At 37.0% G+C, this 57,671-nt stretch carries 56 protein-coding genes and 1 pseudogene (1 of these 57 running past the window's edge); 49 read left to right on the plus strand and 8 right to left on the minus strand.

The features are described 5' to 3' along the window. Positions 1-187 (minus strand): annotated as a pseudogene (locus BMY14_RS01900) (IS21 family transposase); the annotation flags it as partial. A gap of 247 nt (positions 188-434) precedes the next feature. On the opposite strand from BMY14_RS01900, the gene BMY14_RS01905 reads away from it, so the two are divergent. From BMY14_RS01905 to BMY14_RS21145, 6 genes are all read left to right on the plus strand, one after another. Then, the gene (locus BMY14_RS01905; RefSeq protein ID WP_218144854.1) at positions 435-875 is read left to right on the plus strand and encodes a hypothetical protein; all 441 of its coding nucleotides are present in this window, start codon (positions 435-437) and stop codon (positions 873-875) included. Between the two features lie 839 nt (positions 876-1,714). Next, on the plus strand, positions 1,715-2,131 hold the full coding sequence (locus BMY14_RS01910) for a toll/interleukin-1 receptor domain-containing protein (protein WP_218144855.1): 417 nt from the start codon (positions 1,715-1,717) through the stop codon (positions 2,129-2,131). Between the two features lie 245 nt (positions 2,132-2,376). Beyond that, positions 2,377-3,711, plus strand: a complete 1,335-nt coding sequence (locus tag BMY14_RS01915) for a hypothetical protein (protein WP_091828708.1) — start codon at positions 2,377-2,379, stop codon at positions 3,709-3,711. An 89-nt stretch (positions 3,712-3,800) separates the two neighbouring features. Then, entirely contained in the window at positions 3,801-5,123 is a 1,323-nt protein-coding gene (locus BMY14_RS01920) for a macro domain-containing protein (RefSeq protein ID WP_091828716.1), read from the plus strand. Between the two features lie 14 nt (positions 5,124-5,137). Further along, positions 5,138-6,313, plus strand: coding sequence for a HEPN-associated N-terminal domain-containing protein (locus BMY14_RS01925; RefSeq protein WP_091828717.1), 1,176 nt, complete (start codon positions 5,138-5,140; stop codon positions 6,311-6,313). Between the two features lie 541 nt (positions 6,314-6,854). Then, positions 6,855-7,043, plus strand: a complete 189-nt coding sequence (locus BMY14_RS21145; protein ID WP_425438906.1) for a transposase — start codon at positions 6,855-6,857, stop codon at positions 7,041-7,043. Between the two features lie 241 nt (positions 7,044-7,284). Here BMY14_RS21145 and BMY14_RS01935 read toward each other — a convergent pair whose 3' ends face one another. The 3 genes from BMY14_RS01935 to BMY14_RS01945 are packed head-to-tail and all read right to left on the minus strand — an operon-like array spanning position 7,285 to position 9,269. After that, positions 7,285-7,656: a Fur family transcriptional regulator gene (locus BMY14_RS01935; RefSeq protein ID WP_218144856.1), complete on the minus strand. Its 372-nt coding sequence runs from the start codon at positions 7,654-7,656 to the stop codon at positions 7,285-7,287. After that, the gene (locus BMY14_RS01940; protein WP_091828720.1) at positions 7,583-8,602 is read right to left on the minus strand and encodes a metal ABC transporter permease; all 1,020 of its coding nucleotides are present in this window, start codon (positions 8,600-8,602) and stop codon (positions 7,583-7,585) included. The genes BMY14_RS01935 and BMY14_RS01940 overlap by 74 nt, the downstream gene beginning before the upstream one ends. Further along, positions 8,589-9,269: a metal ABC transporter ATP-binding protein gene (locus tag BMY14_RS01945; RefSeq protein WP_091828722.1), complete on the minus strand. Its 681-nt coding sequence runs from the start codon at positions 9,267-9,269 to the stop codon at positions 8,589-8,591. The genes BMY14_RS01940 and BMY14_RS01945 overlap by 14 nt, the downstream gene beginning before the upstream one ends. Positions 9,270-9,378: 109 nt before the next feature. On the opposite strand from BMY14_RS01945, the gene BMY14_RS01950 reads away from it, so the two are divergent. The 9 genes from BMY14_RS01950 (at position 9,379) to BMY14_RS01985 (ending at position 18,415) form a co-directional block, all read left to right on the plus strand. After that, entirely contained in the window at positions 9,379-10,299 is a 921-nt protein-coding gene (locus BMY14_RS01950; protein ID WP_091828724.1) for a metal ABC transporter solute-binding protein, Zn/Mn family, read from the plus strand. Between the two features lie 233 nt (positions 10,300-10,532). Then, complete coding sequence (locus BMY14_RS01955; protein ID WP_091828726.1) at positions 10,533-11,681, plus strand: YibE/F family protein; 1,149 nt, start codon at positions 10,533-10,535, stop codon at positions 11,679-11,681. A 209-nt stretch (positions 11,682-11,890) separates the two neighbouring features. Further along, positions 11,891-12,061, plus strand: a complete 171-nt coding sequence (locus BMY14_RS20290; RefSeq protein ID WP_245741217.1) for a hypothetical protein — start codon at positions 11,891-11,893, stop codon at positions 12,059-12,061. 236 nt (positions 12,062-12,297) lie between these two features. Further along, a complete protein-coding gene (locus BMY14_RS01960; protein WP_245741219.1) occupies positions 12,298-12,732 on the plus strand; it encodes an N-acetylmuramoyl-L-alanine amidase in 435 nt (144 codons plus the stop codon). 105 nt (positions 12,733-12,837) lie between these two features. After that, positions 12,838-13,734 (plus strand): permease, encoded by an 897-nt coding sequence (locus BMY14_RS01965; RefSeq protein ID WP_245741221.1) that lies wholly within the window; start codon positions 12,838-12,840, stop codon positions 13,732-13,734. Positions 13,735-13,752: 18 nt separating this feature from the next. Beyond that, positions 13,753-14,541 carry a TIGR03943 family putative permease subunit gene (locus BMY14_RS01970; RefSeq protein WP_091828740.1) on the plus strand — a complete coding sequence of 263 codons (789 nt, stop codon included), beginning with the start codon at positions 13,753-13,755 and terminating at the stop codon, positions 14,539-14,541. A 319-nt stretch (positions 14,542-14,860) separates the two neighbouring features. Continuing rightward, complete coding sequence (locus BMY14_RS01975) at positions 14,861-15,517, plus strand: response regulator (RefSeq protein WP_091828747.1); 657 nt, start codon at positions 14,861-14,863, stop codon at positions 15,515-15,517. A 200-nt stretch (positions 15,518-15,717) separates the two neighbouring features. Beyond that, the gene (locus BMY14_RS01980) at positions 15,718-17,100 is read left to right on the plus strand and encodes an FAD-binding oxidoreductase (RefSeq protein ID WP_091828748.1); all 1,383 of its coding nucleotides are present in this window, start codon (positions 15,718-15,720) and stop codon (positions 17,098-17,100) included. A gap of 1 nt (position 17,101) precedes the next feature. Continuing rightward, positions 17,102-18,415 carry a (Fe-S)-binding protein gene (locus BMY14_RS01985; RefSeq protein WP_091828749.1) on the plus strand — a complete coding sequence of 438 codons (1,314 nt, stop codon included), beginning with the start codon at positions 17,102-17,104 and terminating at the stop codon, positions 18,413-18,415. Between the two features lie 77 nt (positions 18,416-18,492). On the opposite strand, the gene BMY14_RS01990 is transcribed toward BMY14_RS01985, so the two are convergent. Next, positions 18,493-19,566 (minus strand): sugar diacid recognition domain-containing protein, encoded by a 1,074-nt coding sequence (locus BMY14_RS01990; RefSeq protein WP_091828750.1) that lies wholly within the window; start codon positions 19,564-19,566, stop codon positions 18,493-18,495. Between the two features lie 62 nt (positions 19,567-19,628). Then, the gene (locus BMY14_RS01995) at positions 19,629-20,225 is read right to left on the minus strand and encodes a hypothetical protein (protein WP_091828754.1); all 597 of its coding nucleotides are present in this window, start codon (positions 20,223-20,225) and stop codon (positions 19,629-19,631) included. Between the two features lie 290 nt (positions 20,226-20,515). Here BMY14_RS01995 and BMY14_RS21150 point away from each other — a divergent pair, with 290 nt between their 5' ends. From BMY14_RS21150 to BMY14_RS02015, 5 genes are all read left to right on the plus strand, one after another. Further along, on the plus strand, positions 20,516-20,659 hold the full coding sequence (locus BMY14_RS21150) for a formate dehydrogenase accessory sulfurtransferase FdhD (protein ID WP_143063129.1): 144 nt from the start codon (positions 20,516-20,518) through the stop codon (positions 20,657-20,659). Positions 20,660-20,739: 80 nt separating this feature from the next. Then, positions 20,740-21,240 carry a hypothetical protein gene (locus BMY14_RS02000; protein WP_091828757.1) on the plus strand — a complete coding sequence of 167 codons (501 nt, stop codon included), beginning with the start codon at positions 20,740-20,742 and terminating at the stop codon, positions 21,238-21,240. A gap of 287 nt (positions 21,241-21,527) precedes the next feature. Further along, a complete protein-coding gene (locus BMY14_RS02005; protein ID WP_091828759.1) occupies positions 21,528-22,190 on the plus strand; it encodes a hypothetical protein in 663 nt (220 codons plus the stop codon). 174 nt (positions 22,191-22,364) lie between these two features. Then, positions 22,365-23,840, plus strand: coding sequence for an aldehyde dehydrogenase family protein (locus tag BMY14_RS02010; RefSeq protein ID WP_091828761.1), 1,476 nt, complete (start codon positions 22,365-22,367; stop codon positions 23,838-23,840). Between the two features lie 391 nt (positions 23,841-24,231). Then, on the plus strand, positions 24,232-25,488 hold the full coding sequence (locus tag BMY14_RS02015) for a dicarboxylate/amino acid:cation symporter (protein ID WP_091828763.1): 1,257 nt from the start codon (positions 24,232-24,234) through the stop codon (positions 25,486-25,488). A 141-nt stretch (positions 25,489-25,629) separates the two neighbouring features. Here BMY14_RS02015 and BMY14_RS02020 read toward each other — a convergent pair whose 3' ends face one another. Next, a complete protein-coding gene (locus BMY14_RS02020) occupies positions 25,630-26,583 on the minus strand; it encodes an aromatic acid exporter family protein (protein ID WP_091828764.1) in 954 nt (317 codons plus the stop codon). A 279-nt stretch (positions 26,584-26,862) separates the two neighbouring features. Between BMY14_RS02020 and BMY14_RS02025 the strand changes: the two genes are divergently transcribed. The 19 genes from BMY14_RS02025 (at position 26,863) to BMY14_RS02120 (ending at position 48,265) form a co-directional block, all read left to right on the plus strand. After that, positions 26,863-27,225 carry a response regulator gene (locus BMY14_RS02025; protein ID WP_019553384.1) on the plus strand — a complete coding sequence of 121 codons (363 nt, stop codon included), beginning with the start codon at positions 26,863-26,865 and terminating at the stop codon, positions 27,223-27,225. 36 nt (positions 27,226-27,261) lie between these two features. Next, positions 27,262-29,280, plus strand: a complete 2,019-nt coding sequence (locus tag BMY14_RS02030; protein ID WP_091829238.1) for a chemotaxis protein CheA — start codon at positions 27,262-27,264, stop codon at positions 29,278-29,280. Between the two features lie 28 nt (positions 29,281-29,308). Further along, on the plus strand, positions 29,309-29,797 hold the full coding sequence (locus tag BMY14_RS02035; protein ID WP_091829240.1) for a chemotaxis protein CheW: 489 nt from the start codon (positions 29,309-29,311) through the stop codon (positions 29,795-29,797). A gap of 17 nt (positions 29,798-29,814) precedes the next feature. Next, positions 29,815-31,500, plus strand: coding sequence for a methyl-accepting chemotaxis protein (locus BMY14_RS02040; RefSeq protein WP_091828765.1), 1,686 nt, complete (start codon positions 29,815-29,817; stop codon positions 31,498-31,500). A gap of 36 nt (positions 31,501-31,536) precedes the next feature. Further along, the gene (locus tag BMY14_RS02045; protein ID WP_245741222.1) at positions 31,537-32,343 is read left to right on the plus strand and encodes a CheR family methyltransferase; all 807 of its coding nucleotides are present in this window, start codon (positions 31,537-31,539) and stop codon (positions 32,341-32,343) included. Further along, complete coding sequence (locus BMY14_RS02050) at positions 32,340-33,359, plus strand: protein-glutamate methylesterase/protein-glutamine glutaminase (RefSeq protein ID WP_177177440.1); 1,020 nt, start codon at positions 32,340-32,342, stop codon at positions 33,357-33,359. Before BMY14_RS02045 ends, BMY14_RS02050 begins: the two co-directional genes overlap by 4 nt. Positions 33,360-34,048: 689 nt before the next feature. After that, positions 34,049-34,534, plus strand: coding sequence for a 5-(carboxyamino)imidazole ribonucleotide mutase (purE, locus tag BMY14_RS02060; protein WP_019553377.1), 486 nt, complete (start codon positions 34,049-34,051; stop codon positions 34,532-34,534). Positions 34,535-34,596: 62 nt separating this feature from the next. Continuing rightward, positions 34,597-35,307, plus strand: a complete 711-nt coding sequence (purC, locus tag BMY14_RS02065) for a phosphoribosylaminoimidazolesuccinocarboxamide synthase (RefSeq protein ID WP_091828768.1) — start codon at positions 34,597-34,599, stop codon at positions 35,305-35,307. Beyond that, positions 35,308-36,744 carry an amidophosphoribosyltransferase gene (gene purF, locus BMY14_RS02070; RefSeq protein WP_091828769.1) on the plus strand — a complete coding sequence of 479 codons (1,437 nt, stop codon included), beginning with the start codon at positions 35,308-35,310 and terminating at the stop codon, positions 36,742-36,744. It begins immediately after the preceding gene. A gap of 89 nt (positions 36,745-36,833) precedes the next feature. Then, positions 36,834-37,898, plus strand: a complete 1,065-nt coding sequence (gene purM / locus BMY14_RS02075; protein ID WP_091828770.1) for a phosphoribosylformylglycinamidine cyclo-ligase — start codon at positions 36,834-36,836, stop codon at positions 37,896-37,898. Further along, entirely contained in the window at positions 37,891-38,502 is a 612-nt protein-coding gene (gene purN, locus BMY14_RS02080) for a phosphoribosylglycinamide formyltransferase (RefSeq protein WP_091828771.1), read from the plus strand. Before purM ends, purN begins: the two co-directional genes overlap by 8 nt. Before the next feature lie 36 nt (positions 38,503-38,538). Beyond that, a complete protein-coding gene (locus BMY14_RS02085) occupies positions 38,539-39,132 on the plus strand; it encodes an IMP cyclohydrolase (protein WP_091828777.1) in 594 nt (197 codons plus the stop codon). Between the two features lie 68 nt (positions 39,133-39,200). Continuing rightward, positions 39,201-40,478, plus strand: a complete 1,278-nt coding sequence (purD, locus tag BMY14_RS02090; RefSeq protein ID WP_091828779.1) for a phosphoribosylamine--glycine ligase — start codon at positions 39,201-39,203, stop codon at positions 40,476-40,478. Positions 40,479-40,822: 344 nt separating this feature from the next. After that, on the plus strand, positions 40,823-43,747 hold the full coding sequence (locus BMY14_RS02095; protein WP_091828783.1) for an insulinase family protein: 2,925 nt from the start codon (positions 40,823-40,825) through the stop codon (positions 43,745-43,747). A 173-nt stretch (positions 43,748-43,920) separates the two neighbouring features. After that, complete coding sequence (gene dapA, locus BMY14_RS02100; protein WP_091828784.1) at positions 43,921-44,808, plus strand: 4-hydroxy-tetrahydrodipicolinate synthase; 888 nt, start codon at positions 43,921-43,923, stop codon at positions 44,806-44,808. Between the two features lie 190 nt (positions 44,809-44,998). Continuing rightward, positions 44,999-46,051: an HlyD family secretion protein gene (locus BMY14_RS02105; protein ID WP_091828785.1), complete on the plus strand. Its 1,053-nt coding sequence runs from the start codon at positions 44,999-45,001 to the stop codon at positions 46,049-46,051. 184 nt (positions 46,052-46,235) lie between these two features. After that, on the plus strand, positions 46,236-46,535 hold the full coding sequence (locus BMY14_RS02110) for a YerC/YecD family TrpR-related protein (protein ID WP_091828786.1): 300 nt from the start codon (positions 46,236-46,238) through the stop codon (positions 46,533-46,535). A gap of 10 nt (positions 46,536-46,545) precedes the next feature. Then, the gene (gene hisZ / locus BMY14_RS02115) at positions 46,546-47,730 is read left to right on the plus strand and encodes an ATP phosphoribosyltransferase regulatory subunit (RefSeq protein ID WP_091828787.1); all 1,185 of its coding nucleotides are present in this window, start codon (positions 46,546-46,548) and stop codon (positions 47,728-47,730) included. A 1-nt stretch (position 47,731) separates the two neighbouring features. Beyond that, positions 47,732-48,265 carry an HD domain-containing protein gene (locus BMY14_RS02120; RefSeq protein ID WP_091828788.1) on the plus strand — a complete coding sequence of 178 codons (534 nt, stop codon included), beginning with the start codon at positions 47,732-47,734 and terminating at the stop codon, positions 48,263-48,265. Here BMY14_RS02120 and BMY14_RS02125 read toward each other — a convergent pair. After that, a complete protein-coding gene (locus tag BMY14_RS02125) occupies positions 48,262-49,212 on the minus strand; it encodes a D-2-hydroxyacid dehydrogenase (RefSeq protein ID WP_091828789.1) in 951 nt (316 codons plus the stop codon). The two genes, BMY14_RS02120 and BMY14_RS02125, sit on opposite strands and share 4 nt — an antisense overlap. Before the next feature lie 203 nt (positions 49,213-49,415). On the opposite strand from BMY14_RS02125, the gene hisG reads away from it, so the two are divergent. The 10 genes from hisG to BMY14_RS02175 all read left to right on the plus strand — a co-directional run. Continuing rightward, positions 49,416-50,081 (plus strand): ATP phosphoribosyltransferase, encoded by a 666-nt coding sequence (gene hisG, locus BMY14_RS02130; RefSeq protein ID WP_091828791.1) that lies wholly within the window; start codon positions 49,416-49,418, stop codon positions 50,079-50,081. Further along, positions 50,078-51,421: a histidinol dehydrogenase gene (hisD, locus tag BMY14_RS02135; protein WP_091828793.1), complete on the plus strand. Its 1,344-nt coding sequence runs from the start codon at positions 50,078-50,080 to the stop codon at positions 51,419-51,421. The genes hisG and hisD overlap by 4 nt, the downstream gene beginning before the upstream one ends. Then, a complete protein-coding gene (gene hisC / locus BMY14_RS02140; protein WP_091828795.1) occupies positions 51,422-52,480 on the plus strand; it encodes a histidinol-phosphate transaminase in 1,059 nt (352 codons plus the stop codon). It begins immediately after the preceding gene. Between the two features lie 6 nt (positions 52,481-52,486). Further along, positions 52,487-53,071 carry an imidazoleglycerol-phosphate dehydratase HisB gene (hisB, locus tag BMY14_RS02145; protein ID WP_091828797.1) on the plus strand — a complete coding sequence of 195 codons (585 nt, stop codon included), beginning with the start codon at positions 52,487-52,489 and terminating at the stop codon, positions 53,069-53,071. 23 nt (positions 53,072-53,094) lie between these two features. Further along, positions 53,095-53,700, plus strand: a complete 606-nt coding sequence (gene hisH, locus BMY14_RS02150) for an imidazole glycerol phosphate synthase subunit HisH (protein WP_091828799.1) — start codon at positions 53,095-53,097, stop codon at positions 53,698-53,700. Positions 53,701-53,903: 203 nt separating this feature from the next. Further along, positions 53,904-54,632, plus strand: coding sequence for a 1-(5-phosphoribosyl)-5-[(5-phosphoribosylamino)methylideneamino]imidazole-4-carboxamide isomerase (gene hisA / locus BMY14_RS02155; RefSeq protein ID WP_091828802.1), 729 nt, complete (start codon positions 53,904-53,906; stop codon positions 54,630-54,632). A 1-nt stretch (position 54,633) separates the two neighbouring features. Next, complete coding sequence (gene hisF, locus BMY14_RS02160; protein WP_091828804.1) at positions 54,634-55,392, plus strand: imidazole glycerol phosphate synthase subunit HisF; 759 nt, start codon at positions 54,634-54,636, stop codon at positions 55,390-55,392. After that, positions 55,392-56,078 carry a bifunctional phosphoribosyl-AMP cyclohydrolase/phosphoribosyl-ATP diphosphatase HisIE gene (hisIE, locus tag BMY14_RS02165; protein ID WP_091828806.1) on the plus strand — a complete coding sequence of 229 codons (687 nt, stop codon included), beginning with the start codon at positions 55,392-55,394 and terminating at the stop codon, positions 56,076-56,078. The genes hisF and hisIE overlap by 1 nt, the downstream gene beginning before the upstream one ends. 10 nt (positions 56,079-56,088) lie before the next feature. Then, positions 56,089-56,823: a SagB/ThcOx family dehydrogenase gene (locus BMY14_RS02170; RefSeq protein ID WP_091828808.1), complete on the plus strand. Its 735-nt coding sequence runs from the start codon at positions 56,089-56,091 to the stop codon at positions 56,821-56,823. A gap of 193 nt (positions 56,824-57,016) precedes the next feature. Next, positions 57,017-57,671, plus strand: partial view of a phosphoethanolamine transferase family protein gene (locus BMY14_RS02175; RefSeq protein ID WP_091828810.1) — the beginning only. Its footprint extends 1,058 nt past the window's final position; only the first 655 of its 1,713 coding nucleotides appear in the window; its start codon is at positions 57,017-57,019; its stop codon lies off the right edge, out of view.

Genomic DNA, 57,671 nt, shown 5'->3' on the forward strand with positions numbered 1-57,671 from the left:
AAGAATCCAATTTTGGTTGTTCGGTTACGCGTTTTGCTTTAGGGAATGGTTGATTGAAATCTTCGATTGCCAAATACTTGCGCACCGTTTTGCGATCACAAGAAAAGGTTTTTGCAATTTGTGAAATATTGAGACCTTCCTCAAAGAACGCTTTTCTGATATAATCAATTTGGGTCATTGTGAGCATCCTCCAGTCCTCCCCCGTTAGTGTTTTGTCACCTAATAAGGGTAGGTTATTTGGTTCTTGTTCGCAATGGCTTTTTGCATTTTTGAGGAATTCTGTTTTGCATAAGTGGGGATTTTTATTTGCAACTTTGTCCTATTTCATTATGCCATAAACAGATGCTCAGTTACGTTTCTTCAAGCTAAGAGAATCCTTTTCGATATACAAAGAATTATTAGGTTATGAACCGATAAAAAGTTATATTGAATGGATGAAAAAAGGAGGAAGACCTCCACTTGAAGGTGTTATTGCAGACGGTTTATTTAGTTTTATACGAAATTTATTATTACATTTCCCTGTTTTTAATACTTGGGATGAAGTATATATAAATAAAAATCTGGCTACATGGAGTAAAATAGGGCAAATTGATAAATTTTTACATAAGTGTACTCAAATAAAGATTGATGGTAAAGGAAATCTCAAATATAGGATATGGGATGTCAAGAAGGAAAAAATGATATATTTTTCTATAAATTTTCCCGAAAAATATGATAAGGATAATATCTATTTAAAAGACATAATTTCTGAAGAAGTGGGAATGAAGTTTTGTATTGCACTAATGAGAGAAATTTTAGATACACAAGTTGAAAATGCCAATGAACCTGACATTAAAATTATGTCTCAAGTATATTTACCTATTAAAAGGGAATAACTTTTTAAACAGCTTCCCGTTATTCCGAGATGATTTAGCTATGCCTTATTGGTATACGACAGTTCTACATTATTGTTTTGGTCCAATGGGCATTCCTGTTGCGAATAAAAATATATTGGTAAGCGACGGAGAAGTTTTACACTGGAACGTTTATGCGGACGTTAGAAGCCGGCTTTCGAGGTTTTAGGAGAAGGATATAAAGGTATCGGCGGTTTCGCGTCCAGCAAGAATTATTCTCAGGGGCTTTAAATATCTAAGGTTCTGTAGGCAGCTCATTTTTGGTCTGTGTCCGTAACGTATCATCAACAGCTTTTTGGGGCACATGCTGTATAAATTGTTTTTCAGAAAAACATATTGGAAAGTAGTTAAATCTAATCGCGAGTCTGATGAGTCAAAATCAGAATAACAGTCGGAGTGGGCATTATGCTTACTCTGGTTGTTTTCGATATTTGATCAAACAGCAAATCACAGGGGTTCGCTTACTAAGGCGATCCCTTGATTTTTTTATCATGGAAAAGCAGTCGACGTGCAGACGGATACAAAACACGACTAGCATATAGAAACCATGAAACTTATTATTGATTCGAGGTGAATATTAAGAGTATTTAGAAAAAGTGATATTGATTTTTAAAATAGTATTGTATAATTGTTTTGTGTAGAAAAATAGTCCTTATTCTGCAGAATATAATTTGATTATGGAATAGGGGAGTATTTATAAAATCTGCAGTTAGTAAACATTAGTAAAAAAATAAATATTTACCTTAATAGACTTAGATGAATGTTTCAATAAAACACCGATGGATAAATTTTCTTCAATAAATATTAGGAGGAGTAATACTATGGCAAGATGTACGGCACCAGTTCATGGTCATCGCACGGCAAGTGGAAGGGCAAACTGCCCAGCATGTGGTGGTAGTAGTTATGGAGGTTACAATTCTTATTCCTATTCCTCATATCCTTCATATTCTTCATCATCAAGCAGTTCTACCAGTAGTGGGAGTAATAGTGGTAGTGGACAAACCAAGGTGAAAGCACGGTGGTCTCCAGCTAGTTCTACTATTTTATATACTCCTGCGGAAATAAGAACACTTACTCCTGTGCGTCAAAATGTTGAGACGCGTTTAAAATTACCAGATTTGCGAGATGTTTTTCTTTGTCACGCATGGGATGATCGTAAAAGTGAAGCTAAAGAACTACACGATTTACTTGAATCAAAAGGTGTAACTGTTTGGTTTAGCGAAAAGGATGTTTTGTAGACAAGGAATAGAAGTTTACTGTTAATAAGCAAATTTCTGTGTTAGTGTTTATGGAGATTTATTTTCATACGTCGTGGGGTACTGCCATTTATTCGGTGATATAATAAATGTTGGGGTAAGCAAATAAAATGCTTACTTCAACATTTATTATTTTTTGCTACAACTTTTCTAGATTTGAAAAATATTTCACTTTTTAATTTTCCCCAGGATTATGTTTGCATTCCCATCATACGAGGAGGTTTAAAATGTCTTGTGTTTGCTGCTTTTTTGATAATGAAAATCAAAAAAAAATTAAAGAAAGCTGCTTTGGAGAGAAATTTTTTGAAGAAAAACTTCAACTTTATAAATCAATTTATATATCAGAATTTAAAAAGATGGATGTACTATCAAAGTGTGCATGTGATTTTGCAATGCAAAATTTAAAAAATAATATATATGTTAAATTTTGTGATGATATGTTGAACGATTATAAAGGAAAGATAGAATTAATTGAGGAATTTTTTGATGTACTAATTGAAATATATAATTTATGCGAAAATAATCATAGAGAAGAGGCTTTTATTAAGCTGCAAAAGTTTTTTCAAAAGTACTGCACAAATTATTCATCAATTAATGCTATTCAAATGTGTGATATATTATTTCGTGGACGTGAAGTTGGTACTTATGATTTAGCTAATATTCATGAGTATTATCATATCCCATTTAATATAAAAGAGAAAATAGGCAATCAGCGTTTTAGCGTTAAGGGAAAGCCAATGTTGTATTTAGCAAAATCAATACCTATTGCAAGTCAAGAATTAAAACTGGATTTTGAGAAAATAAATTTTGCACTATATTTTCCAAAATATAGTTGGGTTTATGAACGTGCCATGTATGATTTTTCCAACACAATAGATGTGACTATAAATCGATCATTTCCTTCGTTAATGAACGATGGATCAAAGATTGAATATGATAATTCGACTTTTACGTTTTCGAAAAAAAATTCAAATAAAATCTTGGGGGATAATTTATTATTTCAAATATTAACTTTCCCTGTGGAAAATAAAGAGGATGTTTGCAAAGAGTATTTACTTCCTCAATTGTGTACTGAATATTTCGACAGAAAGGGTTACTTAGGAATTGTGTATCATTCAACTAAATCTACAGACATATTTCAAGAAACTGTAAAATATTCACAACGTGATTGCAATTATTGTTTGTTTGTACCTGAAGAAACAATAAATAATTATAATGAAGACTTGTTGAGTTGCTTTCATACTGTATGTATTGGAGAGTGTGAAAGAGGAAAAAAATTTCCAGATGTTGTTCAGGTGCTAAAAGATTTGAAGGCTAACTTGAAAGAACAGAATAAAGTTTATAATATGAGCGATTATATTCATCTTATGCATCAGATTGAATCTCACATTGAATATATGGAGCAGACAAAGGTTGGACAAAAAGACTACTATGATTCCGAACAAGGGTATGTTGAAATTGATTTGATTTACAAATTGCTTAGTAATGTAAGGAAAATTGTTAACAATCCAGCCGATCATGGTATTGTACGGAACAATACACTTTCAAAGATTACAAATTGATCAACATACCCTGGTGAAATCAATGATAATTGAATGGGAATTACTATAATCGCGTGATATGAGCATCTGGGCAGGAGGAAAATATTAATATGAATACAATAGACAAAATTGAAATCGTTCATGGAAATATAGTAGATATTGTAAGAAAACATGATGTAGAAATGATAGTTAACGCAGCTAAACGTACTTTGATGGGAGGGAGTGGTGTAGATGGTGCTATCCACCAAGCTATTGACGATTTGAACAATAAAACAGGTTTCTTCAAAGAAATGATTAAAGACGAATTAGATGGTAATAACCCTAAGAAGGATGAATTTAATAGATGTGATTATGGAAAAGCAATTGTAACTAAGGGGTATAAATTGGTGGATTATGTTATTCATGCAGTTGGTCCGAAATGGGATGGTAATTATAATAAAAACGGTGGTAGCTGCAGCAAAAGTTGCATTGATAAATTGAAAGGATGTTATGAATCAGTATTGGATTGCATGATGGAATATGGATGCAATACTATTGCAATACCAGTTATAAGCTCGGGCTCATACCGATTCCCTTTTGAAAAAGCTGCCAAAATACAATTTGTATCCATATGTAATTTTTTGACTCGATTGAAGAAAAAAGATCCTGAGCGGTTTGGAATGATTAATAAAATATATATAGTGGTGTTTAGTCAAGATGATATAAAGTGTTTTGAAAATATAAAAAATGAGTATGCTGGTTGTGTGAATAAAGGAAAACAATTGTTATATCTATCTACTGAAGAATCATATAAAGCGTATTTAAAGGATATCAATGACTATGATTCTGAAAGACGCAACTATTTTGGAACAATAAAATTTTTGCGTAAAGTACTGATGATGTCCGAAAAGTTTTTCTACTGCACTTATTTTTTGAAAAGGTGCTTTGCAGATAAAACATGGGAGGGAAGACGGATTTTTATTGAAAGCCAAACTATAATTAAAGCTTTAATTCCGCTCTTTTTCCTTGTTTTTACAAGTTTAGACATAAGCCCATATGTAAATTCGGATACATCGATATGGATTCGCAATATTTTCACGGGAGTCTCTATATATTTAATGTCTGAAACATTGATTTATGTTGCTAAATTATTGTTTTTGTCAGATATACTAAACCCATCGGCTAATAGCATTAGATCGATTTTTTTTCTCTTTATAAATTATCTTGATATAAACTTCACTTTTGCATTTTTATATAGTCTATATGGTGACTTTAAGGAAAAAGGAGGGGTTGCATCTTTATATGAAGCCTTTGAACATTCTTCTCAAGTACCAGGATCACAATTAGGAATGACTTTGGTCATTTTGCAAAACTGTATTACTCTTTATTTAATAGGAATAGTCTTTACTTATTTTGTAAATAGCTTTCGAACAAGAAAGTTTAATTCTATATAGAAAGGAGAAATAATATGGGATTGGTAAAAGCACAAATGATGAGGGAAATGGAAAGAGGATATGGTTCCTCTGATCAAGTCGTTTGTCATAATTGTGTAGGAGATTATTATTTAAAAGAGTATATAAATAATAATGGAGAGCAAAGTAGATGTAATTACTGCAATTCTAATAGTGTGTGCATTCCTTTAGAAAATCTCATGGAAGCAATTATGAACGGTATTTTGCAAGAATATGAGTATGCGAATGATAGCATGGGTTATTGTGGTAAGGAAGGTGGTTTTATAGGAGCGGAGACTTTTGATTCTTATGACTTAATTCGAAATGAGATTGGAATGGAATTAGACTTTCAGTGTAGTGAACTGTATGATGATGTAAGTGACTTAATGAATGATGATGTATGGTGTCAAAAAGATCCATATGGAAGTTTGCGATATGATGAGGATTTTTACACGTGGGAGATGTATGCAGAACGTTTGAAGAAAGCAGATGAACTTACAGAAATGGAAATGGAGCCAGATGATGAAATAAGACTTTATACATCTCCTGACGAAATTTTGATGCGTATTAGTGAAGGTGTAAAGAAATTAGAATTAATTGAAGAAATACCTTCAAATACAGCTTTGTGGAGGGCGAGAGCCCATAATGAATCTGACGTTATTAATTCAGCGGCGACATTGGGAGCTCCAAGGGAAGAACAAGCTGGATGTAATAGAATGAATCCAGCTAAAGTATCAACATTTTATGGAGCATTTGATAAATATACAGCACTAGCTGAAATTGCAGGAAAAGAAGAACCGATAAGAACGGTGGGTGTATTTTATAATCAAGTACCTCTTAAAGTTATTAATCTTGGTAAAATAAGGGGACTTTCTATGCCGAGTTTGTTTGATGTTGATAATAGCGATCGAAGAATTCTTTTAATGTTTCTCAAGCGATTCAATAGAGAAATTTCTAAGCCGATAGAAGAGGGAAAGGAGAAGGAATATTTACCAACTCAAAAGCTTATTGAATATCTAAGTGATGAATTATCAGATGCCAATGCTTCAAAAATTAACGGTGCTATATATACGAGTTCTCGCCTTGTAGAGGGATTGTGTTGTTCGCTATTTATTGGATGGGAACAATGCTCTGATAACAAGGACAAGATACTATGGCTTGATGATAAAAGTCTAGAGCGCATAGTGCTATAACCAATAACATACTCTGGATAAATTTTTTGAGCCGTTTATCAATAGCTTTTACTTGCGATCATCTACTACAAACTTCAACTTGCTGTTTGAGGAAGTGGTGGATATAATAATTGTAACAAGGTCGAGGATACTATGTCGTGGGGCACTGCCATTTATTCTGAAAAGGGCAAAAATGGCTAACTCGCCGACATAGACAAAAACGACCTTGCATTAAAGCTTTTCGAAGCTTATGCAGGGTCGTTTTTTTATCCTCAACCCGCGTAAATACAGGGATTTCTGCTTGCGAAAAAGAGCGTTCACCATGGAGTGGCGGGCATAACTGGCAAAGCCAGAGAGAATAAAGAAAAATGCCCTTTACAGAATAAACGGCAGTGCCCCGCGACAAAAAAAATAAGAGAAAACCACAACTCCTTTATTTAAAAAGGGTTGTGGTTTTTTGTTTTAGACTTTTTAGATGAAGATAAGGAACACTTGGAAAATATGCTGGCTGTATCTGAAAAATTAAGCTAGGCATATCATTTAAAAGAATTAGTGATATGATATAAAACAATTAAACAAATTAATGAAGACAGTGATCAAATGGAAAAATAAAATTATTACAGCAATTTCAACGGGTTATAGTAATGGATATGTAGAATGTAACAAACGAACAAATGTACAAAAACACACTGGTTATGGCATACAAAAATTTCAACGAATGAGAAATTGGATACTTTATATGGCTGCATAAAAATAAAAAATAGCGAGGAGAAATAAAATACCCTCGCTAAAAATTCACTTTATATTTTTACCCTAACACTTGAGAAAGAACCTAAAAAAAGCGCACAGAACAATAATCTGTGCGATCTAATAGGGAATAGATTTTGAAACTTAGGAGTTGTAATACTTGAGATTAATCTGTGGAGGAGTAATCCCTAAAAATAGGATACCTCATTTTTATGACAATCTTGTGACAAATTAAACGTATTGTTCTATGAAATTTCATGGTGTAAATTTTTTTTGCAGTCTCCACAATATCCATAAAGTTCTAATTTATGATCTGAAATTAAAAAATTTGTTTTTGTTTCTAACGATTTTTCAAATTTTTCTAAAGGGCAATGATCAATATAAATAATTTTTTTGCAATTTAAACAAATTAAATGGTGCTGATGAGATAATCGTTTGAGCTCAAAAACACTCGTTGTATTTTCAAGAAAGTTTGATTTTTGGATAATTTGTTTTTTTGTGAATAAATCTAAGATACGATAAATCGTCGATAAATTCATGGTATTATCTTCTTGGAGCACTTTTAGATATAGAGTATCCGCTGTTAATAGTTCGTTGCTCTGATTGAGAAGTTTCAAAAGTAAATTTCGTTGTTTGGTACTTTTGATGCCATGCTGGTTTAAAAATGCTTTGTATTCGAAACTTTCTTCTTCCATCAGAATCCCTCTTTTCGTTTGCAGTCATATTGTTTATTTTAGCCATATTTTTGAAATTTAGCAAATGTATATTGAATGGAAAATGATGGTTTTGAAAAAATAATACGAAAGCCAAAACGAAGACAGACATTATCGCAATAACTCCTCCTGGTGCAGCATCAATCCAATAGGAAATCGTAATACCACTTATTATATCAATGAAACTGAATAAAATACCAAAGAGTAATGTCGTTTTAAAACCTTTTCTAAGTTGCAGAGCAGTTGCAATGGGTAATGCAATTAAAGAACTAATGACTAAAATGCCTACGATTCGAATCGATACTGAAATTGTTGCAGCGACTAAAACTGCAAAGGTATAATTAATGAATTTGATATTGATGCCAGAAATTTTGGCACCTTCTTCATCAAAAATCATGAACATTAAAGAGTGGTATAGCCGAGAAATGATAATCAAAGATAGGATACTTAAAAGCAAAACTATATAAAAATCTTCTCGTGTAACCGTTAAAATACTGCCAAATAAAAAGGAATCGATATTTGCATGTACAAGACCGGAACTAATGAGTGTAATGGCAATTCCGACAGATAGCGATAAGATAACAACTAAAATTAATTCAGCATAATTTTTAAAATGTCTTCGTAAGATTTCAATCAATACACCAAATATAGAAGTTAAACAAAATGCACTTAAAATAGGATGTATATGAACCATCAATCCGGCGGCTACACCAGCGAATGAGGCATGGGATAGGGTATCACCCATCATAGAATAGCGCTTTAATACAAGAAACATGCCAATTAAAGGGCATAAAATTGAGATTAAAATGGCAATCATAAAAGCGTTTTGCATAAAATTATATTGAAACATAATTTTCAACTCCTGTATTTTCAATGAGATATTCACGAATATAATTTTGTGGGTTGCAGATATGACCAACTCCTTGTGCAATATGATATAAAAGAGTGGAGTTTTTAATCGCAGCTTTTAGATTATGTTCTACACAAATAACTGTAATTTTTTTTTCTTGGTTTAGATTTTTTATCAATTGATAAATTTCATTTTGACTTTTTATATCAACCCCATTTGAAGGCTCATCTAAGATCAATAAATCCGGGTTTCCCATGAGTGCGCGGGCAATAAAAATTTTTTGGCATTGCCCGCCTGATAAAGTTCCGACGAGGGCTTTTTTATAATCCTGCATTTTAACGAGAGAAAGACTATCATCAATAATTTTTTTACCAGGAATATGACGCGCTTTTTGATAGCAAGTTAAAATTTCCTCAATTGTGATAGGGAATTGTGTATTGAGGCTTTCAAATCGCTGCGGCACATAGGCTGTTCTTGTGAATGTATTTTCTATATGACCACTAGTTGGTATGAGTAAGTTTAATAAAAGTTTGATGAAGGTGCTTTTTCCTGAACCGTTTTCACCTAAAATTGAAATATAGGAGCCGTCTTGAATTGAAAAGTTTAAATTTTTCAATATATATGAGCTTTGCCCATATGAAAAATACATGTTTTTGATATGAATCATTATATCCTCCGTAAATTTGTCACTTGACATCTTTTTAATATCATTATATCCTATTTTTAGATGCAAATGCAAATTATTCGCATCTAAAAATAAAATTTGGAGTGATATTATGAAAAAATCAGGTTTTTACTGTTTGTTGTTCATTCTTCTGTTGGGCATTTTTGCGGGCTGTGGAGCACCGAAAAACTCGGAACCAACTAAACAGGAAGATAATGGTAAGATAAAAGTGATGGTTTCCTTTAATGCCATGAGAGAAATCGTGGAGGCAGTTGGTAAAGAGAAAGTAGAGGTACAAACGATTATACCAGATGGAACAGAACCACATGATTTTGAACCAAAAGCCAGTGATTTAGAAGGGTTACATAGTGCTAAAGTCTTTGTTTACAATGGCTTTGATATGGAAAAATCATGGGTTGATAAAGCTTTAGAGGCTGCAGACAATAAAAATTTGATTGTGGTTGAAGCGGCAAAAGGAGCTGAACCACTGCCAGCGACTGGAGCGGAAGAAATTGAATCAGGTGCACAAAATGATCCTCATTTGTGGTTAAGTTTAAAAGGTGCTGAAATAGAAGCAAAAAATGTACAAGATGCTTTAATTAAGGCTGATCCAGCGAATAAAGACTTTTATGAAGCGAACTATAAAATCTTTTATGATCAACTTGAAACACTTTATCAAGAATATAATCAAAAGTTCCAATCTGTAGCAAATAAGAATTTTGTTACAGGACATGCTGCTTTTGCCTACCTGTCACGTGATTTTGGTTTAAAGCAAAACAGTGTTGAAGACGTTTTTGCTGAAGGGGAACCGAGTGCAAAAAAACTGAAAGAGCTAACAGATTATTGTAAGACAAATCATATTAAAACTATTTTTGTAGAAGATATGGTTAGTCCAAAAGTTTCGGAGACTTTGGCTAATGAAGTTGGAGCAAAAGCTGAAAAAATTTATACGTTGGAAAGTAAAGAAGATAACAAGGACTATCTTCAAAGTATGCGCGATAACTTGGAAAAAATATATCAGAGTTTAAAATAAAAAGTGCAATTTAGTGTTTAGAAGCAGACGAAGTTATATTGTAAGACGCTTCAAAATGGGTAAGATTTTACAGAAATGTTGAATTTTTGGGGAAGGCGGGAATTTATACGCCTTCCCTTTTTTTATGCAAAAAAAATCATGGTGCCTATATTTTGCTTTTTTATATAAATTTAGTATAATTATCAAATAGTAATATTACTAATAAATAAAATAATTAAGAGGTGGCTTTTGAAATGAAAAATAAATGTCTATTTTACGCAATGATGATAGTATTCTGCTTGTTTATTTTATCGTCTGTCGCAGGTGCACAGCCGGAAACCCCTGACGTGCAATACGAAAAAGGAATTGTGCTTTCCGTTCAACCTATAGAACAAGATTCCTCTTCAAAAATGAAGTTTGGCAAACAAGAACTGATTAAGCTGCAAATAACCTCTGGTGTTGATACAGATCAGGAAATTACGATAGTCAATTATCAACCAGAACGGTCGGCATTCGGAGTCATGGAACTTCACGAAGGGGATCATCTTATTCTCGAAGCCGTAAATCAAATGGGTAAGTTAGAATATCATATCAGTGATTTTCAACGCGATAATTATATCTATTTGCTTATTGGGTTATTTGTTATTTGTTTATTGATTTTCGGCAGAGCTATTGGATTCAAGTCGGTCCTTGTTATTGGCTGTTCCTGTTTCTTAATTGTGGCGGTTTTTATTAATCAAATTTTAAAAGAAAATCACTTGGAAATTGGATTCATGGTTTTTTTGTTGTGTACAATTATTTCAATAATTTCTCAAACATTAATTAGTGGGTGGAATAAGAAAACCTTTGCTGCTATTTTAGGTACGTTGGGCGGTGTTGCAATTGCAGGGCTTTTATCTAAGATATCAATTTATTTTATGCATTTAAATGGATTAGCAAATGAAGAGGCGATTATGTTGAAGGCAACTGCTCTACCCAATGTGGATTTCCAAGGCATTTTATTTGCTGGTATGGTAATTGGTGCATTAGGTGCTGTAATGGATGTAGCAATATCAATAGCATCATCCATTCATGAAGTTAAACAACATTCAAATGAAATTCATTTTAAACCATTATTTAAGGCGGGGATGAATATAGGGCGTGATGTCATGGGAACCATGTCAAATACGTTGATTTTAGCTTACGTTGGCTCATCTTTACCTTTGATTTTATTATTATCCGTACAAAAAGATCTTTCTTTAATTAAAATCATGAATTTTAATTTAATTGCCACAGAAATAGTAAGAGCTTTGACAGGCAGTATAGGATTGGTTTGTGCAATCCCTTTAACGGCATGCATTTCTGCGTATTTATTTTGTGACAAACGCAATAGATCCAGAAAAAAACGGCTTGCTAATTCGTAATTCAATTTTCATAAACTGATAACATTTGTTATAAATTTCAGCTTTCCTTCATAATCAGTGGTTAACATACCTATAGTGTAATGTAATCAGTAATATTACTAATTAGGGGATGCATGCTTTAGTGGGGAAGTCGCAACGGAATTTTTATATGGGTTTTTTAGTGCTTATTTTAATTTGCATTATTTTTTAGTCAGCAGGGCATTCCTGTTTTGAATTATCATCAAATCAATAATCAAGATCATAATGCTTTAACGTTAAGTACAAGTGAATTTGCTGCACAAATGAAAGATTTAGCTGAAGAAGGATATACAACGATCACGCCAGATCAATTGCTGGATCAGTTTACATTTTCCTGCCTTTATGAATTATATACAGACTGAAAAAGTCAATTTTTCGTTATTACACATATAAATTGCAGTATCTTATATATGTTTTTTGTAAGGAGAACTTTTTGATGAATCGCCGAAAATTTTTAATATATACGTTTTATATTTTTAGTTTTTTTTATTTGTTCCCAGAAATTATAGCTAGTACGAAAAGCTTTGCTGGGGTAAGAAAAATAAATAACAAATCTCCTTTTATTAAAGAAACTTATCTTAAATTCGCCAGTCCTTTAGTGGATCGTTCTGAAACCAATATGATTATTATTCATCATATTGGCGGCACAGATCGTGATGTTTCTGCAGCGGAAGTGCATCAATGGCATCTGGATAATGGCTGGGCTGGTATTGGATATCATTATATTATTCGAAAAAACGGAACAATTGAGCGCGGCCGTCCACAAAATGTAATTGGTGCTCATTGTTATCACTATAATCGTACGTCTATAGGCATCAATTTGGTGGGCGATTTTGAAAAGTCTAAACCTACGGAGGAACAAATACAATCCGCTTTAGAATTAACCACATTTTTATGTAAAACTTATAATCTTAGTCCTACAAACAAAACAATCTTGGGGCATCGTGATCTTAGTTCAACATTATGTCCGGGGAAAAATCTTTATGCACAACTTGGTGCCTTTCGACAGTGTATTGTTGATTCTTTAGCGTGATGTGGAAATTTCAAGCTTGGTAATACATATTGCCCTGCAAGGGGAATCGCAGACGTGAATTTTGAAATTTACGCATAGACAGGAGACTATTTCATGTGGCAGTCATTGTTAAATTTTAAAATGATCTTTTTCAGTATTTTAATTGATGCTTTACCTTTCATTTTAATTAGTGTTATTGTTTCTTCTTTCTTATATAATTTTATTTCTGAAACATTAATTCAAAAAATGTTACCAGCTAATAAAATTTATAGTATTTTATTAGCCTGCTTTTTAGGTGCTATTTTTCCTATTTGTGACTGTGGGATGGTACCCATTGTTAAAAAACTTATACAAAAAGGTGTACCAGCTTATTCAGCGATTGCTTTTATGTTAGCTGCACCGATCATGAATCCTTTAACAATATTTTCTACTTTTTATGCATTTAATAGTTGGGAAATTGCTCTTGTGCGTGTTACGACTGCTTTATTTGTTGCTTATAATGCGGCATGGATTATAAGCAAAAGTTTTAAGCAAACAGTCCTGAAAAATGCGTTGACCATATCACAACACGATAGTTCATGTTGTTGTCATATGCATACAGTATTGCCGACAACTTTAATTGGTAAAGTTTTAGTTTTTGTTTATGATGCATCAAATGAGTTTTTTGAAATGGGAAGATTCCTAGTATTGGGGTCTTTTCTAAGTACGATTGCCCAACTCTGTATTCCGCATGCAACATTATTAAATATAGGACATAATCCATTTTTTTCCGTTATTGTGATGATCTTATTTGCATTTCTGATTTCTGTTTGCTCGTCTGCAGATGCTTTTATAGCAGCTTCGTTTATAAGTAGCTTTAGTACAGAAGCTCTTATTGCCTTTACAGTTTTTGGTCCTATGATTGATATAAAAAATACATTGATGTTATTACATACATTTCGTACAAAGTTTGTAGTTTTTTTAATTACTATAGTTTTTATTTTGACTTTTTTAGGAAGTTATATTATGACAAATTTATTTTAAAAAGGAGTTTTGTATGAAATGACATATCATGTAAAAGATAACTGTGTGAAAACTTTAATATTATTATGCATGGTAAGTCTTCTTTCTTGGATTATTATAATGAATCAAGTGATTTTTTATGTTCATCCACGTTTTACTATTTTACTACAAATATCAGATATAATATTATTTATTATGCTGCTTGCACAATGTATGCATTTAAAAAATAGTCTAAACCAAAATATTTTGCGTCAAGAAGATTCAAATATTAAAAGTTATCATGTTGAAAAAGAAAAGTATAAACTTTTTTTCTATTATGTAACTTTTGTTTTTTCTTTAGCAGTTGCCTTATTTATTCCTAGCACGTCACTTGATTCAAAATTAATTGAACATAAAGGGTTAAATAATACTATATCGGATAAAGTAAAAAGTGGTATGAGTGTCCCGATAGATAATTTTCAAGATACAAAATTTATTAAAATATCAGATAAAAATTATGTTGACGTGATACAAAATTTATATTGCCATCCGGCAGATTATGTTGGTAAAAACGTAGAAATAACAGGATTTGCTTATATAGATCCAACGACACAACGTGTTTCTATTGCTCGTTATGTTATTAGTTGCTGTATTGCGGATGCTTCAGCAGTTGGATTGGCAATCGATTCAGATGATAAAAATAATATTGTTGCTGGACATTGGTATGAGATACAAGGGACAATCCATACACTTGTTTGCAAAAAAGATGCTTCTCCTGTGTTAAAAATTACTTGGTCTAATGAAATCAAAAAACCTTTATTCACATATATATTCGTACAAACCACTTGAAAATTTTTGTGGAAAGGAAAGCAACCTTATTTTTTCGCTCTACTTTATTTTCATAGTTATAGTGGTATCAAAATTAAAAGTTTTAATGATGAAAAAAGGATTTCCCCTATAGTCCTGTCGAAATAAATATCAGACTGTAACATAGTGGATTCTTAAGATCCAAGCCTTTAGTGTGTAATCTATTCGGTGTAAAAAAGTCAAATTAGTATGAGCACTGTTTGAAAAACATATGGATGTTATTTATGGATAAACAGTTGTGAATTGTAAAATTTTCTTGTGCTACAGTTATTATAGATGGTTTTAAGAAAGCAGGTGAAGTATGAAAAAAATTCGTATTATCATTGCTGATGACCATGCCGTACTACGAGCCGGATTGAAGGCCTTATTGCATTGCTATTCAGAATTTGAAGTCATTGGAGAGGCAGGAACTGGTGTTGAAGCGGTTAGCCTTGTTAGTAAGCTGGATCCAGATGTACTGATTTTAGATTTATCAATGCCAGACATGAATGGGTTTGAATGTATTAAAGAGCTTCGTTCTCGAAATTTGGCATGTTCAATTCTAGTTTTAACGATGTATGATGATGATGAATTTGTTAAAGAGGTCATGAGTTCTGGAGCAAATGGATATGTGTTAAAACGTTCAGCAGATACGGAGCTGATGGAAGCTATTAAAAGGATTTCTGACGGGAAAAAATATCTAAACGAAAGCATCTCACAAAAACTTATTGAGACATTGCTTAAAAAACCAAATAAAGAGTGTGATACCAAGGACCCTTATACGATGTTAAGTGGTCGCGAACGGGAAGTTTTGCGTTCTTTAGCACAGGGGTATACCAACACGGAAATCGCGGAAAAACTTTTTATAAGTCCCAAAACCGTTGACACGTATCGTTCCCGAATTATGAAAAAATTAAGTATTCGTAAAAAATCAGAGCTGGTAAATTATGCGATTAAATATAAAATGATGGGAACCTAGGCAGTTAAACATAAAACAACGCTCATTGATGAAATACATGGATGAGCGTTGTTTTATGTTTAATAGTTTTTTTTGTAAGGAATTATCCTACGGGCTGAATAAGACAAATCCTTACACTTTTTTACAGGGTATACCGGATTTACGAGTTTGCAAATTCGTGTAAAAATGAGACTATAGATTTTATATAAGGAGCATAAATTATGCAAACATTATATATGCAGGAATTCCAGAAAATTGTTGGAGCAGAGAATGTCCTTACGGGGCAGGAAGACTTATTTTGTTATTCCTATGATGCTACACCTGGATATTCACATTTGCCAGAGGCTGTTATAATTCCAGAGAATGTTCAACAGGTATCTGCCATATTGAGGCTTGCTAATCAGCATGAAATTCCTGTTTACCCGAGGGGTTCAGGGACTAATTTGAGTGCGGGCTGTGTACCATTAAAAGGTGGAATCGTGTTGCTGATGAATCGTTTTGACCACATTATCGATGTCGATTTGGAAAATCTTGTAGTGGTAACAGAACCGGGGGTAATTGTAGCTGATCTGAATAATATAGCAGCTAAGCATGGATTGATTTATCCACCAGATCCAGGTACAGTTGCTACAGCGACACTTGGTGGTACGATTGCTGAAAATGCGGGAGGCCTGCGGGGCTTGAAATATGGAGTTTCTAAGCATTATGTTATGGGGCTGGAAGTTGTCCTGGCGAATGGAGATATCTTGCATACGGGAGGGCGAAATGTTAAAGATGTTTCTGGATATGATCTGACAAAATTGTTTACTGGTTCGGAAGGTACGTTAGGCGTTATCACGCAAGCAACTTTGAAATTAGTACCAGCACCGGAATGTAAAAAAAGCATTATGGCAGTATTTAAAAATTTAGACAATGCTGGAAAAACGGTAGCGGGAATTATTGCGGCTAAGATTACGCCAGCTACGTTGGAAATTATGGATAATGCTACGATTCGTACGGTAGAAGATTATGCCCATGTTGGGTTACCACTAGACGCTGAGGCGGTATTATTAATTGAAGTCGATGGTATGCCTGAAGTGGTGGCAAAAGAAGCCAATGAAGTTTTGCGTGTACTGAAAACCAATCATGCGGATGATATTCAAGTGGCACAAAATGACGCAGAAAGAGATAAACTGTGGGCAGCACGCCGGGCAGCGCTGCCTGCACTAGCGAAACTAAGACCAACTACTTATGTGGAAGATGCAACTGTTCCGAGAAGTAAGGTGCCTGAATTTTTGCGCGAAGTTAGTAGAATAGCAAAAGAATTTAACGTAACAATTGGTACGTTTGGGCATGCTGGAGATGGCAATATGCACCCAACGATTGTTTGCGATAGTCGTGATTTAAAAGAAATGGAATCTGTTAAAAAAGCAATGAATGAAATATTTTTGTCAGCCATTAAACTAGGTGGTACATTGAGTGGTGAACATGGAATTGGCTTGGGAAAATTGCCATGGATGGAGCAACAACATGGCAGTAAAGTTATGGATGCCATGAAATCTATTAAACGAGCACTCGATCCTAATCTTATTTTGAATCCTGGTAAATTAGTGGGTGAGTGTTAGAATGGACTATGTTGCAATAAAAGAGATACAAAATAAAGATCAATGGCTGCTTGCTGATATCCGTGATGCCTTGGCAAAGTGTATGAAATGTGGCAATTGCATGGCGGTGTGCCCAATTTACAAAGAAACCAAAAATGAAGCATCTGTAGCCAGAGGGAAATTATCACTCATTGAAGGAATATTAAGTGGTGAAAATGAAATTTCGGCAGACCTTGACCATATTTTGTCAAAATGTTTATGCTGTAAGGCCTGTGCGGCTAACTGCCCATGTGGAGTGAAGGCTGACGAACTGATTATTCGTGGGCGTCAAGCTGTCGTAAAGGCACGCGGACTTCATCCTGTAAAAAAACTAGTATTCAAATTGCTGTCAAATCGCAAACTGTTTGATATTGCATTAAAAGCAGCTGGTCTATTTGGTCCTTTGAGTTTTAAGCGACTTCCAAGAAAAATGGCTGCTGTTGCCAGGTTTCCTATGCCGGGTATTGATAAAAAAAGAATTACAGCACCGTTTGCTTCAGTTCCTTTACGAAGTCGGTATCCAGAGGTAGTAAAGGTCGCGAATGCTAAGTATAAGGTTGGCTTTTTTACAGGTTGTATGATTAATTATATTTACACCGATGTAGGAGATGCCGTAATCCATGTGCTAAATCATAATGATATTGAAGTTGTGATACCGTCAGCACAGCACTGTTGCGGTACACCGGTATATGTTTCAGGCGATAAAGAATTGGCAAAGAGTTTTGCAAGACATATTATCAATGTTTTTGAAAGTTATGATGTTGATTATGTTATCGCAGCGTGCGGATCTTGTGCAGAAGCTTTGAAAATAGAATATCTTCATATGTTTCAAGATGACCCGGTCATGTATGAACGGGCAAAAGTGTTGGCAAACAAGACTTACGAAATTAGCGAATTTTTAGTTGACATTGTTCCATTTCGTCGAGATGATTTGGGACAAATTTTGCAAACGGTTACCATGCATGATCCTTGCCATATGGCAAGGGGGATTAAAGTGACAAAACAGCCGCGAGAAATTCTGCAGGCTATTCCAGGACTTACCTTCGTGGAAATGAAAGATGCTGATCGCTGCTGTGGATCGGGCGGTTCGTTTAGTGTGGCAAATTATCCATTATCACGTAAAATTAATGATAGAAAGATTAAAAATATTAAAGAATCTTCGGCAGAAATTGTGGCAACAAGTTGTGGTACTTGTCGGATGCATCTGGCTGATGGATTGGAACAAAATAAAGTATATATAGAGGCTGTACATGTTATTCAACTTTTGGATCAATCGTATCAGGCGGGAAAAATTTAAATATCCATATTATACCAAAATAACGGTATCTGTAATCATCAGATACCGTTATTTTGGTATAATATGGATAAACTCGTTTATAACGTAAGTGGTTTACGGTTTATTGGAACTTCTATTTTGAGGCAGGTTCCGTGATTTATCGTGGAGTGAATGGAAAAATCGCCATCTAATCCCGCAATACGTTCTTTCATTCCATATAAGCCAAGGCAGGCATGATTGCGATGCTTGTAAACCTTTTGGCTATGAAAGCCGATGCCATTATCAAGAATTGTAAAGGATAATACAGAGGTTTTCTTTACTAAACTGACCTGAACTTCTGTTGCTTGTGCATGCTTAATAATATTAGTTAGGGCTTCTTGTAAAATGCGATAGAGATTGATTTCTAATTCGGGAGAGAACCGTTGCCGCAATAACTGTGGGTCAATTTTCGCGGTTACTTGGATCTTATATTTTTTGGAATAATCCTCGATATATTTTTGCGTGGCACTCACTAAACCCAGATCATCAAGGACTACCGGACGAAGCTGTACTGCCAGGCGGTGGACCGCATCAAGCGTATTGACTGCCAAATCGCGCATTTGTAATAATTCGGCTTTTTTAGCCGGCGTTGTTTCTGCCAGTACTCTGAGACCAACGATAATAGATGTTAAGGCCTGGCTTGTTTCATCATGAAGTTCACGGGAAATTTTTCGCCGTTCTTCTTCTTGAATATTAATAATTTTTTTTATATAGTGCTGATGGAGGGCTTGTTTTTCTTGCAGTGCGTTTACTAGTTTTTCTTGACGGAGATTGGCATTAAGTGCAGCTTCAACAAAATGGGCGGCTAAACGAGCGTAAGACGCAGATTCTTCAGAATTTCCAGTAACACCAATCAAGCCGACACATTCACTTTCAAGCCAAATTGGGACGTTAAATCCGGTGCGTACGCCGGAAAAATGTTGCTGATCATGTTCTGTGACAGAAAACTCATGAGCTTGTCCCGAATTTAGCATTATAGTACTTGCTTCATGACGCTGTCCAATTCGTTCCTTGCTTAACGAAGCAATAATGATGCCCTTTTTATCGACAATATTGACATTTTTATTTAATTCTGCTGCAATAATGTCTACAAGGGATTGGGCGAATTTAGGGTCTAGAGGTTGTGTGTTCATTCTCGTATTATTCCTCCCAATAAATTCGATTCTAAATAAAAAGTATAAATTACGAACGATTTTTAATTTTCATCCATCCAGTTAAATATGTTGTCATATATTTTGCTTTGAACAGAATTGCTGCTAACGGTACTTTTAGTTTCTTTATTGATTGTAAGCATTAGATTATTATTGGCATCAAAAAAACGCACGTTTTTTGTTAGCAGGGTTTTATCTGTTCGATTGTAAATGTTATAGGAAGTGCAATAGTTAATTCTGAACCAGCTGGTAGTATCGTATTGATTTTTATAGGCATCAATTAATTCTTGCAGCAATGTTGATGATAATACAGTCTTCATTTTGACACCAATTATATTATCATCCTCATCAGTAGCAGTATCAACCGTGGTAATGGCGGCGGCGATAGAAGATGTAGCAGATGTAGTAGCCGTAGTAGCTGCAGTAGTATCCGTTGTATTGACTGTAGCATCGTCATCAGCGGGATCGTCATCGATGTGCGTTGTTTCAATGGTATGCAGCGTATTTGTGTCAAAATAAAAAATAGCACCGTTATCTTTATAAGCAAATTGCCAGTTTGGTGGCAGTTTCGTCGCAGATGCAACACTTGAAAATAGGACAAGTGCTAATACAATTCCGGTATAAAAAAATTTATGTTTCATGAATGATATGCTCCTTATCGTATAATACATTTTTAAACCTTGTGTTTATAAAAAAGACCGCATCAGATGGTGCTGATACAGTCTTTTGCTTAGAAAAATATATTGTTTAATTATAGCATGTATAAGAAGATCCTGTAAATAAAAAAGAATCGCATGGACCAGCAAGCCAGTGCGATTCTTTTTAGGACTTTTTATGAAAAAACTCAAATCACCAATGACTCTAAACATCAATGATTCTATGATTTATCATATACTATGATTGTGACAAAATTATGACACAATTATAGTATATGTCAATTAAACTGAATTATCAGGACGATTTAAAAACGCCATATTTCGGTTTAGCTAAGGATTTAGGTATTACAATTATTGGGCATGTACGAAATGATTCCTTTTATATCTACACACATCCGGAGCGAGTAGTTTTTTTATAAAAAAAGGTATAGGGAAAATCTTCTCGAAGAATATAAATTAGATATAAGTTTTCAATGCAATGAGGAGATGTTTATTTTATATGAGTATGGAAGTCAAGATTGTTAACACCGCTTTGCATAATGTGAGTAGCAATAAAACAGTGGGAAAGAAGCAAACGGAAAATGCTCAGACTACCTCAACGGAAATGTTAAATGAAGATGATCAAATGATGTATGATGAGCTCGAACATGCGGGAGTAGATTTAGTTAAAACTCCCTTGTCGTGGCAGAAACAGCATGTTAAATCTTTAGCTTTCCCTCCTTTTACTGCACCGGCTGCTGTGAAAAGGACATGGGTTGCAAAAATGGATCAACTTTCAGCTGATCAAAAAAAACAGATACAACATGATTCTTCGACTTTGTGGCTTAATGCACTTAGAACAAATCAGTCACTCGAAACAGATGTACAGAAAACTGGATTTTCTTATGATGAATTTATGACGAAAATGATTCATAATGCAGAAAAAGTATCACATACTCTTTCAGATGCTGGAAGTACCATTGGATTTTTGCGTGAATTCCAAAAAGCATTGCAGGCATGAACGAATAAATTTTACAAAAAAATAATGGAATTGGAATCATAAAGGGGATACGAAAAGCAAGAGCACAGAGCTCTTTTGCTTTTCGTATCCCCTTTGTGTGTGGTGACAAGGCATTATATTTTGAAATAATAATTTTTATAACAAATATAAATTAAAGACAAATCAAAAGAAATTCAAAGCTAAATCTAACATAAATTAAAGAACTCTTTGTTACTGTAGAATATATAGAAAAATATTGAATATTTCTATAGGTAAAGTTTTAAATTTAGCAAGAAAAGGTGATTTGTATGAATAAACGATATCAGTCAGTCAAACAATATACACAGCTCGAACAATTTTGCATGTATGCAAGTACTGTGAAAATGGGGGCAGCTCAGCTGAAAGAGTTTTTGAAAAATGAAAATTCAGAAAACAAGCTGGAAAATATTAAAAGAATCAAGGGCTTTTTTGATGACACCAATCGTTTCTATACAACATTTTATACATTAATTAATCAACTGATTGTAAGCTGTAAATACTTAAAACATACAGATTTTCGCTTATACAATTACAAGAATGTAATATATAATATGGAAGAATTTATTCGCGGCTATAATGCAATGCATTCTTTTTTTAAAGAAAATGGTTTGGTCTTAGCGGATATTGTGGTATTCAGTCGTTTCTTTTCAACAAAAAAATATGATAATAGTGCATTTTTGTCTATAGGAATCTCAGTAGCGACGAATGGTGAACTTTTACTTGATCCTGAAAAGGTACAATCTGCATTGTTAAAAGATGGACATATCCTACATATTTTACTTGGACGTACGGGGGTTTCAAATCAAATTCTCAATACTACTGTACAGATTCGCAATGAATCCGATCGTTTTTTATTAGCAATGCCAAAAGAAATTTGGCAAAAGCATGTCGGTCAGCCGATGACTGGAGCCATTTTGAATCTATCTGCCTAAAGAAAATATAGAAAATAGGATAAACTTCTTGATTTTCATTACAATTTGGAACTAATAATTATTATCATTGATATTTCTCTGGAAAGTGGTAAAATATGAATTAGATGAATAAGTAAATGTAAATTTTTGGCTGTTTACTTATATATATAATTTATAATACGAGGAGGAATTTCTATGGAAAAATCATTGGATAGAGTTTATAAACTTTTAATTGGTGGCGAATGGGTTGAAGCCGAGGGGGGGAAAACTTTTGAGGCAGTTTGTCCAGCTACTGGAGAAGTATTAGCCAGCTGTGCTTTAGCATCTAAACAGGATGTTGATAAAGCAGTTAAAGCGGCCTGGAAAGCATTTTCCAGCTGGAAAAAGACAAGTCCAGCGGAAAGAGCAGCATTTTTGTTGAAAATTGCCGATTTAGTAGATGAAAATGCAGACCGTTTAGCGATGATTGAAACAATGGATAACGGGAAGCCGATTCGTGAAACACGCAATATTGATGTTCCTTTAGCAAGTGATCATTTTCGTTATTTTGCCAGCGCAATTCGAACGGAAGAAGGCGCAGCAACTTTAATCGATAAAGATACGCTGAGTATTATTTTGGATGAACCTATTGGTGTCGTCGGACAGATTGTCCCTTGGAATTTCCCGCTTGTAATGGCAGTCTGGAAGTTAGCACCGGCACTTGCCGCAGGTGATTGTTTAGTTATCAAGCCTTCGAGTGAAACTTCTTTAAGTGTTTTAGAATTGGCGAAATTAATGCAGCAAGTTCTGCCACCAGGTGTTATTAATGTGATTACCGGTAAAGGTTCAACCGCAGGTAATTATATTTTACAGCATCCTGATATTAGAAAATTGGCATTTACTGGATCAACCGAAGTGGGGTATGATGTGGCCGATGCAGCAGCGAAAAAATTAATTCCGGCTACTTTGGAGCTTGGTGGAAAATCGGCGAATATATTCTTTGATGATATGCCATGGGACAAAGCAGTCGAAGGTGTATGTATGGGGATTTTGTTTAATCAAGGGCAGGTTTGCTGTGCGGGATCACGCGTATATGTTCAGGATACGGTCTATGATAAATTTATGGAAGCTGTCAAAATAAAATTTGAGGCAGTAAAAGTTGGTTTGCCTTGGGAAAAAGATACGATGATGGGCAGCCAGGTTAATCAGAAACAATTAGATAAAATTCTTGGTTATGTTGAAATTGCCCAAAAAGAAGGTGCTCGAATTTTGACTGGTGGTGCCAGAGCTATTGGAGCTGGACTAGAAAAAGGTGCATTTATGCAGCCGACTATTTTGGCTGATGTGACGAATTCAATGCGTGTCGCACAGGAAGAAATTTTTGGACCAGTTGTATGTTTCTTGAAATTCCATACAGAAGAAGAAGTCATTGCTCTGGCGAATGATAGTGATTTTGGTCTAGGTGGTGGTGTTTGGACTAAAGATATCAATCGGGCTTTTCGTGTGGCACAAGGCGTGGAAACTGGGCGTATGTGGGTTAATAACTATAATAATTTGCCAGCTCATGCTCCATTTGGCGGCTACAAGAAATCTGGTATTGGCCGAGAAACACATAAAATGATTTTGAAGAACTATTCGCAGACTAAAAATATTTTTATTAGTTTAAGTGAAGCACCATTAGGCTTATATTAAGTTTAGCGGCGAAACAAATAGCGTTAGTATAAAATATCGTAGCGGGTGATCTAGTCAGACTATCACCTGCTGCGATATTTTTTTTAGTTGATTTATATGATTTGAATTAAATAATTTTAATGAAAATTATCGGATCGATCATTTAAGCAAGTTATGGAATATAAATAGACAGAATAAACCAAAATTTATCTATACTATTTTATTTGGATACGGTACAATGTATACAGTATAAATTAAAAGCGTATATTGTATTTTTATTAAGACTATAATACAATGTTCTTTGTGCTTAAAGCAAAGAAAGACGTCTGATGATATAAATATAGCTTTTCTTTGTATAGTTCGTATTGAGTATTCATAAAATACTTAAACGTCGTTAGGGGGATTTTTTAGTATGGGACAAAGTAAGAAAAAAATGGGTCTGAGTACACAGATTCTTTTGGGCTTAGTTATTGGTGCCCTCTTTGGTTATTTCTTTCCTGAAATAGGTGCCAAAATGAAACCATTGGGTGATGCTTTTGTACGTATGATCAAAATGATTGTTGTGCCTTTGATTTTCAGTACATTGGTTATCGGGATTGCCGGAACAGGAGATTTTAAAAAGCTGGGGCGTTTAGGTGGTAAAGCCATTATTTGGTTTGAAGCAGCGACTACCGTTGCCCTTGCTGTCGGTTTGATTGTAGTAAATTTTGTTCAGCCGGGTATAGGTGTTGATATGCCGATTCCAGCAGATGCTAGTGCGCAAGCAGCTGCAACTGCCAAAAAAACAATTGATATGGGTGAATACCTTTTACATATTATTCCAACGAATATTGTTGATGCCTGTGCACGCAATGATATGTTACAAATAATTTTCTTTACTTGTTTTTTTGGTGTGGGTGTTGCTCATATTGGTAAAGATGGTGAAACTATTGTCAATATGTGCCGCAGTATTGCCGAAACCATGTTTAAAGTAACGCATTATGTTATGAAATTAGCGCCTATCGGTATTTTTGCAATGATTTCTTATACAGTAGGCAGCTTTGGTGTTGCGATGCTGATTCCACTCGGAAAATTAATTCTATCACTTGTTGGGGCTGCTATTATCTTTTTAGCTATTTTACTTACTTGTGCATCGTTGATTACAGGTATAAATTTCCTGCATGTAGTTACAGGCGTAAAAGAAGCCTTATTACTGGCTTTTTCGACTGCAAGCAGTGAAGCCGCCTTGCCGATTGCGATGCAGCGATTAGAACAACTGGGTGTGCCAAAAAATATTGTAACTTTTGTTATGCCGACTGGATATTCTTTTAATTTAGATGGGTCGACATTATATAGTTCTTTAACGGTTATTTTTATTGCGCAGATTTATGGAATTGAACTTTCCTTAGGTGAACAGCTGCTCATGATGCTGACGCTGATGCTATCGACGAAAGGTATTGCTGGTGTTCCGGGAGCTGGGTTCATCGTTGTGGCAGCTACAGCAACCGCATTTGGTCTGCCAGCGGATGGAGTAGCAATTGTTCTTGGTGTAGATAGAATCTTAGATATGATTCGTACATTTTGTAATGTCTTTGGAAACTGTGTAGCAACGGTTGTAGTTGCTCATTGGGAAAAAGATTTGACCAAAGAAAGTTTTAACGAAGCTTATCAAAAGAATTTCAATAGTTAATATATATAAGTTACATTAAAAAATTACAGCTAGCTTATTAGTTTGCCATATAAAATATTTAATGCAGAAAATTTTTTATAGAACAAAAAAACACGCTGGAAATCCAATCATGGATTTTTAGCGTGCTTTTTTTGTTATGTGTTATGAATCGGATTTTAAGATTCGTTCGAGAATTAAAAATTCTTCCATATCATTTAAAAACTGGTATAAAATGCTGCGATTTTCGAATTCTTGCCGATCTTTCGGCAAATCCATTTCGGTGAAGCTGCTGCGAAGCTTTGTGAGTTTTTCAAACTCTTTTTCAGCTGATTTATGTACTTGGATGGATTCAGCAACTTGCGTTGTAAAGGCGGCAATCAAAATGGTTTGTTTATAAGTTACGGATAATCGGATAAAATGTTTGCGCATTTTAAATAAACAAGCTGCCTGTTGCTGGCGGATATTCATATATTGTACATAGACATTGGTCGTAGAAGAAAAATGATTGTCGACATTTTTATTGGTTAGGACTTGTCCTTTTTTTATTTCAGCTTTCAACTGCTGAAATAATTCTTCTTCTTTGATCGAAACGAAACGATTACGTAATGAATCAGCCATGCCTAATAATATTTTACGCAGCAGTTGATCAATATAGATATTTTCTTTGCGAATTTCATTTTCAAAACTTGGCATGTATAAATTTAAAAATAGTGCAATGGATATCCCAATTCCCATTAAGGATAATTGATTCAATATAAAAGCAATACTAATGTTGTTTTCTATCAGTATATGTGTAATAAGGACAGAACTAACAACGATCCCTTCCTGAATATGCAGCTTCGCTGACAGGGGAATAAAAAACAACAAGAAAAACCCAAAGACCCATGGAGCAAAACCAAACAAGAAAAATGAGATTACTGCTAGCAGCAATGCTAAAAAAAATGCAGCAATCATTTTCGAGGCAAATTGCCATGATTGTCTTCGGGTACTTTGCAGGCAAAGAATGGTAATGATTCCAGCTGCTGTAGCATAAGACAAATTCAGCGTCTGAGCAAAATAAATCGAAATGACTACGCCAACGACAGTTTTTAGGGTACGATAGCCAATGAAATTCATAAACTACCTCCATTCGCATATGATAATTTATTTTAACATAAATCTATAACAAATCAACTTTGTGTTCTATTCTTGAAAACAGCTGTAGATGCATTGTGTTGATGGTAACTTGCTGGATTTTTAAAATCAAATTCATTTGGAAATCTTTTTCCAAAGGAGTTCGTCTAGATTTGTCAAATTACACAAGTACATGATGAAAGTATGGTCGTGTAATAGTATGAATGTATTTTCCGAATGATCGTGAATCTTGTATGGATTGAAATGTTTGGAGGGAAGCCTATGAAAAAAGTATTGATAGTGGACGATGCAGCTTTTGTTCGATTCGCAATGAAAAACATGTTAGAGAAAAATGGTTATGAAGTCGTCGGTGAAGCCCCAGATGGTTCAACGGCAATCTTGCAGTATAAAGAACTTCAACCTGATTTTGTGACAATGGATATTACAATGCCAGGGATGAATGGTATAGAAACATTGAAGGAAATTAAAAAATTTGATCCGAATGCTGTCATCGTAATGGTTTCAGCGATGGGACATGAAAATTTCGTCAAAGAAGCGGTACTAAATGGAGCAGTTTATTTTTTAGTTAAGCCGATTAAGGAGGAAAATTTAATTGAAGTATTGAGTAAAATCATTGAATCATAATTGAATACGAAGGGACTTGATGATGCTGTGGATTCTATGTTGGAAATGTTCATTTTTGAAACGAATCAGAATTTAGAACAATTGGAGCAAATTACGATTCAAAGTGAAAAAAATGGTGCTTTCAGCGGAGAAGAAATCAATGATATTTTTCGTATCATGCATACCATAAAAGGGTCTTCAGCTATGATGGAAGCCTTGGAAGTGACCGCGCTGGCCCATGCCGTTGAAGATATATTTTTTTATGTACGCGAAAAAAAACCGGAAAAACTGGATTGTTCTATATTGACCGATCTTGTTTTAAATGCTGCTGATTTTATTAAGACGGAAATTGATAAAATGGAAGCTGGTGAAAAAACAGATGCAATTGCTGCGGATTTGATTGAGTCAACCAGTGCGTTTTTGCTGCAGTTAAAACAAATAAATGGAGAACAACCAGCAAAAATAACCTTGCCAGTCAAACCAAAACCAATTCAGGCATCAACTCAAAAGCTCAGTTCCTATATTGATTTAGATGAACCGGTGAATGTTTTTCAAGCTAAGATTACGTATAAAGATCATTGTGAAATGGAAAATATTCGAGCGTATACTTTGATTAATAATGTAAAAGGTATTGTTGGCGAACTGCATTATCTGCCGGATAATATTTTAGAAGATGATGAAAGTGCCAATATAATTCGTAAAAATGGGTTTAACATATGCTTTACCACTAGTAAGGAATATGATGAAATTAGTGTTTTGTTGAATCGAACTATATTTTTGAAAGAGCTCGAGCTTGAGCAATTAACGGATGTTACAGAATGCAGCTATTGGCCGAAAAAAGAAATGCTGCCAAAAAAAGCTTTGCCAGAACAAATCATAGCCAAAGGAGAAGAGCGAGAAATAAATCATCCCAGTATGATCAGTGTCAATGTCACGAAACTGGATATTTTAATGGATCTGGTTGGTGAGCTCGTTATTTCGGAAGCGATGGTTACGGAAAATCCGGATTTGCAAGGTTTGGATTTGGATAATTTTTATAAAGCGGCACGGCAGCTTAAAAAAATCAGTACGGAGCTGCAAGATGGAGTCATGTCAATTCGGATGGTACCGCTTAGTGGAACGTTCCAGAAAATGAACCGAATTGTTCGTGATATGTCGAAGAAGCTTAATAAACAAGCCGAACTGGTTTTAGTTGGCGAAGAAACAGAAGTGGATAAAAATGTAATCGAACATATTTCAGACCCTTTGATGCATTTGATTCGAAATTCGCTTGATCATGGAATTGAATTACCAGAAGATCGGAAGAAAGCAGGTAAAAACCCCGTCGGAAAAATTACCCTTGAAGCTAAGAATGCCGGCAATGAAGTTATTATTAATATTGTTGATGATGGACAAGGGCTAAATAAAGAAAAAATTTTAAAAAAAGCGAAAGAAAATCAGCTGCTTTATAAAAATGAAAGTGATTTTACGGATAAAGAAATTTATTCTTTTATTTTTTCTCCAGGGCTTTCCACAAATGAAAAAGTGACAGAATTTTCTGGTCGAGGCGTCGGTATGGATGTTGTTATGAAAAATATCAATGCCGTTGGTGGTAATATTATTGTGAATAGTGAACCGGGAAAAGGCAGTATGATTACTTTGAAAATCCCGTTGACTCTGGCAATTATTACTGGTATGACCATAAAAGTAGGGCAGTCACGCTATACGATTCCAATTATGTCGATTCGTGAATCTTTTAAACCATCGCTGGATAATATTCTTGTCGATCCAAATGGCAATGAAATGATTATGGTACGGGGAAAGTGTTATTCTATCATGCGGCTGCACCAGCTATACAATATCGTTGGTGCTGTAACTGACTTTAATGATGGAATTATGATCATGATTGAGACCGAAAAAACGACAATCGGCCTTTTTGCCGATCAATTAATCGGGCAGCAGCAAATTGTTGTGAAGCCGATTCCGGCTTACATCAAAAATATCAGTAAAACGCAGGGCGTAACAGGGTGCACCTTGCTTGGCGATGGAAATATCAGTTTGATTCTTGACGCAGTAGGAATTGTAAACCGTGTTTAGCATGCATAGGCCAATAGCGAAAAAGGAGATGAGTGTAGTGGCTGAAGAGGTAATGGAACTTGATGAAGATACACAAAAAGATAAATATTTGACTTTTTTTATTGGCAAAGAAATTTATGGAATCGATATCCGTTTAGTTACTGAGATTATTGGTATTCAGCCGATTACGGAAATTCCGGAAGTTCCAGTATATGTTAAGGGAATCATAAATTTAAGGGGGAAGATCATTCCGGTTATGGATGTACGTTTACGGTTCAAAAAAGAATTTTTAGCATACAATGATCGGACCTGTGTTATTGTTATTGAAGCACATGAGATTGCTCTGGGATTGATTGTGGACGGGGTAGCCGAAGTGCTGCGAATCGGTGAAGAAAACATCGTACCACCACCGGAAATTAGAGCAGCACAGAATAAATATATTAAAGGCATTGGTAAGACCGGCAACGAAGTCAATTTATTGCTTGATTGTGATAAGCTTTTGACGGACCAAGATGAAGCGGCAATTGTTGATTTATAAAAATTGGAGGGATTAACGTGAAATGGTTTAAAGATATGAACGTAGGGAAAAAAGTAACAGGAGCTTTTTTAATTCTATCTTTTATCGTAACAATTCTCAGCGTTATGGTTGTCTATAATATTTATAAAATTGATAGCCGCTATAGTGATCTCTATTCTAATAATGGTCTGGCAACGGGCTATATTGGTGAAATGGGAATGTTTTTCAATGATTCTAGAGTGACTTACTATAGTATTGTGATTGAAAAAGACTATAATACGAATATGCAAAACATCGCCAAATTAAAAGATATTGATACTAAAATTAATGATGTATATAATTTGTTAGTGTCGAAATCACAAACGGATCAGACGAAAGAAGAACTTCGACAATTTAAAGATACATTAGATAAATACCGAACCCTTAGGCAGGGCAGTATTGATTTGGCACTGCAAAATAAAAATGAGGAAGCCTTGATGACGTTTCGTCAGGCCGGAGCAAGACAACTATCGGAAGATCTGAACAATCAATTAATGGATCTATTCAAGGTAATGGAAAGTACTGGAATGAAGCAATCCGATACGCTCACAGAGCAAGCTTATGTTATGATCTATACAATGCTGGCGGTAGCAATTGTCGTCATTATACTATCTTTGCTATTAGGAAATTTTATTGCCAGTTATATTCGTAAGGCCATTCATGCACTAATGGAAGCTGCAGAAAAAATTGCGAGTGGTGACTTGGATGTCCAAATACCGATTGACAGTCGTGATGAATTAGGGCATCTGGCGCAGGCTTTTGACAAAATGTCAAACAATGTAAATACAGCAATGGAAAATATAAATGCTGCATCGGAACAGGTAGCAGCGGGTTCAAAAAATGTTTCGGAAGCGAGTATTTCGTTATCCCAGGGAGCAACAGAACAAGCAAGTTCTGTCGAAGAATTATCTTCTTCATTGGAAGAAATTTCTGCACAAACAAAATTAAATGCCAATAATGCAGATAAAGCAAACTCACTGACTAATACAGCTAAAACAAATGCAGGGACTGGTAATGCATATATGCATGATATGCTGCGGGCCATGACTGAAATTAATGCTTCCTCAACAGGCATTTCCAAGATTATTAAAGTCATTGATGAAATTGCCTTTCAAACAAATATTCTAGCACTGAATGCAGCCGTGGAAGCTGCGCGGGCCGGGCAGCATGGCAAGGGCTTTGCGGTAGTGGCAGAAGAAGTTCGTAATTTGGCAGCTCGTTCAGCCAAAGCAGCGAAGGAAACAACAGATATGATTGAAGGCTCGATTGGTAAGGTGAATGAAGGAACAAAAATTGCCAATCAAACGGCAGAAGCTTTAACACAAATTGTCCAGATTGTAACAGAAGTAGCCGAATTAGTAGAGAAAATTGCGAGTGCCTCAAATGAGCAGAGTATTGCCCTCGAGCAAATCAATCAAGGCGTAATCCAAGTTTCTGAAGTCGTACAGTCCAATTCCTCGACCGCTGAGGAAAGTGCATCAGCCAGTGAACAGCTTAATGCACAGGCTGAACTTTTGAAAGAAACCGTCAGCCAATTTAAATTGCGGGTGAATACACAGGCGAAACAAAATTTTTATTCAAATAAAGATGATGTTACGCAACCGCCAAGAATAACAAAAGGCAAACATAGTAAAAAAATTCCGAGTCAGATTGCTTTAAGTGATGATGAATTTGGTAAATATTAGATTCTGAGATAATGGCAGGTGAGGCTTATGCTTTCTATGACGGATGCTGAATTTATTGAGTTAGCTGCCTATATTAAAAAAAAATTTGGTGTGAATCTAGGGCTGGAAAAAAGGAATTTAGTTCATGGTCGATTGCAGAAAATTATAAGTGAGCATGGCTTTTTGACACTGCGGGAATATTATGAATATCTGCTAGCGGATATATCTGGGGCTGCCAATGTAGAATTGGTCAATGCGATTACGACAAATCATACTTTTTTTATGCGGGAGCCAAGTCACTTTGATTTTTTTTCACAGCAGGTATTACCTTTTTTGTACCAAACGATTCATAATCATGATTTAAGAGTGTGGTGTGCAGTCTGTTCAACCGGAGAGGAAGCTTATACTCTGGCAATGCTCATAGCTGATTTTTTTTCTGTGAAAAATCAGCTATGGGATACTAAATTATTGGCAACAGATATCTCCCTGCAAGCTCTCAGATTTGCCCAAAAAGGCATTTATTCAAAGGAAGAGGTCATGAACTTGCCAAGGAAATGGCAAACTATATATTTCAATGAATTTGAAGAGAATCATTATAAAATAAAAAATGAATTACAGGCACAGGTGATTTTCCGCCAATTTAATTTAATGGATGAGATTTTTCCTTTTAAGAAAAAATTTCATACGATTTTTTGTCGGAATGTAATGATTTATTTTGATGATAAGACGCGTAGACGGTTAGTGGAGAAGTTTTATGAGTATTTGGAGCCGGGAGGATATCTGTTTATTGGTCATTCAGAGGTGATTGATCGCAATGCTGCATTGTTTTCGTATGTTATGCCGTCTGTCTATAGAAAGGGATGATTTCTTTGTCTAAAATCAAAGTTTTGGTTGTTGATGATTCGTTGTTTTTTCGTGAGATGTTAGCACGAGGTTTAGCGGCGGATGCTCAAATTGAAATTGTAGCAACAGCTGCTGATCCTTTTGAGGCTAGGGACAAAATCCTGAAATATCATCCAGATGTCATGACCTTGGATATTGAAATGCCAAAAATGAATGGCATTGAATTTTTACGTAAGTTAATGCCGCAATATCCAATTCCGACTATTGTGATTAGTGCGGCTAATAATTGTGTGTTTGAGGCAATCAGTCTGGGCGCAATTGATTTCGTCAAAAAACCGGATGAACAATCCGCAGTGGCGCGCCGAGAATTTTTGGACGATTTAATTTTTAAAGTTAAAACGGCAGTAGCAGCTAAAATACAAGCTATGAGTCCGATTGCACATCATGCGGTAAATAACGATCATGCGATACGCTTGGAAACGCAGCTTATTGCGATAGGGGCTTCCACTGGTGGTACGGTGGCTTTGACGAATCTATTACTGTCTTTAGAGCCGCCGCTGCCTGGTATTGTGGTTGTACAACATATACCACCGATCTTTTCGGATATGTTTGCCAAACGCTTGGATTTAGTTACGAAATTCCATGTGAAGGAAGCAGCTACGGGGGATCGAATTCTTCCCGGTGATGTATTAATTGCTCCAGGTGACCAGCAAATGAAAGTTAAAAAGATAGGATCAATTTATAAAATAGAATGTTCCTTTGGCGAAAAAGTGAATGGACATTGTCCTTCGGTAGATGTACTTTTTAATTCGGTGGCCAAGTTTGGTGATAGTGTGATTGGAATCATTATGACCGGAATGGGATTCGATGGCGCCAAGGGGCTTTTGTCCATGCGCAAGGCGGGAGCTCATACAATTGGACAAGATGAAAAAACATCGGTTGTATATGGAATGCCGAAAGTGGCTTTTAATATTGGTGCAGTGGAAACACAGCTGCCGCTTGATCAAATCGGTAAGAAAATTTGTTCCCTTATATAAAATACGATATCCATTATTGCATTACTGATTTTTATGACGTATAATAAAACAGTAAATAAAAGTGATGGGTGTTGCAGGATTAATGGATTTGCGTAAGACTGATATTTTTGCAAATTTAAAATGTTTGAGTACGACAAAAAATCATGTTCTTTCTAAATGGATTGAGCGAGGTTTTTTCCTGCCATTTTCCAAGCTTTACAATGTTTTATCTTGTGGTCCAACATATACTTCAATTTATCTGGAAATGTTGATTTCTAGTTTAAAAAATCGAGTATGGGGCAGAGGCAGGATTTGCCACGGTATAAGTCTGCCTGGTAATGAGGTTTTTGTTGTGAATAAGAATACTTTCATCTGTACGGATCATAATAGGTTCATTCCTTTGTATGTGTTTGCAGATCTATAATAAAACCCAGCCAATGCTGCAAAGCAGTATTGGCTGGGTTTTGCGTGTTTTTAAACAAAAACAGATTGTTTACGGTTTGTATGAAACAAAGAAGCCATGAAGAAAATTTATGGCTGTTTCGTTGTTGCTTTTTAGTAGTTTCCTGTAATTTCAAATCTCATATGCTGTAGGCAATGTGAGGTTTTGAAATATATAGCATAATTAAATCAGTAGAGCATGATCTTTATTTCGTACAGTATATCTTTACGAAGAAAGATTATCCAGATTTCAGGGGGAGGATTCATTTATGAAAGTGGCCATAGTTATGGGAAGCGATTCTGACTGGCCGATTTTAAAACCGGCAGCTGAACTGTTGAAACAGTTTGGCATCGAAACAGAGGTTGTTGTTGCTTCAGCGCATCGCACACCAAAGAAAGTGCAAGATTTGGTTACTTCAGCACCGGAACGTGGTGTTGGCGCGTTTATTTCAGCGGCAGGTGCAGCAGCACATTTAGGCGGTGTTATTGCTAGTTACACAATTTTACCTGTTATTGGCGTGCCAATTAATGCAACACCTTTAAATGGAATGGATGCATTGCTTAGTACAGTCCAAATGCCATCAGGCATTCCTGTCGCAACGATGGCTATCAATGGAGCAAAAAATGCAGCGATTTTTGCGGCACAGATTTTTGCAGTGAGTGATCCTGAAATACAGAAAAAACTTATTGCATTCCGTGAAAAAATGGTAGAAGATGTAGAGAAAAAAGCGGCTAACGTCGCTGCTCAATTATAAGTAAAGTATAGTTTAATTTAAGTTTGAAAAAATTATTCAATAAAATGGAGGCTTATTCAAAAATGGAAAAAAAAGTGTTATATGAAGGTAAAGCAAAATTAATGTATGCAACAGAAAACCCTGATGAATTATTAGTATATTATAAAGATGATGCAACCGCTGGCAATGGTGCTAAAAAAGGAACCATTCTGGAAAAAGGTATCATGAATAATAAAATATCAGCATTTTTCTTTAATTTATTGACAAAAGAAGGCATTAAAAATCATTATATCAGTATGCCTGGTGACCGTGAAATGTTGGTAAAAAATCTTGACATTATTCCAGTTGAAGTTGTTATTCGTAATGTAGCAGCTGGCAGTTTGGCAACTCGTTTAGGTCTTGAAGAAGGGACGAAAATGTCACAACCGATTGTGGAACTTTATTATAAAAGTGATGAACTGAATGATCCAATGATTAATCATTTCCATATTAAAGCGATGGGGATTGCTTCGCAGGCAGAAATTGATGTTATTGAAGCAGCTGGCTTAAAAGTTAATGAAATCCTTGTAAAATACCTGGCAACGAAAAAAATCGAATTGATTGATTTTAAACTTGAATTTGGTCGTCATAAAGGCGAAGTAATCTTAGGTGATGAAATTTCGCCGGATAACTGCCGCTTCTGGGATAGTGAAACACATGAAAAACTTGATAAAGACAGATTCCGTCGTGACCTTGGTAACGTGGAAGATGCCTATAAAGAAATTTTGCACAGGTTGACGGGAGAAGTTAGATAAATGATCGATATAGATGCAAACAAATGGAAGGAAGAATGTGGTGTCTTCGGCATATATTCACGTGAAGAAGACGTTGCGATGATGACGTATCTTGGCCTTTATGCGTTGCAGCATCGTGGACAGGAAAGTGCTGGTATTGCGATTACAGACGGAGCTTGGATGGACGTAACGCGTGGTATGGGTCTCGTCAATGAAGTGTTCAGGCATCAATTGCCTCACATGGATAATCAGTATATCGCAATTGGCCATGTAAGATATTCGACTACTGGTTCCAGTCTGCTTGCAAATACGCAGCCGCTCATTGTAAATTATTCTGGCGGTAAAATTAGTTTGGCACATAATGGAAATTTGACGAATGCCACAGCAATTAGAAAGCGTCTGGAAGAAGAAGGTACAATTTTTCAGACGTCCATTGACACGGAAGTTTTTGTGAATTTGATTGCCAGATCACGTAAAGCTGCTGTCGAGGAAAAAATAATTGATAGTCTCGGTCAGATTGAAGGAGCTTACTGCTTGACAATTATGACGGAAGATAAGCTGATTGGGGTGCGTGATCCACAAGGCTTTAGACCTTTATGTATCGGTAAAATGGGAGATACGTGGGTTATTTCTTCTGAATCGTGTGCTTTAGATGTTGTTGGCGCTGAATTTGTGCGCGATGTAGAGCCTGGTGAAATGATCGTTATCGATGATAATGGACTTCGTTCTTATCAGTTTGCGGAAAAACAAAAACGTGCTTCTTGTATTTTTGAGTATATATATTTTGCTCGTCCCGACAGTGTTATTGACGGACAAAGTGTACATGATGCTCGCTTTATGATGGGCAGGGTTTTGGCTCGTGAAAGTGGTTTTAAAGGTGATATTGTAATTTCAGTTCCAGATTCTGGTACAACAGCTGCTACGGGGTTTGCTTATGAATCAGGTATCCAATTTACAGAAGGCCTTATTAAAAATCGTTATATTGGTCGCACATTTATTCAACCGACACAGCAAAAACGCGATACAGCCGTTCGACTTAAACTGAATGCGATTCGATCCGTTGTTGAAGGAAAATCCATCATTATGGTGGATGATTCAATTGTCCGTGGTACAACGAGTGGTAAAATTGTTAAAATGTTGAGAAATGCTGGTGCGAAGGAAATCCATATGTGCATCAGTTCTCCGCCTATCGGCTATCCTTGTTACTATGGTATTGATACATCAATCCGCAAGGAACTGATTGCAGCTACGAAATCGGTGGAAGAAATTCGTGAATTTATTGGCGCGGATTCTTTACACTTTTTATCCATTGAAGGTTTAAAACAATGCGTGCCCAAGCTCAATTGTGATGACATGTGTTATGCTTGCTTCAATAGTTCTTATCCTGTTGATCTGAAGCAGGAACATACAGCAGATTCGGATAAATATGTATTTGAACAGCGCAAAAAAGATAAATAGGATTTGCCCATTATCCATAACAGTTCCTGTTATGGATAATGTGATTCTTACAGTGGGAAAACAAAAAAATGCAAAATTTGGAGGAAATCATGGCTGAAGACAAACAAACAAAACTCACATATCGTGATGCTGGTGTTGATATTGATGCAGGAAATTATTCGGTTTCTTTAATTAAAGAGAGTGTGAAAGCGACCTATCGTCCGGAAGTTTTAGGTGATTTAGGTGGTTTTGGTGGTTTATTCGCACTGAATATCCTGAAATATAAAGAACCGGTTTTGGTTTCTGGGACCGATGGTGTTGGGACAAAACTTCGCTTGGCCTTTATGCTTGATAAGCATGATACGATTGGACAAGATGCCGTGGCGATGTGTGTCAATGATATTTTAGTACAAGGTGCAGAACCTTTGTATTTTCTCGATTATCTGGCGGTTGGTAAGCTTGACCCTGAGCAAGTGGCAGCTGTTGTCAAAGGTGTAGCAGGAGCTTGTAAAGAATCCGGCTGTGCATTAATTGGTGGGGAAACAGCAGAAATGTCAGGTTTCTATCCAGTCGGTGAATATGATATTGCTGGTTTTGCCGTGGGAATTGTCGATAAGTCAAAAATAATCACTGGTGAAAATATTAAAGCAGGAAATGTCTTGCTGGGGCTGCCTTCAAGCGGTATTCATTCGAATGGATATTCATTGGTTCGCAAGATCTGCTTTGATGTAAAAGGCTTTAAAGGTGATGAACATATCGAAGCTTTAAATTCGACAATTGGCGAAGAACTTTTACGTCCGACCAGACTCTATCCAAAAGTTTGTTTGCCACTTATTGAGAATTTTAAAATAAATGGAATGGTTCATATTACTGGTGGTGGTTTCTATGATAATATTCCGCGCGTATTGCCAGAAACGTGTGGTGTTGAAATCGATGCTGCAGCTTGGCAAAGTCCGACTATTTTCAAACTTTTACAACAGTGGGGCAATGTAGAGTGGCGAGAAATGTATCGTACCTTCAACATGGGAATTGGTATGGTGCTTGTTGTTGATGCTGAAGAAGTTCCTAAAATACAGGCTCATCTAAAAGCACAAAATGAAGAATGTTTTGTTATTGGGCAAGTTACGACAGGAAAACAGGAAGTAACGATTAAAGGCGGCGTATTTAATGACTGAGTCAGTGCTGGGAGTTTTGGCATCCGGTCGTGGTACGAATTTACAATCGATTATGAATGCGATTGCAACAGGTCAAATCAAAGCGAAAATTGGTGTTGTCATTACCGATAAACCAGAAGCAAAAGCCTTAGACCGAGCGCGGGAAGCGAATATTCAGGCGGTTTGTATTGATCGTACAAAGTGCACTTCTAAAGAAGACTTCGAACAAAAGCTGGTTGCTGCTTTACGGGAATACGGTGTGAATTTAGTTGTTTTGGCAGGTTTTATGCGGCTTTTAAGTCCTTATTTCGTGCAGTCATTTAAAGATCGTATTTTAAATATACATCCATCACTTCTGCCAGCATTTGGTGGAGCACATGCCCACCGTGACGTACTTGCCTATGGTGTTAAAGTTTCTGGCTGTACCATTCATTTTGTTGATGAGGGCATGGATAGTGGTCCGATTATTTTGCAGGAAAGTGTACCAGTGCTGCCCGGCGATACGGAAGATACCCTGGCGGCAAGGGTTTTGGAAAAAGAACATAGTTTATATCCGCGGGCGATTGCCTTATATATTGATGGGAAGCTCATCGTAAATGGTCGTCAGGTCATTATTCAGTCTTAATGTCTCTTACTAAAAAATGTAGAAGGTGGTTTTATTATGAAGATAAAACGTGCGCTGCTTAGCGTTTCCGATAAAACAGGTATTGTCGATTTTGCTAGAAAGCTCAATGAAGCTGGTGTGGAAATTATTTCAACTGGTGGTACGATGAAGGCAATTAAAGAAGCTGGTATTCCCGTGATGTATGTAAGTGATGTTACAGGTTTTCCGGAAATTATGGATGGCAGGGTCAAAACGTTGAACCCTTATATTCATGGTGGTATTTTGGCTGTTCGTGATAATGAAGAACATGTCAAAGCGATGCATGAACATAAAATTACTGGTATTGATATGGTTGTTGTAAATCTATATCCATTTCGTCAGACGATTGCGAAACCAAATGTAAGTCTAGCTGAAGCTGTGGAAAATATTGATATTGGCGGTCCGGCGATGATTCGTGCTGCAGCAAAAAATTTCAAATTTGTTACGGTTGTCGTAAACCCGGACCGTTACAATGAAATTGCTGTTGATATTGCTCAAAATGGCGGAACAACTGACAAGCTTAGAATGCAGCTTTCCCAGGAGGCATTTAATCATACGGCGAAGTATGATGAGTGTATTCAGGCATATCTGGCAAAACAGCTTCAAGGCTGATAACTTTTAGCAAAAAAATAGAGGCGCACTTATATCAGGTGCGCCTTTTTCGATAAGGAAGTGTATTTGTGCATATTTTAGTGATTGGCGGCGGTGGTCGCGAACATACATTGGTTTGGAAACTTTCGCAAAGTAAACAAGTAGATAAAATTTATGCAATTCCAGGTAATCCGGGAATGATGGAGTTGGCGGAATGTATCGATACGATCGATATTATGGATAATGTTAGCTTGGTAGGCTTTGCCAAAAAACAAAAGATTGATTTGGTTGTTGTTGGGCCGGAAGTACCGCTTATAAATGGGGCTGTTGATGCTTTTGTGGCAGCTGGAATTAAGGCTTTTGGTCCAAATCAGGCAGCGGCTGAAATTGAAGGATCAAAATCTTTTTCGAAGAATTTGATGAAGAAATATGGTATTCCGACAGCGAAATATGAAGTGTTCACGGATGTTGAAAAAGCGCGGGCTTATATACAAAAAGAAGGTGCACCGATTGTCATCAAAGCCGATGGTTTGGCTGCCGGTAAAGGCGTTATCGTTGCTGTTTCGTTAGAAGAAGCTTTGGCGGCTGTCGATGAAATTATGTGTGATCAAGCGTTTGGACAGGCGGGAAGCCGTGTTGTTATTGAAGAATGTTTGATAGGGGAAGAAGCCTCTTTACTTGCTTTTACCGATGGGGATACCATTGTACCAATGGTGTCTTCTCAAGATCATAAACGAGCTTATGATAATGATGAGGGACCTAATACGGGCGGTATGGGAGCTTATGCACCAGCGCCAGTCGTAACGGCTGCTATTTTAGAAAAGGTGCAAAAAGAAGTTCTGGAACCAACAATTGCCGCTATGAAAGCGGAAGGCCGAAAATATGTAGGTTGTTTGTATGCCGGGATCATGATTACAACTGCGGGGCCGAAAGTAATTGAATTTAATGCCCGCTTTGGTGATCCTGAAACACAAGTCGTACTGCCCTTGCTCAAAAGTGATCTCGTAGATGTTATGCTGGCTTGTATTGAAGGCAGATTGAAAGCGACTAAAGTAGAGTGGTCTGCTGAAAAAGCGGTTTGTATTGTTATGGCAGCTGGGGGCTATCCGAAATCTTACAAAAAAAATGATGCAATTTCTGGTCTCGCTGCAGCGCAAGCATCGGGCGCGTTTGTTTTCCATGCCGGCACTGCCGCAGCAAATAAGCAGATTGTGACCAACGGCGGACGTGTACTTGGCGTTGTGGCAACAGCACCTGACATCAAAGATGCTGTTGCTAAAGCTTATTTGGGAGTAAGTAAAATTGATTTTGCCAATAAACACTATCGCACCGATATTGCTTATCGGGCCTTAAATCGTCTAAAATAAATACTAAGATTTTTCACGACAAAGAGATTTTTTCTTTGTCGTGTTTTTTTGTAGCAATTCTCCTTTTTTCTAGATAGGATAAGCGGCTGTAGATGTGTTATAATGGAAATTAAAGATTTAGATAAATTATACTAAAAAACTATATATACTAAGGTTTCTTGATCTGTATATATTAAGTTGCATTAAAGAGATTGCATATAGACGATTAGGCTGCCAGGAATTTGGTATAGGGCATCGTTTGCTTCATACGTAACGCTACTCAACCCTATACCAAATTCCTGACGATTGCCATATAAAACATTTAATGTAACTTATATAGTTTGTTAATAAAAGGAGTAGATTAAATGACATTAGAAATAAATAAAAGCTATCATGGTTTCCGCTTGCTTACTGTGAAAAAAATCAAAGAAGTAGCTTCGACCACTTATCAATTTGAGCATGAAAAAAGCGGTGCCAGACTTTTGTTTTTAGAAAATAAAGATGATAATAAAGTCTTTTCGATTACATTCCGTACACCACCAACCGATGATACCGGTGTTGCTCACATTGTTGAACATTCAACACTTTGTGGTTCGCGTAAGTTCCCAATGAAAGAACCGTTTGTTGAACTTGTCAAGGGTTCACTCAATACGTATTTAAATGCCATGACTTTCCCGGACAAGACGATGTATCCTGTGGCCAGTCGCAATGATAAAGATTTTCAGAATTTAATGGATGTGTATCTTGATGCTGTTTTTTTCCCAGCGATGTATACACAGCCGGAGATTCTTATGCAAGAAGGCTGGCACTATGAAATCGAAAAACCAGAAGATGAACTTACCTATAGTGGCGTTGTTTATAATGAAATGAAAGGCGCGTTGTCTTCTGCTGAATCGCTGTTGGATAAAGAAATATTGACATCGCTGTTTCCTAATACGACCTATGGTTTTGAATCTGGCGGCGATCCTGAAGCCATTCCTGATTTGACACAGGAAATGTTTATTGATTTTCATAACAAATATTACCATCCAACCAATAGTTATATTTATTTATATGGTGATATGGATATTTTAGAAAAACTAGCATTTTTGGATCAAAATTATTTGAATTCATTTGACCGTATTGCCATACCATCGAAGATTGAAGAACAAACATTGTTTACAAAACCACAAAAAATTACGAAAGAATACCCGATTGCCTCGACAGAACAAACGCAGGATAAAACGTTTTTAAGTTTGAATGCGATTGTAGGAAAAGCAACCGATGCAGAGGAAATGCTGGCACTTGAAATATTAGAACATGCATTACTTAAAACACAGGCAGCACCACTTAAAAAAGCATTGATTGATGCAAAATTAGGGAAAGATGTATTGTCTTCGTTTGAAGATAGTCTTCTTCAACCTGTTTTTAGTATCATTGTAAGTGGTTCCGATGAAAAGAAAGCTGATGAATTTCAAAAGATAATTCAAACTTCACTGCAAAAACTTGTTAAAGATGGCATTGATCGCGAACTTTTGGAAGCGTCCATCAATCTTTTGGAATTTAAATTACGTGAAGCAGATTTTGGACAATTCCCAACAGGTCTGATTTATGATATAAAACTTATGAACAGCTGGCTTTATGATGGGGATCCAACAATGTTCTTATATTATGAAGCGGCCTTGCAAAAAATGAAAGATGGCCTAAAAAGTCATTACTTTGAAAATATTATTCAGACTCGTTTGCTGGATAATCCACATAAAACAATCGTCGTTTTGAAACCAAACCAGCGGATGGCTGAGGAAAAAGAAGTGGAGCTGACAAAGATCTTGGCGCAGGCAAAAGAAAAAATGTCAGATACTGAACTGGCGGCAATCATTTCTTTAACGGCTAAACTTAAAGAACGCCAAGAAACACCAGATACACCGGAAGCATTGGCAACGATTCCACTGTTAGAGTTGAAAGATATCAAAAAAGAAACGGAAGCTTTGATTCAGGAAAAAAGAGTAGAGGATGGAACGGATATTTTATTTCATGCCGTAACAACGAATCAGATTGCTTATTTAAACCTTTATTTCGATGTTTCGACCATTCCGGAAGACCTCTTGCCGTATGCATTTCTGTTGTCCGAACTTTTGGGAAAAGTCTCAACGCAAAAACATGACTACGGTTCTTTAGCGAATACGTTGAATCTGCATACTGGGGGAATCAGCTACGACATAGCAGCTTATACCAAAAATGCAAAACCGGATTCGTTATTGCCAAAATTCAAGGTGCAAGCGAAATCTCTGGTGACAAAATTACCAAAACTTTGTGAACTGTTGACAGAAGTGATTACAAGCAGTACGTTTGACGATGAAAAACGGGTTAGGGAATTAATTGATCAGTGTAAGGCAACAATGGAGATGTATATGATTAAAGCAGCTCAACAGCTTGTGGCAGGGCGATTGGCGTCTTATTTTTCACCAGCTGCAGCCTATAATGAAAAAGGCATGCTGTCATTTTACGACTTTATTGTAGATTTTGATAAAAATTTTGCGGATCGTTACAGCCAAATGAAAGAAAAATTTGCCGAGCTTCAACCGATGATTTTCAATAAACAAAACTTACTGGTCAGTGTTACGTTGGAAGAGGAAAACTATTCGGCATTCACACAAACATTTAAGCAGGTACAATCTGCTCTTAGCATAGTAAACTATCCGCAGCAAACATACTCTTTTGCTATCGATAAGAAAAATGAAGGATTTATGACTTCCAGTAAGGTACAATACGTGAGTAAGGGTGCTAACTTCATTAAGCTTGGCTATGAATTTACGGGAAGCATGCGTGTAATGGAAACAATTTTGCGTTACGACTATTTTTGGAACCGTATTCGTGTTCAGGGTGGTGCATATGGAGCCTTTACGCAATTTAGACGCAATGGCAATATGATGTTTGGTTCATATCGTGATCCGAATCTGACTGAAACAATTGCAGTTTTTGATGAAACAGTCGATTACTTGCAGTCGTTTGCCATCAGTGAACGGGAAATGCTCAAATATATTATTGGAACGATGAGCACATTGGATACGCCGCTTACACCCAAAATGAAAGGTGAACTTGCGGCCGAATGTTACATCCATGGTGTCACTGAACTCGATTTGCAGCGTGAACGCGACGAAATATTAGCAACCGACCAAAAAGCTATTGCGGCTTTGGGGACTTTAGTAAAGGCTTGTATGCAGCAAAACAATTTATGTGTCCTGGGCAGTGAAACCAAAATAAAAGAAAATGAAATAGTATTTGGTCAGCTAAAAACTATTTTTGATTGAGGGCCGCCGCTTTCTGAAATGAAAAAGAAGGCGGCTAATCCCTTTGTTTGTATATGTTCCATGTACATTTGTTTTATTTTTATCGATGAGACAGAGTATTGACTAAACCGAATTGACTTTCGTGAAGGGGCATGTAATAATAAAATTTAGATGCAATTAAGGAGGTTATCATATTGAAGGATTTCGTATTTAAGGGTGCAGGGGTTGCAATTGTAACACCATTTAATGAAGCTGGTATAAACTTTAAAGAGCTTGCACGTTTAATTGATTTCAATATCGACAATGGAACACAGGCAATTGTTATTACGGGAACGACTGGCGAATCGGCGACGATGAGCGATGAAGAACATAAAGAAGCGATTAAATTTACCGTTGATCATGTGAATGGCAGAGTCGCAGTTATTGCCGGAACGGGTTCGAATGATACGGCTTATGCGTTGCAGCTGTCAAAATATGCGCAAAGCGTTGGTGCTGATGCATTATTGATTGTTACACCATATTATAATAAGGCTACACAAAAAGGTTTAATTAAACATTTTACATATATTGCGGATAATGTTAATATACCAATTATTCTCTACAATGTACCATCTAGAACTGGCGTTAACATTCAAGCACAAACGTATGTAGAACTCGCAAAACATCCGCGTATCGTTGCTGTCAAAGAAGCAAGCGGCGACCTATCAGCTATTTTAAAGATTCGGGAAGTCTGCGGCGATTCGCTGGCGATCTATTCTGGCAATGATGATCAGATTGTACCAATCTTGTCCATTGGCGGCAAAGGTGTTATATCTGTATTGTCAAATATTGCACCAAAAGATACACAAGCAATCTGCCAGTTGTATTTTGATGGAAAAGTGGAAGAATCTGCTGCGCTGCAGACGAAATACATGGATTTGATACATGGCTTATTTATTGAAGTAAATCCAATTCCAGTCAAGACAGCGTTGCGCTTAATGGATTATCAAGTAGGACCTTTGCGTATGCCTCTATGTGATATGGAAGAAGCCAATTTGGCGATACTCAAAACAGCACTGAAAAATCATGGTTTAATAAAATAGAGTTTTTGTGTGTTTGAAAACGGATACTCTTTCGGGTATCCGTTTTGTTCTGTACGGATGCAGGTTTATATAATAAATTGATTGACAGGAGCAACTTGATTTTCTATAATTAAACCTATTGCAGAAGCAGTCATTATTTAGGAAGTAGAAACGTTTAGATGCAGATTACATCTAACAGGAGGTCTTTTCTTTGGAAGTTGACATCAGTAAAAAAGTAAGTTATATGATAAAATTTGGAGCTATTGGTATTTTGGCTTTAGCTGTTTTATGTAGTGTCGGCATCTGGGCATGGCAAAAAAACAATGCTTATTTGACCGTGAAAGATGCCAGTGTAACGAGTGCTTTGGTCAATACAAAAACCAATGCAGCAGGAACGATTGAAGAAATTCTGGTTCAAGATGGAGAACAAGTAAAAGCAGGGCAGGTTCTTGCTAAAATAAAAATCAAAATAACGGATGATCAGATTGCTCAGCTTGAACAGACTCTGGAAACAGCAAAAAAACATTATACCCAAGTCCTTGCTGGTACGACAACATCCGAACAAGTGAACGCTGGCGGTGGCGAGATGCATGTTGACACAGCAGGCGCACAGGCGGAAGTTGATCGTGCGGCACGGGCGAAAGACCGGATGGCACAGCTTTTTGCAATTGGTGCCGTAAGCGCTGTGCAAAATGAACAGGCGCAAGCTACTTATCAAGAAGCGGTTGCAGCTCTTGGATCTATGGGGGCTGGAACAGGTTCTTCCTCTTCGGTTTCTTATCAAAGCTTAGTTGTACCGAGCAGTCCCGAGGCGGTTAAAGCAGCCCAGCTTCAAGTGACCCAAGCGCAGGCTGCCTTGGAAACAGCCAAAAAGGATAAAGATTCAACAGAAATTATGGCTCCGGTTGATGGAACGGTTTATTTGACAGATTTGCAGGTGGGAACTGCTGTTGAAGCTGGACAAACAATTCTCAATATCGGCAATGCGAATAATATGTGGGTTGAAATGCATATTGACCCTCAACAAAAAGATAAGATTCGTCTAGGACAGTTTGTTACGTATATAATTGAGGGTCAGACGCAAATGCAGGGGACTATTTTTGAAATTATTGATCCGACGACTGAAGCAAGTGGTGCTTCGGCGGAGGCAACTGAAGATCAACCGGAAGATCAGTCAATTGTAGCGAAAATTTCTTTGCCGGCTGATTTGGATATTACCCTAAAACAAGGAACGGCAGCAACTGTTAAAATTGCCTTAAAGTAAAAGTGAAAGCGGTCAGCCCGGTGCACAAAAATATTTGCTGCATGGGTCTGACCGCTTAAATTTTGACTGTTCAGATTCATTGTTGCGTGCTATAATAAAAATATAGTAGTTTCACAAGGTAAAGAGATAAAGAAAGAAAATGTTGAAGAATCGAGTGAACTCAATAATGTAAGGAGTGTTTTTTATGACGGCAAATCCAAAGTTAAAAGATGATTTAAACAATCAGCTTTGTAGAGCGGTTCTATTGCTTGATAATGTTGAAGAATGTTACCAGTTCTTTGAAGACATCTGCACAGTTAGTGAAATCAAAGCCTTGGCACAGCGACTTGAAGTTGCTCGTATGCTCAAACACGGACATACTTATGATGATATTGTAGAACGTACGGGAGCGAGTACGGCTACAATCAGTCGTGTGAAGCGATGTTTGAATTATGGCGCCGATGGTTATAAAGTGATTTTAGATAAATTGGAAGAAAAGGAATAGGAGCGCACTCATGCACAAAAATGAATTTATGTTAGAAATACCTTACGGAACAAGAGATCTTTTACCAAAAGAAGCAGCGAAAAAACGCGAAATTGAAGCCGCCTTAGCTGGCACTTTTTATAAATGGGGTTATGATGAAATTGTTACTCCGACAATCGAATATCTTGATACATTGACGATTGGCAATGGTCGTAGTGTTGAACCGCATATGTTCAAATTTTTTGATAAGAGTAACCGGACTCTTGCGTTGCGGCATGAGATGACGACACCGATTGCACGAGTTGCCGCGAGTCGTTTAAAAGATGAAAAGCTGCCCTTAAAACTTTCTTATATCAGTAGCGTATATCGCTATGAACAGGCACAGACAGGCAGGCAATGTGAATTTTATCAAGCTGGCGTTGAACTTATGGGAATACCAAATGCGACGGCAGATGCTGAGGTCATTGCCTTAGCAATTGAAGGCTTACGGCAAGCCGGTTTAAAAGATTTTCAAATTTGTCTAGGGCAGGTTGAATTTATCAATGGTATTATGGAACAAGTAAAGCTCAGTCCCGAACAACAAGATGAAATTCGTTATATGATGGAAAAAAGAGATTTAGTAGGTCTGGGGACCATTATTGATCAAACAAATTTATCACAAAACTCAAAAGATATCTTAAAGAAAATACCTGTTTTACATGGTAAGACCGAAATGTTGAAACAAGCGTATAATATGGTTGTTAATGAACAAAGCAAACGGGCACTTGATAATCTTACAGAAATTTATAATTTATTAAAGGTTTATGGAGTTGAATCTTATGTGAATTTTGATTTAGGAGTAATTCGTGATTTTGCCTATTATACTGGCATGGTTTTCGAAGCATATACACCTGGATTAGGTTTTCCTTTATGTGGCGGCGGCCGCTATGACCATATGTTATCTGACTTTGGCAATGCGTGTCCGGCAACTGGTTTTGCACTAGGCATTGAGCGTATTATGCTGGCAATCGATCGTCAGGGGTTACCAGAGAAAAACAGCCAAAAACAATTTTATGTTGCCTATGCAGAAGGTAATGTTGAAAAGGCAATTGAACGAGTTAATCAATTGCGTAAACAGGGTAATACTGCTGAATTGGCATTGCTTGGGCAGAGCGAAAAAGAAGCGAAAGCTTATCAAATTGATAAAAATTATGTAGAATGCGTTTATATCGTATAAGATGATGTATAACATAAGAATCAAACAATTTATTGCCGCTGTTACTGCTGAAATTGTGCCAGCAGATCAAAAATTTATTGATAAATGGTTATCAGGCCCGGAACAAAAATTGTTTTGGGCGATGAGTCTGTCAGATCAGTGCCACTGCCTGCAAGTTGCTTATACCGCAATCGAACTGGCTAAACAGGCAGATTTTGCGGTCAATCAAAACCTGCTGATTCGCTGCGCTTTACTGCATGATGTGGGCAAAACTTCTGGAGATATGAGTACGATCGATAAAGTTTTGGCAGTATTAGCTTATAAAATATTTCCTGATTTTGTAAAAAAATGGGGGCGTTACGGCAAATGCAGTTCAATGGATAATCTTCGCCATGCTTTTTATATCTATTTATATCATGCAGAACGTAGTCGTGACCAATTGCTTTCGCTGGGGCTGATTGAACTGGCAGAAATTGTTGCTGAACATCATAAAGCTCCGACGGAAAACGATCCGCCGGAGCTTTTATTGCTTAGAAAAGCTGATGATTTAAATTAATAGCCTTTCTGTTTATCAATAATATTGAGCATATCTGCCTGATGTAAAAAGCGATTTAAATTTTCGGTGAAAATCTTTAAAGCACGATCAATGTAATAAGGTGATTGTGCAGCAATATGCGGTGTAATGAAAATATTTGGCATATCCCAAAGCGGTGAATTTTCTGGCAGTGGTTCTTCCACGAACACATCCAGCGCCGCACCTTTAATGGTATCGCTATTGAGGGCGGCAATCAAATCCGGTTCGTTAACAATAGCGCCACGGGCTACATTGATGAAATAGGCCGTCTTTTTCATTTGTTGAAAGGTTTTTAAGGTGAATAAATTTGTCGTTTCCGGTGTTAATGGTAGAGTAACTACGACAAAATCAGCTTCAGCTAAAATGAGTGGTAATTCTTCGGGTGTATAGAGATGATCAACAAACAATTCTGTCGTTGGTGTCTGCTTTGTCGCAAGGACTCTCATGCCCATGTTTTTGACTCGTTTGGCAATTTCACGACCAATGCTGCCAAGTCCAATAATTGCAATGGATTTTTCATACATTTCATCGACTTGGCGGATATGTTTCCATTGTTTTGCTTTTTGTTGATCATATGCTATGGTTATGCCGCGTGTAAAATTAAGCATCATACCCAGGACATGTTCAGCAATCGGGATACCATGGATACCGCGGGCATTGGTTAAAAGAATATTCGTATTCATAAATTCAGGGCTGAGCATATTGTCTACACCTGAACTGAGTGCTTGTACCCATTTTAACCGTGGGGCTTTTTCGAGTAAGGGAGTAAGGTTGAATAGTCCCCAGGCAAGTAAGATATCCGTTTCTTCTATATACTGGATTGCTTCAGCGGCTTTGCAGATACGTATATTTACATCTTTATCAACAGCATGAATTGTGGCAATTTGATCGTCAGTGAGTCGTTGCAGGCTTAATACATTAAATGACATATAAAATTCTCTCCTTTGTTACCAAAAAGCTTTTCTAAGATGCCAGTCTTGTTAGCTATACGTTAAAATTAGCACCTTATATCTATTCTACGTCTTAGGTAAAAACCCTGTAAAATATATTGACTAATTTAAGCTTTGATGCTAATATAGTAACATATTATTGCTTTAAATAACTAAAGAAATAAAACATCGGAGGCTATTTTATGACTTCAAGTGATATGGAATATTTAACAATTGCATTACCAAAAGGAAAATTATTTTCAATTTCGGCCCAGCTGCTTGCTAAAATCGGTTATACCGCAGAAAATTTACATGAGAAGTCTAGAAAACTTGTCATTACAAATGAAGAAAAAAAGATCAAATTTATTATAACAAAAACAGCAGATGTGCCGACTTATGTTGAGTATGGTGCGGCAGATATTGGCATTATTGGCAAAGATGTTCTAATGGAAGAGGAAAAAGATGTCTATGAATTACTGGATTTAAAATTCGGTAAATGTCATTTAATGATGGCGGTGCCAAAAGATGCTAAAAGAGCTAAATTAACAGACTATATGCACACCAGAGTTGCAACGAAATTTCCGAAGACAGCGGAACATTTTTTTAATAGCAAAGGGATGCAGATGGAATTTATTAAACTTAATGGATCCATTGAGTTAGGTCCAATTGTTGGCTTGTCCGAAAGTATCGTCGATATTGTTGAAACTGGTACAACACTTAAAGAAAACAATTTAGAAGAAATTGCTTATATTGCGGATGCTACGGCTAGGCTCATTGCCAATCGTGTTAGTTTTAAAATGAAATTCAATCGCATTAATCAAATGGTAGAAGATTTGCGCCAAATATTAGAAAGCGGTGAAGCAAAATGAAAATTGTCAGCGCTAAAGAACTTGGTATAGACAAAATAAAACAAATGCTGACGAAACCAGCCTTTGATGAAGTTGTATTGAATCCAAAGATTCAGGAAAAAAATAAAATCTTATTTGGTCAGGATTTAACCGCATCACAGGTTGTTGATAAAATCGTTCAGGCTGTGCGTCAAGATGGTGATGCCGCCGTTATGAAATATACGAAGCTGATTGATGGTGTCGATTTTTCGCCAGCCGACTTTCTCGTGACAGCAGAAGAATATGCAGCGGCAGAGCAAGAAGCAGATCCAGCGGTTGTGGAATCACTAAAAAAAGCGGCGGCTAATGTGCGCTCTTATCATATGGAACAAAAACCAAAATCTTGGATGACATATCGTGAGTATGGTTCGATATTGGGACAGGCTTTGATTCCACTTGATCGAGTCGGAATTTATGTGCCAGGGGGGACGGCTTCGTATCCTTCTTCCGTGATTATGAATGCTGTTCCAGCTGCAGTTGCTGGTGTTGGAGAAATCATTATGATGGTGCCGCCGGCCCTGGATGGCAAAATCAATCCTTACGTTTTAATTGCAGCTCGCGAAGCCGGTGTTACGAAGATTTTTAAAATCGGTGGGGCACAGGCAATTGCCGCGATGGCTTTTGGTACAGAATCTGTTCCCCGTGTTGATAAAATTACCGGTCCGGGAAATATATTTGTTACATTGGCCAAAAAAGCAGTATACGGACATTGCGATATTGATATGCTGGCCGGACCAAGTGAAATACTGATTGTAGCTGATAAAACAGCGGATCCGGTCTATACGGCAGCAGATATGCTCAGCCAGGCTGAACATGACACGCTGGCTTCCAGCATCGTGATTACCGATAGTGAAGAACTGGCAAAGCAGGTTCAAAAGGAACTTGAGCTGCAGCTGGCAAATTTGCCAAGGCAGGAGATTGCCAGAGCTTCATTAGATAAAAATGGTTTGATTGTGATTGCCGAAACGCTAACGCAGGCTATGGAGCTTGCTAATGTGTCAGCACCGGAACACATGGAAATTTTAACGGCGCAGCCCTTTGAACTTTTACCTTATGTAAGGCATGCAGGGGCGGTTTTTCTTGGACCTTATTCGCCGGAACCATTGGGAGATTATTTTGCCGGACCAAATCATGTATTACCAACGGGGGGGACGGCACGATTTTATTCGGTGCTGAATGTAGAAACCTTTATGAAACGAACGAGTATTATTTCCTATACGCAGCCAGCGCTTATGTCCGTACAGGATGATATTATTCGTTTAGCCAAAGCAGAAGGGCTTGATGCCCATGCGAATGCAATTCGCTTGAGAGGGATGAAATAATTGTTGAAATATAGAGACGGTCTTGCTGATTTACCAACATATGATACAACAGAAGAAGACTGGAATATAAAAATAAATGCGAATGAATGCAATATGAATTTGCCGCCAATCGTAGAAGATCGAGTTATGGGACGCTTGTCCAGACTGGAATTTAATCGCTATCCGAACACGGAAATGGACGATTTGAAAGAACAAATTGCCGCAAATTTTGGTTTGCAGACCGAAAATATTCTCATTGGTAATGGTTCGAGCGAAATACTGGAAAAATTGTTTTTTGCCTTTGGTGGGAAAAACCGCAAAATTGTTTATCCGCAGCCATCTTTTTCGATGTATGGTATTTATGTAAAATACAGTGAGTCGATGGGGGTTCCTGTCGAACTTGAAGAAGATTATTCACTGGATGCCGAAAAATTTATTACGGCGGTTAAAAGTTCCAAGGCGGCATTGGCAGTAATTTGTACGCCCAATAACCCAACTGGAAACGTGGTTCCGTTAGGGACAATTGAATACATCGCGCAAAACATTACTTGCCCGTTTGTCATTGATGAAGCTTATGTGGAATTTTATGGTGAATCGGCAGCGGGGTTGCTTTCTAAATATCCGCAGCTGATTGTTGCCAGAACTTTTTCAAAAGCGTATGGTCTTGCAGCGGCAAGAGTTGGTTATATGCTGGCAGCAAAAGAAATTACGGCAATGATTGATAAAGCCTGTATGCCATATCATGTTAATGTATTATCACTTGTTACGGCTGATATTGTATATCAAATGCGGCATGAATTTGTTCCGCGTATCCAAATGTTTATCGCTGAACGAAAACGAATGATCAAGCAGCTCAAAACCTTGCCAGCGCTTACCGTTTATCCATCCGAAACCAACTTTATTTTAATAAAATATGATAAAGCGGTTGAACTCAATGAGTATTTAGAAAATATTCGGATTGGTGTGCGTAGTTTTGGCAATGCACCAAGGCTGACGAATTGTTTGCGTATCACAATTGGTCGCCGCGAAGAAAATGATGAATGGTTTAAAGCGCTAAAAGATTTTATGGAAAGGGTTTGATTTTCGATGCGTGAGGCAAAAATTGTTCGGCAAACGACAGAAACAGACATTCAGGTCAAATTCAATGCCGACGGTGAAGGTTTAGCCGATATTGATACTGGTATTGGTTTTTTTGATCATATGCTGATTCTATTTAGTAAACATGGTTTGTTTGATACACTGGTAAAATGTGATGGCGATTTAGAGGTAGATGGTCATCACACTGTCGAAGATATTGGGCTGGCATTAGGGCAGGCGGTAAAAACGGCTCTTGGCGATAAAGCAGGTATTGTGCGGTACGGAACCAGTTTTGTACCCATGGATGAAACGCTGGCTCAGGTTTCACTTGATATAAGCGGTCGCCCTTATCTGGTTTACGACGCAGGAGAAATGGCACCGATGATTGGACAATATGACAGCCAATTGACAGAAGAGTTTTTGCGGGCCTTTAGTATGCAGTCCGGAATTACTTTGCATGTAAAAATAATATATGGCAGCAATTCACATCATAAAGTGGAAGCAATTTTTAAAGCTTTGGGTCAAGCCTTGGGTCAGGCCGTCCAGAAAAATCCGCGGATTCATGGTGTGATGTCGACAAAAGGAACACTTTAACAAAGATGATGGAGGGTTGACCTATGATAGCAATCATCGATTATGGGGTAGGAAATTTATTTAGCGTAGAAAAAGCGTTCGTCAAGCTCGGCGCTGACGTAATTGTGACCAGTGATGCCGAAGAAATAACAAAAGCGGATAAAATTGTTTTACCAGGTGTTGGGGCGTTTGGTGATTGTATGCAAAATCTGATTGGATCGGGACTGATTCCGACGATTCTGGATGCTGTTGCCACTGGTAAACCGTTTTTAGGTATTTGTGTTGGATTACAGATCTTGTTTGATGGTAGTGAAGAATCACCAGGTATAGCAGGATTAGGCATTATAAAAGGTATGGTTAAAAAAATTTATGCGCCGGCACTTAAAATTCCTCATATGGGATGGAATTCTTTGGAAGTTGGTGCGGACTCACCACTTTTTCACTCTTTACCAAAGTCGCCTTATGTTTATTTTGTTCATAGCTATTATGCAGTTCCCGAAGACCCTTCGGTTATCACTGCGGTTACGGAGTATGGTCAGCAGGTAACGGCAGCTGTGGCACAAAAAAATATCCAGGCCACCCAATTTCATCCGGAAAAATCCGGTGATATCGGACTTTTGATCTTAAAAAATTTTATTAAAAGCGTATAATATAGATAAGTGGCATTAAAGAAATTGCATCTAACCTATTAGGAGGCTGCCAGAAATGGGGTATAGGGCATCGTTTGCTTCCTACGTAACGCCACGGAGCCCTATATCCAATTCCTGACGATTGCCATATAAAATGTTTAATGCCATATATTAAAGAGTTTTTAATTCGTTCTATATATTTTTTAGCAGGAGGATACGAAACAATGATTATTTTCCCCGCAATTGATATTCGTAATGGAAAATGTGTTAGACTCACCAAAGGTGATTTTAAACAGGAAACAATCTTTGCCGATCAACCGGAAGTTATGGCGAAACAGTGGGCTGACAAGGGTGCTGAATTTTTGCATGTTGTTGATTTGGATGGTGCATTGGCTGGCAAAACAATGAATGCGGCGGCAATTGAAGCGATTTTGCAGACCGTTACCATACCAATTCAGCTGGGGGGCGGAATTCGCACTCTGGAAAATATTGAAATGCTTTTGGATCTTGGTATTGCGAGAGTGATATTAGGTTCGATTGCTGTACGCAGTCCTGAACTGGTGAAAGCAGCCTGCGCGAAGTTTGGTTCGAAAATCGTTGTTGGCATTGATGCCAAAGCTGGTATTGTGGCAGTAGATGGCTGGGGTGTTTCGGGTAATGTTAAAGCAGATAAACTGGCCGTGAAAATGGCACAGGTTGGAGTTGAAAGAATTATATACACGGATATTTCGCGTGATGGAACGCTGTCCGGTGTTAATGTAGAAGCAACGGCTAGACTTGCAAAAGCCAGTGGGATTAAAGTGATTGCGTCAGGCGGGGTCAGCTCGATGGAAGATATCCGTCAGGTAAAAGCAGCTGGTAAAGATGGTGTAGAAGGTGTCATTGTCGGCAAGGCTATTTATACCAATTCATTGGTATTAGAAGATGCTTTAGCTTTTGCAAAGGAGGAATAGTATGTATACAAAGCGAATTATTCCATGTCTTGACGTAAAAGATGGTCGTGTTGTTAAGGGCACGAATTTTGTGGGACTGCGCGATGCCGGAGATCCCGTGGAACTTGCTTCGCTTTATGATAAAGAAGGTGCGGATGAGCTTGTGTTTTTGGATATTACGGCTTCGAATGAAGAACGTAATACAATGGTGCAGGTGGCCTCGAGTTGTGCATCGCAAGTTTTTATCCCGTTTACGGTCGGCGGGGGAATCCGCTCGACACAAGATATGCGTAAAATGCTCAAAGCCGGAGCCGATAAAGTTTCCTTAAATACAGCCGCTATTAAAAACCCGGAACTAATCCATCAGGGGGCTGAAAAGTTTGGCAGTCAATGTATTGTTTTGGCTGTTGATGCACGTGCGTCAGGTGAACATACATGGGAAGTTTTCATTAATGGCGGACGTACGCCAACTGGTCTTGATTGTATTGAATGGATTAAACAGGCTGTTTCTTTGGGGGCGGGAGAAATCCTATTAACGAGTATGGATAAAGACGGCACAAAAGATGGGTATGATATCGCTTTAACACGGGCTGTGTCAGAAGCCGTTAATGTACCAGTTATTGCTTCGGGCGGTGCTGGTGAAATGAAACATTTTTATGAAGTACTTACAGCGGGAAAAGCAGATGCTGTGCTTGCCGCATCGGTTTTTCATTATGGGCAATTTACGGTAAGACAAGTGAAAGAGTATTTAAAATCACGTGGCGTGGAGGTAAGGCTATAATGGATATGAATAAGGTTAAATTTGATCAAAATGGACTTGTCCCAGCAATCGTTCAAGAAGAAAATGGACAGGTTCTGATGCTTGCTTATATGAATAAAGAGTCTCTGGAAAAAACAATTGCCACAGGCTTTACATGTTTTTTCAGCCGCAGCCGGCAAAGTTTATGGAAAAAAGGTGAAACATCCGGTAATGTGCAGCGTGTGAAAGAAATTTCATATGACTGCGATGGCGATACGCTTTTAGTGCGGGTTCATCAGACGGGGGTTGCTTGTCATACCGGTACGTATTCCTGCTTTAGCGGGCGCAGTCTTACGGATACGGGCGCCAAAGTTGCTGTTTTAGAAGGCGAAGCTGCAGCGGATCGTTCACTGGCAGAAGTTCTCAATGATTTATATGCTGTCATCAAGGATCGTCAGCTCAATCCTGTAAAAGGATCTTATACAAATTATCTGTTTGAAAAGGGACAGGATAAAATCTTGAAAAAGATCGGTGAAGAAGCAGCGGAAACGATCATTGCATCGAAAAACATGGATAAGGAAGAAATTCTTTATGAAATGGGTGATCTTTGGTATCATTGTTTAGTGCTGTTGGCTTTTCATAACATTTCACCAGATGAATTGTTCGGTGAACTACTGAATCGTCGTAATGGTGGTAAATATCATAGATTTGAGGATAAAGAAAACTAAGGAGTCGTACATGGAACAATCAATTGGCCAAGAATATATGAAACAATCGACTTGTGCAAACTGTAGCGATTGTGATCGAGATAAAAAATTAACACCGCCGCCTTTGCAGCTGCCCTATGCAGAGGATTCAAGTATTATAAAATTGCCGGAACCGGATATGCTGGCAGATCAGGAAATAAATTTTCTTGAATTAATCGAACTTAGGACGAGTGTTCGGCAGTATCATGAAACGCCATTGACACTGGCTGAATTGTCTTACTTATTGTGGTGTACGCAAGGTGTTAAAATGGCTATGCCGCAAGGTACAAGTATTCGAAATGTACCGTCAGCGGGAGCCCGGCATGCACTGGAAACCTATCTTTATATAAATCGTGTGGAAGGTGTGACACCAGGTTTATATCGCTTTTTGGCACTCGAACATGCACTTTTGCTGGTTCAGTCAGGCGAGGAGTTGAATGAGGTCATGGTGCCTGCTTTCAAAAACCCAAAAATGGTTAAAACTTGTGCCGTGACTTTTATCTGGATGGCGGTTTTAGAACGCATGGCTTATGCGTATGGTCAGCGTGCCTATCGGTATTTACATCTTGATGCAGGCCATGTTTGTCAGAATCTGTATCTGGCAGCGCGGACGATTAATAGCGGCGTTTGTGCGATCGGGGCATTTGACGATGAACGCTTAAATGCCGTTCTTGGTGTAGATGGTGAAAGTCAGTTTGCCATTTACGCGGCAGCGGTTGGCAAATAAAATAGTCGAAAAAAGGTTGTTCTGCTTAACAGGAACAACCTTTTTTCAATTATTTTTAAAAAAGATTGAAAAAAGGTTGTTTATAGTCTATAGTAGTAATGCTAAGATAGTTTTAAATAAGAATTTTACTATTTTAAGTATCGTGTAGATGTACCATTGGTTTTAGTCTATCACTGGAGTGAGGGTAAAAAACGTGAATAGAAGTGTGTGGAAAATAAGATTTTTACGTTTGGTAATTCGGATACAAAAACTGTTTCGTAAAAATGCAGTTTTTATGGTATTGTTTTTTTTATTTAACTATACAACGCTGGCTTGGTCTTTGGTGAATGCTGATAAGATCGAAGTGATGATAGGGTATGGATTTAGCTTATTTTTGGGTGTAACGTTCGTGACAGCATTACTGCAAATCTTCCGTAATCCTCTGCTGAAAAACATTATGAAGATCGTTTTAGTTGTTGGCAGCGGCATTCCGTTTATGATTGAATTTGTGGCTATGTATAATTATAAAGCTTTAATTGGGGCGGGGATTGTCAATTCTTTACTCGAAACCAATTCGCGTGAGGCACTCGAATTTTGTAATATGTATTTTGGTGCAGCAGAAATCATTGGAGTGGTTTTCTTAATTGGGCTGTTTGCTGCGATCAAAAAATATAAGCTTATTTCACGTTTGCACTTTAGTCGACGTGTGCAGCGAAAAATTATTTTTGGTATTTTGGGTGTTAGTTTAGTTTATACAGTGCGAATGCTTGTTGTTTATACGGATTTTTTCTATAGTGAACCGCTGCTGCCAATGCAAAGAGCCTATGCTTCAGCGGAAGTTGCTTATAAAAATATGGAAGCGTATCATA

Source organism: Propionispira arboris (assembly GCF_900109225.1).
In the GTDB taxonomy this organism is placed as follows: domain Bacteria; phylum Bacillota; class Negativicutes; order Selenomonadales; family Selenomonadaceae; genus Propionispira; species Propionispira arboris.

Coding starts and splice junctions, on each gene's coding strand:
- BMY14_RS01905 (WP_218144854.1), top strand. CDS start 435: ATGAAAAAAGGAGGAAGACCTCCACTTGAAGGTGTTATTGCAGACGGT.
- BMY14_RS01910 (WP_218144855.1), top strand. CDS start 1,715: ATGGCAAGATGTACGGCACCAGTTCATGGTCATCGCACGGCAAGTGGA.
- BMY14_RS01915 (WP_091828708.1), top strand. CDS start 2,377: ATGTCTTGTGTTTGCTGCTTTTTTGATAATGAAAATCAAAAAAAAATT.
- BMY14_RS01920 (WP_091828716.1), top strand. CDS start 3,801: ATGAATACAATAGACAAAATTGAAATCGTTCATGGAAATATAGTAGAT.
- BMY14_RS01925 (WP_091828717.1), top strand. CDS start 5,138: ATGGGATTGGTAAAAGCACAAATGATGAGGGAAATGGAAAGAGGATAT.
- BMY14_RS01940 (WP_091828720.1), bottom strand. CDS start 8,602: ATGTTTCAATATAATTTTATGCAAAACGCTTTTATGATTGCCATTTTA.
- BMY14_RS01945 (WP_091828722.1), bottom strand. CDS start 9,269: ATGATTCATATCAAAAACATGTATTTTTCATATGGGCAAAGCTCATAT.
- BMY14_RS01950 (WP_091828724.1), top strand. CDS start 9,379: ATGAAAAAATCAGGTTTTTACTGTTTGTTGTTCATTCTTCTGTTGGGC.
- BMY14_RS01955 (WP_091828726.1), top strand. CDS start 10,533: ATGAAAAATAAATGTCTATTTTACGCAATGATGATAGTATTCTGCTTG.
- BMY14_RS01970 (WP_091828740.1), top strand. CDS start 13,753: ATGACATATCATGTAAAAGATAACTGTGTGAAAACTTTAATATTATTA.
- BMY14_RS01975 (WP_091828747.1), top strand. CDS start 14,861: ATGAAAAAAATTCGTATTATCATTGCTGATGACCATGCCGTACTACGA.
- BMY14_RS01980 (WP_091828748.1), top strand. CDS start 15,718: ATGCAAACATTATATATGCAGGAATTCCAGAAAATTGTTGGAGCAGAG.
- BMY14_RS01985 (WP_091828749.1), top strand. CDS start 17,102: ATGGACTATGTTGCAATAAAAGAGATACAAAATAAAGATCAATGGCTG.
- BMY14_RS01990 (WP_091828750.1), bottom strand. CDS start 19,566: ATGAACACACAACCTCTAGACCCTAAATTCGCCCAATCCCTTGTAGAC.
- BMY14_RS01995 (WP_091828754.1), bottom strand. CDS start 20,225: ATGAAACATAAATTTTTTTATACCGGAATTGTATTAGCACTTGTCCTA.
- BMY14_RS21150 (WP_143063129.1), top strand. CDS start 20,516: ATGTCAATTAAACTGAATTATCAGGACGATTTAAAAACGCCATATTTC.
- BMY14_RS02000 (WP_091828757.1), top strand. CDS start 20,740: ATGAGTATGGAAGTCAAGATTGTTAACACCGCTTTGCATAATGTGAGT.
- BMY14_RS02005 (WP_091828759.1), top strand. CDS start 21,528: ATGAATAAACGATATCAGTCAGTCAAACAATATACACAGCTCGAACAA.
- BMY14_RS02010 (WP_091828761.1), top strand. CDS start 22,365: ATGGAAAAATCATTGGATAGAGTTTATAAACTTTTAATTGGTGGCGAA.
- BMY14_RS02015 (WP_091828763.1), top strand. CDS start 24,232: ATGGGACAAAGTAAGAAAAAAATGGGTCTGAGTACACAGATTCTTTTG.
- BMY14_RS02020 (WP_091828764.1), bottom strand. CDS start 26,583: ATGAATTTCATTGGCTATCGTACCCTAAAAACTGTCGTTGGCGTAGTC.
- BMY14_RS02025 (WP_019553384.1), top strand. CDS start 26,863: ATGAAAAAAGTATTGATAGTGGACGATGCAGCTTTTGTTCGATTCGCA.
- BMY14_RS02030 (WP_091829238.1), top strand. CDS start 27,262: ATGTTGGAAATGTTCATTTTTGAAACGAATCAGAATTTAGAACAATTG.
- BMY14_RS02035 (WP_091829240.1), top strand. CDS start 29,309: ATGAGTGTAGTGGCTGAAGAGGTAATGGAACTTGATGAAGATACACAA.
- BMY14_RS02045 (WP_245741222.1), top strand. CDS start 31,537: ATGACGGATGCTGAATTTATTGAGTTAGCTGCCTATATTAAAAAAAAA.
- BMY14_RS02050 (WP_177177440.1), top strand. CDS start 32,340: ATGATTTCTTTGTCTAAAATCAAAGTTTTGGTTGTTGATGATTCGTTG.
- purE (WP_019553377.1), top strand. CDS start 34,049: ATGAAAGTGGCCATAGTTATGGGAAGCGATTCTGACTGGCCGATTTTA.
- purC (WP_091828768.1), top strand. CDS start 34,597: ATGGAAAAAAAAGTGTTATATGAAGGTAAAGCAAAATTAATGTATGCA.
- purF (WP_091828769.1), top strand. CDS start 35,308: ATGATCGATATAGATGCAAACAAATGGAAGGAAGAATGTGGTGTCTTC.
- purM (WP_091828770.1), top strand. CDS start 36,834: ATGGCTGAAGACAAACAAACAAAACTCACATATCGTGATGCTGGTGTT.
- purN (WP_091828771.1), top strand. CDS start 37,891: ATGACTGAGTCAGTGCTGGGAGTTTTGGCATCCGGTCGTGGTACGAAT.
- BMY14_RS02085 (WP_091828777.1), top strand. CDS start 38,539: ATGAAGATAAAACGTGCGCTGCTTAGCGTTTCCGATAAAACAGGTATT.
- BMY14_RS02095 (WP_091828783.1), top strand. CDS start 40,823: ATGACATTAGAAATAAATAAAAGCTATCATGGTTTCCGCTTGCTTACT.
- BMY14_RS02110 (WP_091828786.1), top strand. CDS start 46,236: ATGACGGCAAATCCAAAGTTAAAAGATGATTTAAACAATCAGCTTTGT.
- hisZ (WP_091828787.1), top strand. CDS start 46,546: ATGCACAAAAATGAATTTATGTTAGAAATACCTTACGGAACAAGAGAT.
- BMY14_RS02120 (WP_091828788.1), top strand. CDS start 47,732: ATGATGTATAACATAAGAATCAAACAATTTATTGCCGCTGTTACTGCT.
- BMY14_RS02125 (WP_091828789.1), bottom strand. CDS start 49,212: ATGTCATTTAATGTATTAAGCCTGCAACGACTCACTGACGATCAAATT.
- hisG (WP_091828791.1), top strand. CDS start 49,416: ATGACTTCAAGTGATATGGAATATTTAACAATTGCATTACCAAAAGGA.
- hisD (WP_091828793.1), top strand. CDS start 50,078: ATGAAAATTGTCAGCGCTAAAGAACTTGGTATAGACAAAATAAAACAA.
- hisB (WP_091828797.1), top strand. CDS start 52,487: ATGCGTGAGGCAAAAATTGTTCGGCAAACGACAGAAACAGACATTCAG.
- hisH (WP_091828799.1), top strand. CDS start 53,095: ATGATAGCAATCATCGATTATGGGGTAGGAAATTTATTTAGCGTAGAA.
- hisA (WP_091828802.1), top strand. CDS start 53,904: ATGATTATTTTCCCCGCAATTGATATTCGTAATGGAAAATGTGTTAGA.
- hisF (WP_091828804.1), top strand. CDS start 54,634: ATGTATACAAAGCGAATTATTCCATGTCTTGACGTAAAAGATGGTCGT.
- hisIE (WP_091828806.1), top strand. CDS start 55,392: ATGGATATGAATAAGGTTAAATTTGATCAAAATGGACTTGTCCCAGCA.
- BMY14_RS02170 (WP_091828808.1), top strand. CDS start 56,089: ATGGAACAATCAATTGGCCAAGAATATATGAAACAATCGACTTGTGCA.